Origin of the sequence: Burkholderia sp. COPS, assembly GCF_019425585.1 — a bacterium.
Taxonomy (GTDB): Bacteria; Pseudomonadota; Gammaproteobacteria; order Burkholderiales; family Burkholderiaceae; genus Burkholderia; species Burkholderia cepacia.
Genome location: NZ_WIXR01000002.1, coordinates 114,697 through 172,367 on the forward strand (window position 1 = coordinate 114,697; position 57,671 = coordinate 172,367).

Annotated in this window: 43 protein-coding genes and 1 pseudogene (2 of these 44 only partly in view); 37 read left to right on the top strand and 7 right to left on the bottom strand. The window is 66.6% G+C overall.

Annotated features, from left to right (window positions below; translation table 11 throughout):
* The 12 genes and pseudogenes from FOZ70_RS01080 to FOZ70_RS01135 all read left to right on the top strand — a co-directional run.
* On the top strand, positions 1-603 hold the 3' portion of the coding sequence (locus tag FOZ70_RS01080) for an ABC transporter permease (protein ID WP_059485544.1). It extends 351 nt beyond the left edge of the window; 603 of the gene's 954 nt are visible here — the last part of the coding sequence; the start codon falls outside the window, past its left edge; the stop codon is at positions 601-603.
* A gap of 30 nt (positions 604-633) precedes the next feature.
* Complete coding sequence (locus tag FOZ70_RS01085; protein WP_021156526.1) at positions 634-1,593, top strand: ABC transporter permease; 960 nt, start codon at positions 634-636, stop codon at positions 1,591-1,593.
* A complete protein-coding gene (locus FOZ70_RS01090; RefSeq protein ID WP_059621353.1) occupies positions 1,593-3,467 on the top strand; it encodes an ABC transporter ATP-binding protein in 1,875 nt (624 codons plus the stop codon). The genes FOZ70_RS01085 and FOZ70_RS01090 overlap by 1 nt, the downstream gene beginning before the upstream one ends.
* A gap of 140 nt (positions 3,468-3,607) precedes the next feature.
* Positions 3,608-4,942, top strand: coding sequence for an FAD-binding oxidoreductase (locus FOZ70_RS01095; protein WP_059485546.1), 1,335 nt, complete (start codon positions 3,608-3,610; stop codon positions 4,940-4,942).
* A 107-nt stretch (positions 4,943-5,049) separates the two neighbouring features.
* Positions 5,050-5,514: an AraC family transcriptional regulator gene (locus FOZ70_RS01100; protein ID WP_124475420.1), complete on the top strand. Its 465-nt coding sequence runs from the start codon at positions 5,050-5,052 to the stop codon at positions 5,512-5,514.
* Between the two features lie 91 nt (positions 5,515-5,605).
* Positions 5,606-6,340 carry a cupin domain-containing protein gene (locus FOZ70_RS01105; RefSeq protein ID WP_219704778.1) on the top strand — a complete coding sequence of 245 codons (735 nt, stop codon included), beginning with the start codon at positions 5,606-5,608 and terminating at the stop codon, positions 6,338-6,340.
* Between the two features lie 2 nt (positions 6,341-6,342).
* A complete protein-coding gene (locus FOZ70_RS01110) occupies positions 6,343-7,668 on the top strand; it encodes an FAD-binding oxidoreductase (protein WP_021156532.1) in 1,326 nt (441 codons plus the stop codon).
* Positions 7,669-7,860: 192 nt separating this feature from the next.
* Positions 7,861-9,330 (top strand): aldehyde dehydrogenase family protein, encoded by a 1,470-nt coding sequence (locus FOZ70_RS01115; RefSeq protein WP_219704779.1) that lies wholly within the window; start codon positions 7,861-7,863, stop codon positions 9,328-9,330.
* 69 nt (positions 9,331-9,399) lie between these two features.
* The gene (locus FOZ70_RS01120; RefSeq protein WP_027792816.1) at positions 9,400-10,587 is read left to right on the top strand and encodes a M20 aminoacylase family protein; all 1,188 of its coding nucleotides are present in this window, start codon (positions 9,400-9,402) and stop codon (positions 10,585-10,587) included.
* An 11-nt stretch (positions 10,588-10,598) separates the two neighbouring features.
* Positions 10,599-10,787, top strand: a pseudogene (locus FOZ70_RS01125) (LysR family transcriptional regulator); the annotation flags it as partial.
* Between the two features lie 811 nt (positions 10,788-11,598).
* Positions 11,599-11,865, top strand: coding sequence for a hypothetical protein (locus tag FOZ70_RS01130; protein WP_155631005.1), 267 nt, complete (start codon positions 11,599-11,601; stop codon positions 11,863-11,865).
* Between the two features lie 17 nt (positions 11,866-11,882).
* Positions 11,883-13,526: a DUF2334 domain-containing protein gene (locus tag FOZ70_RS01135; RefSeq protein WP_048027378.1), complete on the top strand. Its 1,644-nt coding sequence runs from the start codon at positions 11,883-11,885 to the stop codon at positions 13,524-13,526.
* A gap of 169 nt (positions 13,527-13,695) precedes the next feature.
* On the opposite strand, the gene FOZ70_RS01140 is transcribed toward FOZ70_RS01135, so the two are convergent.
* The 4 genes from FOZ70_RS01140 to FOZ70_RS01155 all read right to left on the bottom strand — a co-directional run bounded on the left by FOZ70_RS01140 (position 13,696) and on the right by FOZ70_RS01155 (position 20,962).
* The gene (locus tag FOZ70_RS01140; RefSeq protein ID WP_219704780.1) at positions 13,696-15,654 is read right to left on the bottom strand and encodes a phosphatase PAP2 family protein; all 1,959 of its coding nucleotides are present in this window, start codon (positions 15,652-15,654) and stop codon (positions 13,696-13,698) included.
* Positions 15,655-15,990: 336 nt separating this feature from the next.
* Entirely contained in the window at positions 15,991-17,511 is a 1,521-nt protein-coding gene (locus FOZ70_RS01145) for a sensor domain-containing diguanylate cyclase (RefSeq protein WP_021156540.1), read from the bottom strand.
* 276 nt (positions 17,512-17,787) lie between these two features.
* Positions 17,788-20,136, bottom strand: a complete 2,349-nt coding sequence (locus FOZ70_RS01150) for a sensor histidine kinase (protein WP_219704781.1) — start codon at positions 20,134-20,136, stop codon at positions 17,788-17,790.
* The gene (locus tag FOZ70_RS01155; protein ID WP_021156543.1) at positions 20,129-20,962 is read right to left on the bottom strand and encodes a response regulator; all 834 of its coding nucleotides are present in this window, start codon (positions 20,960-20,962) and stop codon (positions 20,129-20,131) included. Before FOZ70_RS01155 ends, FOZ70_RS01150 begins: the two co-directional genes overlap by 8 nt.
* Before the next feature lie 1,436 nt (positions 20,963-22,398).
* Between FOZ70_RS01155 and FOZ70_RS01160 the strand changes: the two genes are divergently transcribed.
* From FOZ70_RS01160 to FOZ70_RS01180, 5 genes are all read left to right on the top strand, one after another.
* Positions 22,399-26,901 carry a YadA-like family protein gene (locus FOZ70_RS01160; protein ID WP_219704782.1) on the top strand — a complete coding sequence of 1,501 codons (4,503 nt, stop codon included), beginning with the start codon at positions 22,399-22,401 and terminating at the stop codon, positions 26,899-26,901.
* A 127-nt stretch (positions 26,902-27,028) separates the two neighbouring features.
* Complete coding sequence (locus FOZ70_RS01165; RefSeq protein WP_219704877.1) at positions 27,029-27,691, top strand: OmpA family protein; 663 nt, start codon at positions 27,029-27,031, stop codon at positions 27,689-27,691.
* A gap of 353 nt (positions 27,692-28,044) precedes the next feature.
* Positions 28,045-28,959, top strand: a complete 915-nt coding sequence (locus tag FOZ70_RS01170) for a LysR substrate-binding domain-containing protein (protein WP_059492872.1) — start codon at positions 28,045-28,047, stop codon at positions 28,957-28,959.
* Between the two features lie 164 nt (positions 28,960-29,123).
* Positions 29,124-30,398, top strand: coding sequence for a dicarboxylate/amino acid:cation symporter (locus FOZ70_RS01175; RefSeq protein WP_059555921.1), 1,275 nt, complete (start codon positions 29,124-29,126; stop codon positions 30,396-30,398).
* Complete coding sequence (locus FOZ70_RS01180; protein WP_219704783.1) at positions 30,395-31,855, top strand: amino acid racemase; 1,461 nt, start codon at positions 30,395-30,397, stop codon at positions 31,853-31,855. The genes FOZ70_RS01175 and FOZ70_RS01180 overlap by 4 nt, the downstream gene beginning before the upstream one ends.
* Before the next feature lie 200 nt (positions 31,856-32,055).
* On the opposite strand, the gene FOZ70_RS01185 is transcribed toward FOZ70_RS01180, so the two are convergent.
* Entirely contained in the window at positions 32,056-32,244 is a 189-nt protein-coding gene (locus tag FOZ70_RS01185; protein ID WP_021156550.1) for a hypothetical protein, read from the bottom strand.
* A gap of 165 nt (positions 32,245-32,409) precedes the next feature.
* Here FOZ70_RS01185 and FOZ70_RS01190 point away from each other — a divergent pair, with 165 nt between their 5' ends.
* From FOZ70_RS01190 to FOZ70_RS01230, 9 genes are all read left to right on the top strand, one after another.
* Entirely contained in the window at positions 32,410-32,625 is a 216-nt protein-coding gene (locus FOZ70_RS01190; protein ID WP_027792801.1) for a DUF3820 family protein, read from the top strand.
* Between the two features lie 119 nt (positions 32,626-32,744).
* Entirely contained in the window at positions 32,745-33,254 is a 510-nt protein-coding gene (locus FOZ70_RS01195) for a hypothetical protein (RefSeq protein WP_048027368.1), read from the top strand.
* A gap of 197 nt (positions 33,255-33,451) precedes the next feature.
* A complete protein-coding gene (locus FOZ70_RS01200) occupies positions 33,452-33,967 on the top strand; it encodes a hypothetical protein (protein ID WP_021156553.1) in 516 nt (171 codons plus the stop codon).
* Positions 33,968-34,071: 104 nt separating this feature from the next.
* Positions 34,072-35,223, top strand: coding sequence for a c-type cytochrome (locus FOZ70_RS01205; RefSeq protein ID WP_059621342.1), 1,152 nt, complete (start codon positions 34,072-34,074; stop codon positions 35,221-35,223).
* A gap of 13 nt (positions 35,224-35,236) precedes the next feature.
* Positions 35,237-36,991, top strand: a complete 1,755-nt coding sequence (ctaD, locus tag FOZ70_RS01210) for a cytochrome c oxidase subunit I (RefSeq protein ID WP_219704784.1) — start codon at positions 35,237-35,239, stop codon at positions 36,989-36,991.
* Complete coding sequence (locus tag FOZ70_RS01215) at positions 36,988-37,599, top strand: cytochrome c oxidase subunit 3 (protein WP_219704785.1); 612 nt, start codon at positions 36,988-36,990, stop codon at positions 37,597-37,599. Before ctaD ends, FOZ70_RS01215 begins: the two co-directional genes overlap by 4 nt.
* On the top strand, positions 37,596-38,330 hold the full coding sequence (locus FOZ70_RS01220; protein ID WP_059587402.1) for a heme-copper oxidase subunit III family protein: 735 nt from the start codon (positions 37,596-37,598) through the stop codon (positions 38,328-38,330). The genes FOZ70_RS01215 and FOZ70_RS01220 overlap by 4 nt, the downstream gene beginning before the upstream one ends.
* 8 nt (positions 38,331-38,338) lie before the next feature.
* On the top strand, positions 38,339-38,680 hold the full coding sequence (locus FOZ70_RS01225; RefSeq protein ID WP_219704786.1) for a cytochrome C oxidase subunit IV family protein: 342 nt from the start codon (positions 38,339-38,341) through the stop codon (positions 38,678-38,680).
* A gap of 139 nt (positions 38,681-38,819) precedes the next feature.
* Positions 38,820-39,140, top strand: a complete 321-nt coding sequence (locus tag FOZ70_RS01230; protein ID WP_219704787.1) for a high-potential iron-sulfur protein — start codon at positions 38,820-38,822, stop codon at positions 39,138-39,140.
* Positions 39,141-39,250: 110 nt separating this feature from the next.
* Here FOZ70_RS01230 and FOZ70_RS01235 read toward each other — a convergent pair whose 3' ends face one another.
* Positions 39,251-39,634, bottom strand: coding sequence for a hypothetical protein (locus tag FOZ70_RS01235; protein WP_060227947.1), 384 nt, complete (start codon positions 39,632-39,634; stop codon positions 39,251-39,253).
* Between the two features lie 211 nt (positions 39,635-39,845).
* A complete protein-coding gene (locus tag FOZ70_RS01240; RefSeq protein WP_081070067.1) occupies positions 39,846-40,229 on the bottom strand; it encodes a cytochrome c in 384 nt (127 codons plus the stop codon).
* A 256-nt stretch (positions 40,230-40,485) separates the two neighbouring features.
* Between FOZ70_RS01240 and uvrA the strand changes: the two genes are divergently transcribed.
* From uvrA to FOZ70_RS01295, 11 genes are all read left to right on the top strand, one after another.
* Positions 40,486-46,380, top strand: coding sequence for an excinuclease ABC subunit UvrA (gene uvrA, locus FOZ70_RS01245; protein WP_219704788.1), 5,895 nt, complete (start codon positions 40,486-40,488; stop codon positions 46,378-46,380).
* Positions 46,381-47,255: 875 nt separating this feature from the next.
* The gene (locus FOZ70_RS01250) at positions 47,256-48,296 is read left to right on the top strand and encodes an LLM class flavin-dependent oxidoreductase (RefSeq protein ID WP_021156563.1); all 1,041 of its coding nucleotides are present in this window, start codon (positions 47,256-47,258) and stop codon (positions 48,294-48,296) included.
* Between the two features lie 108 nt (positions 48,297-48,404).
* Positions 48,405-49,100: an energy transducer TonB gene (locus FOZ70_RS01255; RefSeq protein ID WP_219704789.1), complete on the top strand. Its 696-nt coding sequence runs from the start codon at positions 48,405-48,407 to the stop codon at positions 49,098-49,100.
* Positions 49,101-49,169: 69 nt separating this feature from the next.
* Entirely contained in the window at positions 49,170-50,105 is a 936-nt protein-coding gene (locus FOZ70_RS01260; RefSeq protein WP_059492862.1) for a MotA/TolQ/ExbB proton channel family protein, read from the top strand.
* A gap of 12 nt (positions 50,106-50,117) precedes the next feature.
* Complete coding sequence (locus FOZ70_RS01265) at positions 50,118-50,540, top strand: biopolymer transporter ExbD (RefSeq protein ID WP_219704790.1); 423 nt, start codon at positions 50,118-50,120, stop codon at positions 50,538-50,540.
* Positions 50,541-50,552: 12 nt separating this feature from the next.
* A complete protein-coding gene (locus FOZ70_RS01270; protein WP_048027339.1) occupies positions 50,553-50,984 on the top strand; it encodes a biopolymer transporter ExbD in 432 nt (143 codons plus the stop codon).
* A 752-nt stretch (positions 50,985-51,736) separates the two neighbouring features.
* Entirely contained in the window at positions 51,737-54,121 is a 2,385-nt protein-coding gene (locus tag FOZ70_RS01275; RefSeq protein WP_226193276.1) for a TonB-dependent receptor, read from the top strand.
* A gap of 76 nt (positions 54,122-54,197) precedes the next feature.
* Positions 54,198-54,971 carry a 2OG-Fe(II) oxygenase gene (locus FOZ70_RS01280; protein WP_346656377.1) on the top strand — a complete coding sequence of 258 codons (774 nt, stop codon included), beginning with the start codon at positions 54,198-54,200 and terminating at the stop codon, positions 54,969-54,971.
* Between the two features lie 2 nt (positions 54,972-54,973).
* Positions 54,974-55,684 carry a hypothetical protein gene (locus tag FOZ70_RS01285; RefSeq protein ID WP_048027334.1) on the top strand — a complete coding sequence of 237 codons (711 nt, stop codon included), beginning with the start codon at positions 54,974-54,976 and terminating at the stop codon, positions 55,682-55,684.
* The gene (locus tag FOZ70_RS01290; RefSeq protein WP_219704792.1) at positions 55,677-57,035 is read left to right on the top strand and encodes an MFS transporter; all 1,359 of its coding nucleotides are present in this window, start codon (positions 55,677-55,679) and stop codon (positions 57,033-57,035) included. Before FOZ70_RS01285 ends, FOZ70_RS01290 begins: the two co-directional genes overlap by 8 nt.
* Before the next feature lie 363 nt (positions 57,036-57,398).
* Positions 57,399-57,671, top strand: partial view of a TonB-dependent receptor gene (locus FOZ70_RS01295; RefSeq protein ID WP_219704793.1) — the 5' portion only. 2,445 nt of this gene lie beyond the right edge of the window; the window shows 273 of its 2,718 coding nt (coding positions 1-273); the start codon lies at positions 57,399-57,401; its stop codon lies off the right edge, out of view.

Genomic DNA, 57,671 nt, shown 5'->3' on the forward strand with positions numbered 1-57,671 from the left:
CTGCTGCTCGGCATCCTCGCGGCGGTCAAGCGCGAGTCGCTGGTCGACCGCGTGATCAGTCTCGGCACGCTGTCGCTCGTCGCGACGCCGGAGTTCCTGATCGCGACCGTCGCCGTGCTCGTGTTCGCCGTGAAGCTGCGCTGGCTGTCCGCGTTGTCGTACAGCGGCGAGATCGACAGCCTGCACGATTTCCTGCGTGCGTATGCGATGCCGGTGCTGACGCTGTGCGCGGTCGTGATCGCGCAGATGGCACGCATGACGCGCGCCGCGGTGATCGAGCAGCTGAGCGCGTCGTATGTCGAGATGGCCGTGCTCAAGGGCGCGAGCCCTGCACGCGTCGTGCTGCGCCATGCGTTGCCGAACGCGATCGGCCCGATCGCCAATGCGATCGCGTTGAGCCTGTCGTATCTGCTCGGCGGCGTGATCGTCGTCGAGACGATCTTCAACTATCCGGGCCTCGCGAGCCTGATGGTCGACGCCGTCAGCAACCGCGATTTCCCGTTGGTCCAGGCGTGCACGATGATCTTCTGCGTCGCCTACCTGACGCTCGTGCTGTTCGCCGACCTGTGCTCGATCGTGTCGAACCCGCGACTGCGGACCTGACCGTCCCGTTCTTCTTCCGAGATGCCGCCCATGCACCCGACCGACCCCGTTCAACGCAGCAACACGCTGCCGCCGTCCGGCGAACCGCGCCCGCCGTGGGGCGGCGCGACGCCGCCCGCCGCCCCGGCTCCCGACCAGCCGCGCAAGCGCCGTGCCGCACGCATCGACTTGACGGCCGGCGGCCGTGTCGGGCTGTCGATGGTCGGGCTGATGCTGTTCATCGCGGTGTTCGCCCCGCTGCTCGCGCCGCACGACGTGGGCGCGATCGTCACGCCGGACGTGTTCGCGCGGTTCAGCGCGAAGCTGCCGTTCGGCTCCGACTTTCTCGGCCGCGACATGCTGAGCCGGATCCTGTACGGCACGCGTCTGACCGTGCTGCTCGCGCTCGCCGCGGTGCTGCTCGCCGCGCTGACCGGCACGACGCTCGGGCTGCTCGCGACCGTGTCGGGCCGCGCGGTCGACGAGACGATGAGCCGGCTGCTCGACGCGCTCACGTCGATTCCGTCGAAGATGTTCGCGCTGATGTTCGTCGCCGCGTTCGGCTCGTCGCTGCCGCTGCTGGTCCTGACCGCCGCGGTCAGCTACATGCCGGGCTCGTACCGGATCGCGCGCGCGCTGGCGGTCAACATCAGCACGCTCGAATTCGTGCAGGTCGCGAAGGCGCGCGGCGAAAGCGCGCTGTACATCGCGTGCGTCGAGATGCTGCCGAACATGATTCATCCGATGCTCGCCGATACGGGCCTGCGCTTCACGTTCGTCGTGCTGCTGCTGAGCGGCCTGAGCTTTCTCGGGCTCGGCGTGCAGCCGCCGTATGCGGACCTCGGCTCGCTCGTGCGCGAGAACATCGCGAGCCTCGGCGACGGTTCGGCTGTCGCGATCATGCCCGCGGTCGCGATCGCGATCCTGACGGTGGGCGTCAACCTGTTGATCGACGGTCTGCCGCATCGCGGCCGCCGCAAGGGTGCGGCCGCGGCCGCCGGAGAACACTGATGCGAGATCAATCGACTCCGCTCGTCGAGGTGCGCGGGCTGCGCGTTGTCGGCGGTCGCCCGGGCGCCGCGGAAACGACGATCGTCCACGACGTCGACTTCGAGATCGGGCGCGGCGAGGTGCTCGCGCTGATCGGCGAGTCCGGCTCGGGCAAGACGACGATTGCGCTGTCGCTGATGGGCCACGCGCGCACCGGCTGCCGGATCGCCGGCGGCTCGGTGAAGATCGGCGGCACGGACGTGTGCAGGCTGTCGGCGTCGGGCCTGGCCGCGCTGCGCGGCCGCAAGGTCGCGTATATCGCGCAGAGCGCGGCTGCCTCGTTCAACCCGTCACGCACGATCCTCGACCAGGTGATCGAGAGCGCGCTGATTCACCGGACGATGTCGAAGCGCGATGCGCAGGCAAAGGCGGTCGAGCTGTTCCGCGCGCTCGCGCTGCCGGAGCCGGAGACGATCGGCAAGCGTTATCCGCACCAGGTGTCGGGCGGGCAGTTGCAGCGGCTGATGGCCGCGATGGCGCTGATCACCGATCCGGAGCTCGTGATTCTCGACGAACCGACCACGGCGCTCGACGTCACCACGCAGATCGACGTGCTGCAGGCGTTCAAGAGCGTGATCCGGCGCTACGGGATGAGCGCGGTATACGTGTCGCACGACCTGGCCGTGGTCGCGCAGATGGCCGACCGGATCGTCGTGCTGAGCGACGGCGTGATCCGCGAGACGGGTGATACCGAACAGATCCTGCATGCACCGGCACACCCGTACACGCAGAGCCTGATCGCGGCGGTCACGCCGAACGATGCGCAACGCGACGGGAAACCGGCGCCGGCCGACCCGGCGCCGTTGCTCGAGGTGCGCGGCGCGGTCGCCGGTTACGGCGGCCGCAACGCGAAGGGCTGGCCCGCGAAGCTGATCCTGAACGAAGTCGACCTGCGCATCGGGCGCGGACAGACGGTCGGCGTGATCGGCGAATCGGGCTCCGGCAAGACGACGCTCGCCAAGGTGATCGCGGGCCTGGTGCCGGCGGCGGCCGGGAAGATCCTGCTCGACGGCGAGCCGCTCGCGCGCGATATCGGCAAGCGCACCAAGGAGCAGCACCGCCGCGTGCAGATCGTGTTCCAGAACGCCGACACCGCACTCAATCCGGTGCATACCGTCGAGCGCACGCTCGCGCGGCCGCTCGCGTTCTACCACGGGATCAAGGGCGCGCGTGCGCGGCAGCGCGTCGCGGAGCTGCTCGAACTCGTGCGGCTGCCGCCGGCGGTGGCCGCGCGGCGCACCGGCGAGCTGTCGGGCGGGCAGAAGCAGCGCGTGAACCTCGCGCGCGCGCTCGCGGCCGAACCCGACCTGATCCTGTGCGACGAAGTCACGTCGGCGCTCGACACCGTGGTCGGCGCCGCGATCATGGACCTGCTGCGAGACCTGCAGGCGAAGCTCGGCGTGTCCTACGTGTTCATCACGCACGACATCGCGAAGGTGCGCGCGATCAGCGACGACATCGTCGTGCTGTATGCGGGCCGCCGCGTGGAGACGGGCAGCCGCGATGCGTTGTGCGCGCCGCCTTATCACCCGTATTCGCACCTGCTCGTGTCGTCCGCGCCGGAGCTGCGCGCGGGCTGGCTCGACGATGCGGCCGAGCGCTGCCATCGGCCGCTGGTGCCGATCGGCGAGCGCGCGGACGACGGCGAGCTGTGTCCGTTCCTGTCGCGCTGCGCGATGCGGGTGGACGGCGTCTGCAACCGGACGCCCCCGGTGCTGCGCAAGCTCGACAACGGCGCGCAGGTGCTGTGCCATCGCAACGAGGAAGACCTGGCGCGCTTCCAGGCCGAGCCGACGCAGGCGGGTGTCGCGCCCGTGCAGCCCGTGCGGCTGTGATGCGCGACACGCCGCCGTTCGGCGTGCGCGACGCGGCGGCTGGCGCACCGCATAGTCTGCTGCGGCGGTCGCACAAAACGGCGATTTGCGCGCGTGCCGTGCGCGAATACGCGGCAACTGCGGTTTTTGATGGTGATTAAATGATTTCCCATGAACGGCAGCCGATCGTCGTCGCCGACAAGCTCGAGAAGGACCCGATGAAATTCGAATCGTACTGGCTGGATACCCGCCCCGCATTTCGCGCGGGCTGCGAGGGCCCCGTCGAAGGGCGCGCCGACGTGGTCGTGATCGGCGGCGGCTTTACCGGCTTGTCGGCGGCGCTCGCGCTGGCGCAGCGCGGCGTATCGGTGGTCGTGCTCGAAGCCGCGCAGGTCGCGGGCGAAGCGTCCGGCCGCAACGGCGGCCAGTGCAACACGGGCGTCGCGCAGGATTACGCGTCATTGGCCGCGCGCATGGGCGCGGAGCCGGCGAAGCAGTTCTATCGCGCATACGAAAGCGCGGTGAAGAGCGTCGAGACGATCGTCGCCGAACACGCGATCGACTGCGATTTCCGGCGCGCGGGCAAGCTGAAGCTCGCCGCGAAGCCGCAGCATTTCGCGGGGCTGGCGAAGACGTTCGACGCGTTGCGGCGCGACGTCGATCCGGACATCGAACTGATCGAACCCGAGCGGATTCGCGATGAAGTCGCGTCCGACGGCTTCTACGGCGGGCTCCTGCAGCGCAACGGTGCGCAGATGCACATGGGCAAGTTCGGTGTCGGGCTTGCGCACGCGGCGGTGCGCGCGGGCGCACGCGTCTACGAACATGCGGCCGTCACGCAACTGGACCGGCTCGACGGCGAGCGGCACGCGATCACCTGCACGCGCGGCAGGATCGTCGCCGATCGCGTGCTCGTCGCGACCGGCGCATCGCAGCACGGCCCGTTCGGATGGTTCCGACGGCGCATTGCGCCGGTTGGCAGCTTCATCGTCGTGACCGAGCCGCTCGCCGACGCGCAGTTGAACCGGCTGTTGCCGCATCGCCGTGCGTACGTGACGTCGCGCCAGATCGGCAACTACTTCCGCGTGACGCCCGACAACCGGCTGCTGTTCGGCGGCCGCGCCCGCTTCGCGATGTCGAGCCCGCGCTCCGACGCGAAAAGCGGCGACATCCTGCGCGCCGGCATGGCCGGTTATTTCCCGGAACTGGCCGATGTCCGGCTCGACTACTGCTGGGGCGGGCTGGTAGACATCACCGCCGACCGGCTGCCGCGCGCGGGCCAGCACGACGGGCTCTATTACTCGATGGGCTACAGCGGCCACGGCGTGCAGATGTCGGTGCACATGGGCCGCGTCATGGCCGACGTGCTGTATGGCGCGACGGCCTCGAATCCGTGGCGCGAGCTCGACTGGCCGGCGATGCCCGGGCATTTCGGGCACGCGTGGTTCCTGCCGTTCGTCGGCGCGTATTACCGGGTGCAGGATTTCCTGCACTGAAGCGGGCGCCGGGGAGAATTCAACATGACAGCGCGTTTCGTTTGCCCGTCAGCGGGCGCCGCCTTGCCGGGCGTGACACCGCAGGCGGCGACATGAGGACTGCCAGCATGCTCGACCTGATTCACGATTCGGTCGAAGACTCGACGCCATGCACACCGCGCGTCGCGCGGCCCGTCTCGCCGGCGATCGGCGATGTGCTGCGCACGATCGACGCGTCGTTCGCGCAGCCGCTGAATCTCGACACGCTTGCGGCGGTGGCCGGGTTGAGCGTATCGCGTTTCACCGCGCGCTTTCGCAGCGAAACCGGGTTGTCCCCGCACCGGTATCTGTGCCTCGTCCGGGTGCGGCGCGCGCAGGACCTGTTGCGTGCCGGCGTTGCGCCGTCGGTCGTCGCGACCGACGTCGGTTTCTTCGACCAGAGCCATCTGTGCCGGCATTTTCGGCGGGTGCTCGGGATCACGCCGCGCGCTTGCGTGGTCGCGCGACCGGGCGGTGCATCGGCGCGCACGACGTCGGCGCGCGCGCACACCGAACGCCGCGCGGGCGCCAGTGCAGGCGGTTTGCACACCTGACGGGATTCCGGCGGGTTCGCCGGCGAACGGAGATTTCCAATATTGCGCGACGGTTTTCGATCCGGCCGCCGCGCACTGCAGAGGAGCAGAAATGACCGCAGCTTTCGTGTTGCATCGTGCCGACGGCGCGCCTTGTTCCACCTCGTTCCGCAAGCAGGCGTTCGGCGAGGGCGATCCTTTTGCGCGACATCGGGAGATCGCGTGGGAAGGGCCCGACTCGATGGCCGCGGGACGTATCGCCTTCGTCGGCGAACTCGACGTGGCGCGCTTTCCGCACATCGAAACGATCGCGGTCATCGAAGGCGAGCTGACGCTCGAAGCGGCCGGGGCCGCTCCGCTGGTGCTCGGGCCGGGGGAAGGGGCAGTCATCGGCGCCGGCACGGCGGTTCGCATCCGCGCGGAATCGCGCGTGTTGCTGATGTTCTGCGCAGCCGCGTGCACGGCGCCGACGAAACACGGCCTGTTTCCACTGCGGGCCGACGCCGACTTCAAGCCTTCCGCATCGCTGCCGCCCGAGGTGCTGCTCGGCCCCGCACCACAATGCCGCAGCGACAACGTGTTCCTCGACGACGGTGCCGGGTATTGCGCCGGTACGTGGGATTCGACGCCCTATCACCGGATCGTTCGCCCGCATCGCGTCAACGAGTTCATGCTCCTGCTGGCCGGCAGCGTGCGGTTCGCCGACCCCGACGGCAGCGTGCTGTCGCTCGGCACCGGCGATGCGCTGTTCGTGCCGCGCGGCGCATCGATCGGGTGGGAGAGCAGCGAACGCGTCGCGAAGTTTTACGTCGTGCAGAACGTACCTGCCTCAACCGAACGAGACTGACCATGTCCCCACCGCTGCGCCTTATAGAAACCTCGCCCACGCCGCCGGCATCGGCCGACGTCGTCGTGATCGGCGGCGGCATCATCGGCGTCTTTACCGCCTATTACCTGGCCCGGCGCGGGGTATCGGTCGCGCTCGTCGAGAAGGGGCGAATCGGTGCCGAGCAGTCGAGCCGCAACTGGGGCTGGTGCCGGCAGCAGAACCGCGACGAACGCGAATTGCCGATGGCGAGCAAGAGCATCGATCTGTGGGAACGATTCGCCGCCGAATCCGGCGAAGACACCGGCTTTCATCGCTGCGGGCTGTTGTACCTGAGTAACGACGAGGCCGAGCTGTCGCGCTGGGCCAGCTGGGGCGAGTTCGCGAAGACCGCGGGCGTGACGACGTACATGCTCGACCGCAAACAGGCCACCGAGCGCGGACACGCGACCGGACGGACGTGGAAAGGCGGCGTTTTTTCGCCGACCGACGGCACGGCCGACCCGGAGAAGGCCGCGCCGGCCGTCGCCGCCGCGCTGATGAAGCTCGGCGGCAGTGTCCACCAGCACTGCGCGGCGCGCGGCATCGAACTCGAGGGCGGGCGTGTCGGCGGTGTCGTCACGGAGGCCGGTGTCATCAAGACCAGGACGGTCGTGCTTGCCGGCGGCGCATGGGCGTCGTCGTTCTGCCGCCAGCTCGGCATCCGCTTTCCGCAGGCGTCGATCCGTCAGTCGATCCTGAGCGTGTCGCCTGTCGAGCATCCGCTGCCGGATGCGATGTATACGTCCGGCGTGTCCGTGACACGCCGCAGCGACGGACGCTACGCGCTCGCGATCAGCGGTCGCGCGCGCGTGGACGTGACGCCGCAGTTCCTGCGATTCGCGCCGCAGTTCTTGCCGATGTTCGCGAAGCGCTGGCGCAATCTTCTGCCGGGCTGGCTCGAAGGCGTGCGCGGCGGGCATGAAACGCTGAAGCGCTGGCAGCTCGATGAACCGACGCCGATGGAGGCGGTCCGCATTCTGGATCCGAAACCGGACATGCCGACGGTCAACGAAACCTACCGGCGCGCCGCCGAACTGTTTCCCGAACTTCGCGACGCGAAGATCACGCACGCATGGGCCGGCTTCGTCGACAGCACGCCGGACGGCGTGCCGGGCATCGGCGAAGTGCCGGGTGTGCCGGGGCTGATCCTTGCCGCGGGTTTTTCCGGCCACGGCTTCGGAATCGGGCCGGGCGCTGGGCATCTGATCGCGGATCTCGCGACCGGTGCGCAACCGCTGGTCGACCCGGTGCCGTATCGGCCGGAACGGTTCAGCGATTCCGCGTGGGGCAAGGTCGCGGATTTCTAGTACGCGGGGCGATGGCGGCCACGGCGCGAACCGTGGTCATGCCGATGGCGCGAATCATCGACGGACGGTCGACGGACGCGCCCATCTCAACCCGTCGACAAGCTTCGACCGGCCCGTTATATCCGACCGCTTCGGCAGACCGTCGTTCGTGCCGTTCGCGGGCGTGCAGTACCGCCTCAAGGACATCCTGCAATGAATTCATCCGTCATTTCCCCCGTTCGTCACCTGATGCAGGCCGGCAGGCTGGATCGTTTCTTCATCGACGGCGACTGGGTCCTGCCCGACGGCGGCGACCGGTTCGCGGTCGTGTGCCCGTCCACCGAGGACACGGTGTGCGACATCCCGCTCGGCAGCGCACGTGACGCCGACCGGGCCGTCGCCGCCGCGCGCCGGGCGTTCGAACGGTGGTCGGCCACTTCGCCGCAGGCGCGCGCCGCGCTGCTCGATCGCGTCCACACGTTGATGCTGGAGCGAACGGAACTGTTCGCCATGGCGCTGGCCACCGAGATGGGCGCGCCGATCGCCTATGCGCGCGCCGCGCACGTGCCGCTCGCGGCCGAGCATATCCGGGTCGCGCGCGACAATCTCGCGCGCTATCCATTCGTTTCCCGACGCGGGACGACCGCGATCGTACGCGAGCCGATCGGCGTGTGCGCGCTGATCACACCGTGGAACTGGCCGATCTACCAGATCACCGCGAAGGTCGGCCCGGCGCTCGCGGCCGGTTGTACGGTCGTCCTGAAACCCAGCGAGCTGTCGCCGCTCAGCGCATTGCTGTTCGCGGAAGTGATCGCCGACGCGGGGGTGCCGGCAGGCGTGTTCAACCTGGTGAGCGGCAATGGTGCGGAGGTCGGCTCCGCGCTTTCGTCGCATCCGGAGGTCGACATGGTGTCGATCACCGGGTCGACCCGCGCGGGCGTGCTGGTCGCGCAGGCAGCGGCGCCGACCGTCAAGCGCGTCGCGCAGGAACTCGGCGGCAAATCGCCCAACATCGTGTTGCCGGATGCGGACTTGCAGCAGGCGATCGCACCCGGCGTGGCCGCCGCATTCAGGAACATGGGGCAGTCGTGCAGCGCGCCGACCCGCATGATCGTGCCGCGCGCCGCGCTCGGCGCGGTCGAGGCGCTGGCCGTCGCGGCGGTGGAGCGGCTGGTGGTCGGCGATCCGTTCGCCGAGGCAACGACGCATGGGCCGCTTGCCAATCGCGCGCAATTCGGGCGGGTCGCGCAGATGATCGACGCAGGCATCGACGAACGGGCGAAGCTCGTCGCCGGCGGCCCGGGGCGGCCGGCGGGATTCGACCGGGGCTTCTACGCGCGGCCAACCATTTTTTCCGACGTGCGCACCGACATGACGATCGCGCAACAGGAGATTTTTGGTCCGGTGCTCGCGATCCTTCCCTACGACACCGTGGAAGAAGCGATCGCCATCGCGAACGACACGGTTTACGGGCTCGGCGCGCATGTGCAGGGCAGCGACCACGAAAGCGTGCGCGCGGTGGCCGCCCGCATCCGGGCCGGACAGGTGCATCTGAACTATCCGGCATGGGATCCGCAGGCGCCGTTCGGCGGCTACAAGCAGTCGGGCAACGGCCGCGAGTACGGGATCGAAGGGATGGAGGACTACATGGAAATCAAGTCGATCATCGGCTTTTACGACTGACGCAGCCGCTGCGTGCGAACGCGGCGGCAGCACGGACTGGAAGCCGCTTACTTTCGGAAGGTGCCGAAATTGGAAAAACCTGTCATTCCCGATACGTCGCTGCAGGCGCATCACGCGCACTGGGCAAGGCTGCGGCGCGATCTGCATGCGCATCCCGAGCTGCGATTCGAAGAACACCGGACCGCCGACGTCGTTGCCCGCGAGCTTGACGCGCTCGGTTATGCGGTATCGCGCGGGCTGGGCGGCACGGGTGTCGTCGCGAGCCTGCCGGGTGCCGACCCGGCGCGCGGCATCGTGCTGCGTGCGGATCTGGATGCGTTGCCGATCCAGGAAGCCAACGACTTCGCGCACGCATCGTGCACGCACGGGATCATGCACGCATGCGGGCATGACGGCCATACCGTCATGTTGCTCGGCGCCGCGCGCATCCTGAAGGAACTGCCGCCATTGCCGGGTGCCGTTCATTTCGTGTTTCAACCGGGCGAAGAGGGCGGCGCGGGCGCGCGCAAGATGATCGACGACGGGCTGTTCGAGCAATACCCGACCGAAGCGGTGTTCGGCATGCACAACTGGCCCGGCTTGCCTGCAGGGCATTTCGGATTGCGTACCGGCCCGATCATGGCCGCGGGCTCGCGCTTCAGGATCAAGGTGACCGGCAAGGGCGCGCACGCGGCGCAGCCGCATCTGGGCATCGATCCCGTTCCGCTCGCGTGTTCGATGGTGCTGCAGTGTCAGACCATCGCCGCGCGGCACAAGGATCCCGTGGACCCTGCGGTCATTTCCGTCTGCATGATCCATGCGGGCACGACGGACAACGTGATTCCGGACAGCGTCGAGCTGCGCGGGACGATCCGCACGCTGTCGTCCGCGTTGCAGCAGAAACTGCAGACGGATGTGCAGCTCACGTGCGAGGGGCTGGCGCGTGCGTATGGCGCGCAGGTCGACGTCGAGTTTTTCCAGTACTACCCGGCGACGGTCAACACGCCGGCCGAGACGGCGCTGTGCGAAGCGGTGATCGGCGACACGTTCGGTGGCGAACGCCTGTATCGCGACGTGCCGCCGAACATGACGTCGGAGGATTTCGGCTTCATGCTGGAGGAGCGGCCCGGCGCTTACGTGCTGATCGGCAATGCGCCGGAGGGCGCGGCGGCACCGTCGCTGCATCACCCGAAATACGATTTCAACGACGAAATCATCCCGGCCGGTGTCCGGTATTGGGTCGCGCTGGCGCAGCATTACTACAGGCGATCGTCGTGAACGCATGCCCGATGTCGGGGCGCGGCATCGTGCTGCGCCAGATATGGGGCGTGCGCGCGCTGCTCGACAGCGGCGCGCCCGTGCAGGTGCTGCCCGGCGTCGCGCAGCCCGTGAACGTGTGGGCGGTGTATCCGGCCCGGCTGGCTGCGTCGGCGAAGGTGCGGGTGTGCGTCGACTTTCTGGCGGACGGATTCGGCCGCATGGCCTGGCCGGCCGTGTTCGATGTCAACCTCCGCTATGTCACGGCCGTCGTATCGTCAGGCCACGCTGCCGAGGCGCGTCGCTGCATGACCGCATGCGATGAACGCCATCCTGGTACCTGATTGACGATTGCAGGAAGATCGTCTTTTGTCATACGACAAAGGGTTCACGCTCCCGGACAAGTTCGCGTGGCCGCGGGCGAATTGCGTCAGACAGGACCGTCTTCACGGGACAGCGCGAATTCTCAGGATCGAAACGTTTCGACATGCAGGGTGTCGAGCCCCCGCGATTCGTGATCCATAGCATTTTTCACCCCACCAGCTCGGCCGCAAACCACGCGCAGAGTCGAAACGCATTTCCTCTCCCCCTGCCGGCATCGATGATCCATGGAGCCGGTACCACGGTGCATCGTCGCCCCGCGTTTCTTTGGCGTTACGTTTTTTTTGCGTTGCGACGTCCTCTTCCTTCGTCTGTTGCCGTCCCGCTTCGATGGAACGGTGCCTGGCATCGTTAATGCATACGTGGTCGGTGTGATGAGCAAACGAGGGCCGCAACTGCACGCTCGACACACGCGTCGGGTGTCTGCCGTTTGCGGGTGCAGTCGCGGTCATCACAGGGCGACGTGACCGACGCCGGTGGCGGTTCCGTCGTCACGCAAGTGACGATGCGTGGCGCAATTCGTATGAGGTTGTTTCAGGCATCGACATCCCCCAGGGTTCGCGATCCCCAGACACTCAATGCTCAGGCCAGGCGTTGTTCCGATGACAGACCCCCGGTTTTCGCGCAGAGACCAGTGAAAGGAGTTCTCCAATGAAATCCCCACTCAAGCTTGCCGTGGCATGTGCAGCGATCTTGTCCGCGACGGCATTGATGAGCCCCGTTTGCAACGCGGGAGCGTCCGGTGCTTCCGCCTCACACAAACGCGTCGAGCCGCCACCGCGCGCGGCCGTCGTGACGGAGATCGTGCCAGGCGTGCCGGAAGAAGAGAAGCGGAATGCCGAGCGCGAGCATGGCAGGGAACCGACCTTCAACGAAGGCAAACATCGTCGGGCCAACGGCGACATTCAGCGCGACTAAGCACGAAGGAGATCACAATGAAAAAGCTCGTTCTCGCATGGGTGCTGGTGCTCGGATTCGCATTCGGCCAGATGCCATCCTCCGTGCTCGCCCAGACCACCACGGCGAACGTCCTCGTGCTCTATGACGCCCCGCCGAACGACCCGTACACGAAGCTCGGCATGGCTTACGCGATCATGCTGCGCAACCTGCTTGGCCATTTCAACACCAACGTCACGCTTGCGCCCGTCGACAGCTATACGGCAGGAACCGTCGAAAAGTACCAGGCGACTTTCTATCTGGGGAGCTATTACAACAACACCCTTCCTGCCGCATTTCTGTCGGACGTCGCCAAGACGTCGAAGACGGTCGTCTGGTTCAAGGACAACCTGTGGGAAGTCGCGTGGGACCCGTCGTACAACTTCACGGCCCGCTACGGATTCACCTTTAGCGGGATCAGCGGGCTGGCCTACGCGCCGACCAGCAGCAACCCGAACCCGGACTTCTTTGACACGGTGCTCTACAAGAACATGAGCATGGTCAAATACTATGCGTTCAACGCGAGCACCGGCGTCGTCAGCGCGGACCCCGACATCGGCGTCACCGCGGTGTCCGATGCGACGAAGGCCAGTGTACTCGTCACCATCAAGGACAGTCAGACCGGTGCGCAGGCGCCCTATGTCATGCGCGCGGGCAATTTCTGGTACTTCGCCGACATGCCGTTCTCGTACATCGGGCCGCGCGACCGGTACCTGGTGATCTGCGATCTGCTGCATGACATCCTCGGGACCAACCAGCCGGTGCTGCATCGCGCGATGGTGCGTCTGGAAGACGTCAACGCGTTCACGACCTCGGCGTCGATGAAGACGCTGACCGACTACATGTATTCCAAGAACATTCCGTTTTCGATTGCGACCATCCCGCTGTACGAAGATCCGCTCGGTGCCTATAACGGCGGTGTGCCGCTGATCGTACACCTCGCGCAGGCGAGCAGCCTGAAGCAGGCGCTCAATTACGCGCTGATCCGGGGCGGCAGTATCGTGATGCACGGTTACACGCATCAATACAATTCGACGCCGAACATCGACAACGCGGTCAGCGGCAATGACTACGAGTTCTGGCTGGCGACGCAGAACCGTCCGGTGGACGAAGATTCGACACAGTGGGCATCGAACCGTCTGAAAGCGGGCCTGCTGGAACTGTCGACGAACGGCTATGTTCCCTTTGCGTGGGAAGCGCCGCACTACCAGTCGTCGCCCCTTTCGATCAAGGCCGTTCCGCCGCTGTTCAAGACGACGTACCAGCGGGTCGTCTACTACACGTCGGATCAGCCGAACCTGAATTCGACCGCGCCGAATCACGATTATTCGGTCGGGCAATTCTTCCCGTACATCATCAATTCCGACTATTACGGGCAACGGGTGCTGCCCGAGAACCTCGGGAACGTCGAATACAACATCTGCAGTATCGATCCGTTCTCGTGCCTGTCCTACACGTGGCAGGATCTCTACACGAATGCACAGTACGCGCTGACGGTTCGGGATGGTTTTGCGTCCTTCTTCTTCCATCCGTTCTGGCTCGAGCCCGACCTCGGCACGCCCGGGTTCCAGGATTTCCAGAGCCTCGTGAACGGGATCACCGGTCTCGGCTTTCAGTGGGTCGCCGGGAATGGCGTCAAGTAGATGATTCCGGAATCGGGAGCGAGCCGGGGAACCGGGCTCGACTCCCTCACCGGGTTCGATGGCGCCACGTTTCGCTTTGTCGTAGCGAACGGGACGCGGCGCACGGTCGTTTCGCATGGACGTCGCCGCCGGTCGGAGGCGACGTCGCGCGGATCGATCGCGGTGCCGGTTACGCCGCCGACAGCACGATCGACACGCCCGTCGCCGTATAGACCGGCGTCGCCTTGAAGCCGTCGACGGTCACCGTCGCGAATTTCGCCGCGCCCGCTGCCGCGTCGATCAGTGCGATGGTGTCGCCGGCCTTCGGCGCATAACCGTTCACGAACTTCACGTGCAGCGTGCCGCCCGCGACGGTGAACGCGCCGCCCACGCGCAGGCGGCCGCCGCCGTTGCCGTCGATGTCGAGTTCGAGCGTCGTGTTGTCGAGCTGCGTATAGCGCGTCGCGATCGTGACGGGCGCACCCGCCGCGATCCGGATGCCGCCGCCGGCGCCGACATACACGTCGCCGTTGCCGAACGCCGTCGCGGACGCCGCGGCGAGCGTGCCGCCGCTGACCTGCGTGCCGCCCGTATAGCTATTGTTGCCCGCCAGCGTCAGCGCGCCGCTGCCTTGCAGCGTCAGCTTGCCGGTGCCCGCGATGTCGTTGCGCCACAGGTCGGCGGCGTTGAGGCCGCCCTTCGACGCATCCATCGCGACGATCACGTTGCCGTTGAATGCGCCGTAACCGTCGGCGGCGGCGAACAGGTTAAGCCGGCCCCAGCCTTCCGCGTCGTCCATCACCGGGTAGCCGGACGGCAGCTCGGTGGTCTTCAGCACGACGCGCCGCTGATCCGCGCCCAGGTACGGGAAACGCGTCTGCAGCAGGATCTCCGCCCCCTTCGGCACGACCGGCGGCGCGCCGGTCGCTTCGAGCGCGCCGAAGCCGTAGGTCATGCGGCGCGCGAAGGCCGCCTTGTTCGTCGCGTAATCGGCGAAGCGGTCGGTCGCCGTCGTGCCCGAGCGCGCGAATGCCGGGAACGTCGAATCGGTCGTGCCGGTGAGCTGCTGCAGCGTCTGGTGCGCCTGCCCGTAGGCGGCCTGCGCGTCGTTCGCGTAGGCCGCGAGATTGGCCGCGCTGATCGCCAGCGCGAGCATGCGTCCGCCGATCACGTCGAGCGGCGAGTGCATGCCGGCGAGGATGCGGTTCTCGCCGAGTTCGAGGCCGCGGCTGACCATTTCCTGGTAGCGCTCCGGCACGAGCCACGCCATCGTCACGGCGTCGCGCATCGCTTCCGCCTGGTGGCCGCTGATGAACCCGCCGTCGGTCGCGGGCGTCGTGCTTTCCGCCGGCACGAGCGTGGGAGCGACGACGACGCTCGTGCTCCAGCGGTACGGCCGCGCATACTTGTAGAAGCGTTTCGCGGGTTCGGTCGACGCGTTGTTGCCCATCTCGTTGAGCAGGTCGACGACTTTTCCGAAGCTCGCGTTCGCGCTGCCGCCCACACCCACGTTGTTGCCCGTGTCGTTGTACAGGACGGTCGTCGCGTCGGCCGGCACGCTGGTGATGCTGGTCGTCTGCTGCGCGGCGGTGCGCCATGCGGAGGTGAGCGGCCCCATGCCGTCGGTCACGCTGTAGCCCTTGCCGCGCCGGTCGTCGTAGTACGCGGCGTCGGCTTGCTGCGGCGTGCGCGCGGTCGTCGCGTTGACCACGTATTGCACGTTCGCCTGCAGCACCGCGTCGTTCAGGATCGTGCCGCACGGCGTGCCGTTGCCGGGCAGCCCCGTGCAGGTCGACGGCGAAATGGCCGGAAACGCGCCGTTGGCCGGCGCGCTCACGCCCGCATCGACGAGCATCGTCGCCGGCTGCCACAGGTCGAGGAAGCGGCTGACCACGCGTACCGCGGCGTTCGTCGACAGCGTGGCGTAACGCGCGTCGCCGCGCTGGTTGGTCGCGACGTTGTCGACGAAGGCGGGCACGCTCGGAACCGGCGCGCTGTCGACGAAACCGGGGTCGGCCGGCGGCGCCGGCATGGCCGCGCTGGTCGGGGTGGTCGAGGCGACATCGTCGCCGCCGCCGCACGCGGCGAGAACGATCGCACTCGACAGCGCGGCGACATGCAGCGGGAAACGGCTTCGTGACGCAAACATGCAAGACTCCATCCTGATGGTCAAAGATGGCGAATTGTGGTGACGATTCGTTACGCGGCCGTTAAGGATTTGTTGCGTATCGTGCTCCGTTCGAGAAAATTCCCACTATCTGGTTAATTCCCGATACTGAACATCGCGGATGCCATTTTTTCGCGCCCGAGACGGATATTGGGCGGCGTGCCGCTACGCGCCGGCCATGCGTGTGGATGGAAAGTCCGGCGGCTTCGATATCGAATGACGATCCCTGTTGCCGCCACGACACGTGACGGGACAGTGGCCCGGGGCAATCGTTTGTATGCAACCGGCGGCCAGGAACCACGACTCGCCCCATGGCCGTCATGCCGAGCGCGCGAGCGGCTCCGTTTCCGCGCAACATACCCGGTTTCTGCCTTCCCGCTTCGCGCGGTAAAGCGCCATGTCCGCCTGATGCGACAGCGCGTGCACGGAGGCGGGGCGTGCGCGATGGCCGGTCGCGCAGCCGATGCTGACGGTGAACGGCGGAACGGGTTCCGCAAACCCGTCGAGCCGGTTGCGTTCGACCTCGCGGCGAATCGCCTCCGCGACCTTCGCGGCGCCGCGTTCGTCGGTGTCGGGCAGCACCGCGACGAACTCTTCGCCGCCGTAGCGCGCGGCGAAGTCGCCGCGCCGCTGCGTATGAGCACGGATGCATGCGGCGAGGAACCGGAGCGCCGTGTCGCCGCGTGCATGCCCGTATCGGTCGTTGTATTGCTTGAAGTGGTCGGCATCGATGAACAGCACCGACAGGCTGCCGTCGTGGCCGCGCTGGAGCCGTTCCCATTCGTCGGCCAGCGCGACGTCGAGCGCGCGGCGGTTGTGCAGGCCGGTCAACGGATCGGTGCGCGTGAGGTCGGTGAGCAGCGTCTGCTTGCGAAGGTTGTCCCGCAACGCGAACGCGAGCAGCCAGACGACCGCGCAGAAGAGTGCGCACAGGAGCGACGCCGACACGCCGACCGACCACGACATCCGGATGAAACCGGCCAGCACGTCGGCTTCGGCCGGCGCGACGACGGCGATCAGCGGCGTGCCGGGCACCCGCTGGAACGTATAGAGCCGCAGCGTTCCGTCGATGCGCGAATACGCCGCATAAAAGCCCGAATCCTGGTTCAGCATGCGATCGAAGGCTTTCGAGCGGCGCAGGCGGATCATCTGGTGATCGTTCAGCGACGGGTTGCGGGCGAGGATGGTGCCGTCCGCGCGCACGATCGCGCTGATGCCGTGCGGCCCGACGTCCAGCCGGGACAGCAGCTGATCGAAATAGGCGAGGTCGATCGCGACCACCGCGATGCCGTTGAACGTGTGGTCCGGTCGTTCGATGCGCCGGGAGAGCGCGATCGATTCCGTGCCGCCGCGCGAGCGCGCACGATAGGCCTCCGACACGTAAAGGCCGACGTTCGGCGAGTCGCGATGGACCTTGAAATAGTCGCGATCGGCGAAGTTCCAGTGATGGGACGGGCCGCAGCACGCGTCGATCAGCTGGCCTTCGCGGTCCGTCACGCCCATCCCCGTCACGTATTGCGCGGCCGCGCGCTGGAACAGCAGGTCGTGCCGCAGCCCGGCGTCCATGCGTCGCACCGCCGGCTTGCCGAGATCGGCGGAGAGTGCGATCAGCGCGTTGTTGGACGTTTCGACGGTCCGCGCGATCTCGCTGACCAGCACGGCGGCGACGTTGCGCGAGGTTTCGTGCGCGTGCTCGACGACTTCGCTTCTCGTGGCCCAGAGCGTGGCCGCGCTGATGCCGATCGCCGCGAACGACATCAGTGTGCCCAGCGCGCCGACGACAAGATGGTTTCGTCCCGCCCAGTCGGCGATTTTCTCGATGGAGGTGGATGCGGACATGCTGGCGCTCGCAGGGGAGGCCCGGCGCGATGAACCGGGCTGCGCTGAAACCCGGGTTAACGGCAGGTCGTCGCGGAAATCGAGGCCCGGATGCAACGCAAGTGGGCGCGGCGCGGCGCGCAAACGTGTGCGTGCCGGGTGCTCGACGGGGCGCGTATCGGCAAGCGCGAGCGGGGGGACGGCTGGCGAAGCGATCGCGTCGCGGGCTCGACGTTCGGTGCGGCGGAACCCGGAACGCGGGCCTGACGCGGTGCCGGCGGTGTCCCGCCCGCGCGATCAGGCCGGCCCGGCCGCGTCCGTCTCCGCGTCATCCGTCGCCGCCGCGTGGCGCGCACGTTTCAGCGTACCGGCCAGCTTCTCGATCGCATGCAGGTCCAGCGTATCGAGATGCTCGCGCACCTCCCGCACGAAGGCCGTGTAATCCTGTTCGTCCGCGTACTGGCCGAGCCATTCCTCGATATCGGTGAGCTGCCCGTTGCCGGCGAGCCGGATCAGCGCGTCGAGTGCATCGTCGGGCGGGCAGCCCATCGCGGGCGCGGTGCCGCCCGGCACGACCTCGTCCGCCGCATGAAACCGCCGCACGAGCTCCGATGCCGGCACGAGCACGTGCCCGACGGCCGGCGCGACGATCGCGAACGAGAACGACGTGCCGACGCCGGGCTGGCTCGCGACGGCCAGTTCGCCGCCCATCGCACCGACGATGCGCTGCGCGATGAACAGGCCGAGCCCGGTGCCGCCGTTGACGGCCTGCACCTGCTGGTATGCGCGAAAGATGTCGCGGGTGCCGCTGATGTCGATGCCGATGCCCGTATCGGCGACCTCGAACAGCAGGCGCCATGCGTCGCCTTCGCGCGACGCATGCACCGACAGCGTGACGGTGCCGTCGCGCGTGAACTTCGATGCGTTGGACAGCAGGTTCAGCAGCACCTGCTGCAGCCGCATCCCGTCGATCGACATCGTGCGCGGCAGCGGGCTGGCCGGCCGGTACACGAACCGGTTGTCCTGCTGCGCGCACAGCGCGAGCGCATAGTGCCCGATGTCGTCGAGCAGGCCGGGCAGGTCGGTCGTGTCCGGCGACACGCCGAGCGGCTGCAGCTCGGCTTTCGTGAACGCAAGGAGTTCGTCGATCAGCGTGAGCTGGTAGCGGATGCTGCGGTCGATCGAGCGGATCAGCCGCGCCTGGCCGCGCGTCGCGCCTTGCAGCAGCAGCTTCGCGTAGCCGTTGATCGTCGACAGCGGCGCGCGCAGATCGTGGCTGACGTAGCCGAGCGTCTCGATCTTCTGCTGCATGTGCGTCGTGACCTGCTGGAGCGCGTCGTTGAGCGCGAGCGTGCGTCGTGCGACTTCGTCGCGCAGGCGATCCTGTTCGGTGAGCTGCCAGTGTTCGAGCCGCTTGCGTGCCTCGGTGCGCTGGCGGCCCACGTGATGAATCCACGCGGCCAGCACCAGCAGGTGCGTGGCAAGCCCGACGATCGCGATGACGGGGTTCGGATAGATGTCGGACTTGAGCCAGGACAGCACCGGCGGCAACGCGTCGATGCCGTCGAGCACGCGGATCAGCATGTTGAAGGTGGCGAACGCGATCGCGATCAGCATCACGCGGCCGGTCGGCGTGCGGCGGATGGCGAGCCACAGCGCGAGGCTGATGTTGACGATCCCCAGCGCCGCGTTCAGCCGCAGGCAGAACCACGTGAAGGTCAGCAGGTCGCCGAAAGCGGCGCCGGCCGAGCCGACGAACTCGAGCGCGAGGAATGCCATGTAGACCGCGCGCAACGGCAGCCTGGCCTGCTCGCGCCGGGCGACCGTCAGGATGAAGACGATGAAGCAGGCGATCGCGAGGTACACGAAGATGATTTCGCCGCGTGCCGACCACTCGCGCAGCGCGGGCGGCAGCGCCATCGCCGTATAACCGCGGTAGGCCGCCTCGAACAGCGTCGTGCCCAGCGCCAGCCCGGCCAGTACGTAGAACACGCCGCTGCGCGAAAAGAACCCGATCAGCAGCGCGCACCACACGAGCGCGAGCAGCCCGCCGAAGAAACCGAAGTCCCACATCGTCGCACGCCGTTCCAGCGCATCCCATGCCGCGCGGGTGAATGCCGCCGGCGCGAGCCGCATCTCCTTGCGCGACGTGACGCGGATCAGCACGGGGATGCTTGCGCCGGCGGCCAGCGTGACGTCGAGTGCCGGGTAGCGCGACGGCGGGCCGGCCGCATCGCCGCCGGCATCGGCGGCCGGGAAGCGGCTGTCGAGCGTCCACCGGCCGTTCCGGCCGACATAGAAGTCGGCATGGTCGACGCGCGCATCGCGAATCGCCAGCACCAGCGGCCGGGCGGCGCTGTCGCGGTTGGTCAGCGTCGCGCTGACCCACCATGCCGACCGCGAAAACGCGATGTTGAACGAGGGCGCGGTCGTCGTGGCCGCATCGTGCGGACGATCGGCAACGCGCGCGGCGACCTGTGCGGCGGTCATCGTCGTGCTCGTGTCCTCGAACACCGACACGGCTTCCAGTTGCGCGGGGTTCGGCGTCGCTGCCGCGCGGGCCGTCGCGCAGGTGACGGCCAGTGCGATCAGAAGCAGCAGCACCGCGCGCCATCCGGCTGCCCACGCCGCGTCGCGACTACACATCGGGATGATGCCCGCCGGGTGTGGGCGGCGCGCTGACCGCATGGCGCTGGCGTCGCCAGTCGGACGGCGTGATGCCGAAGCGTTCGCGGAACGCCGTCGCGAAATTGCCGGGCGTGGAAAAGCCGATTTCCTCGGCGATGTCGCCGATTCCCATCGACGTCTCCGCGAGGAAATGCATCGCGGCGCGCAGGCGCGTGTCGCGCAGGTACTCGAACACGGTCTGGCCGAGCTGGTCGCGGAACACGCGCGACAGCCGCTTTTCGTGGGTGCCTACCTGCCGGGCGAGATCCTCGAGCGCCGGCGGATGGCGCAGGTCGCGCAGCAGGACCTCGGCCGCCGCGCGCACGAGGGCCGCCTCCGGGTTGTCGGGCATCTCGGGCAGGTGCGCGAACGGCTGGCTGCGCCGCGCGCGCTTCAGGTGGTTGCGGATCCGGGCCAGCACTTCGGTCGGCTCGAACGGCTTGACGATGTAGTCGATCGCGCCGGTTTCGAGCCCCGCGATGCGATCCTCGAGATCGCCCGCGGCCGTGAGGATGATGACCGGGATGGACTGCGTCGACGGCGTCGACGCCAGCAGCCGGCACGCGGCGAAGCCGTCCATGCGCGGCATGCGGACATCCATCAGGATCAGGTCGGGCGCGATCGCCTGGGCGCGGTGATACGCCTGCAGCCCGTCGAACGCGACGCTGATCCGGCACCGTGCGGCACGCAGGATTTCGGTCAGGAGCCGCAGGTCGTTCGGGCGATCGTCGACGACAAGAATATGGGCGTCGGCGAGATCCGGCGTGGAGCGAAGCGACGCCGGGCTGGACGAGCGGGATGACATGGTGGCGGACGCGGTGGAAGGGTGGTCGGTCGGATTGAAAGCTTCGCTTTCAGCGCGATTGTTGCGAAAAATTATATGTCGACAACAGTACCGATTGTGAGGATTCCGTGCGGCCCGTGTGGGCATATCCGGCGTGGCGCTGCGCGATTTCGGCACCGGCGCTCCGCCGAATGGAATCGGAGTGGAAAAACATGCCGAATTGCATTTTAATATCGGTCTTTATTTCCGGATTTTATCGATTGACGAATCGAATTGGCCCGCAGAATGAATTCGAGCGAGTTGTGTCGAGAGACGATGCGTTTCAGTGGGAAATGGATGCGCTGAATCGACGCCCGCCTGATTAATGTCTTTTTGCGGGATGGTCAAGATTTATCTTGGTGAAAACCGTATTTCGGGCGTGAATGTATGAATGTGAATACCGTCCGCTCGGGAAAAGCTTTTTTCCGCTCTAGAAAAGATGCGTTTGAATGGATGACCGCACACTAGCCCCGGCGCGGTTGGAATCGGTTCTTCGAGGGGAACGGTTTGGCAAGGATTCCTGCCGCTGCCATATTCGGATGACGCGATATCCAATGTGACATCGAATGATGGCAATTCTCAGGATGTGAGAATGCGAAGACGGACAAGAAAATTGGCACGAGGGTAATACAAATTTCATAATTTTCCGAACGAGTACGTATAAAAGACAAGCGGAAAGATTGTGAGGTTGGTCAGGGTGTGACGCATCGACCGGAAAAATCGTCAAGAAAATTCGACCGATTAAATCGATGCGGGGGCGTTCGGCAAGTCAGACGCTATTTCCGGAAATCCGGAAAAGCGTTTGACTGCCGGCGGAGAGAGTGAGCGGTTGCGTGCGCAGCCCGGCGGTCTGATCCGTCCGGGCACGATCGCGCAGCGCGTTCTCGAATCAGGCGGGCACGAAAAACATGAATGCGACAGGCATGGCAGGTCAACGCACCGGTTCGAGCGAACCGGGTGCGCATGCTTCATACCCGGGGACCACGCGGCGTCATCCTCCTCCTGAATGAATCGTGACGGGCCGTCCCGGGGTTCGGGTCGGCATCCGTCCATCCGGCGTCTGAACGACGCCTTCCCATGAAATTCGAGGTCGCCGCCGGCTCGGCGCGACGGCACGCGCACGCGGATTCGCGATGCGCGGGGTCGCGCGCCGCCGTCTTTCGCGCGACATCGGCTTCGATGAACCGATAACCGGCGAATGCCGCCGCGCCGCGTGCCGATGCACGCGTGCGGCGTGCAGTCGTGCGATCGCCCGCGCGATCGCGATTACCGAGCAGTGTTGTTCGATCGTTTAGTTAGCTATCCAAAGTGAAGCGCGAAGCGTCGCGGCACGGACGAGGAGGCAGACCGATGCGTCATCGCCTGCCGTCGCGTTTGCTGCCGCGTCATCCAGCACATGAGAACCGAGGGAACACAAGATGAACAAGTCGTTCAAGTCGATCTGGAACGAAGCACTGGGGGCCTGGGTCGCGGCTTCCGAGCTTGACCGTGCGCGCGGCAAGCGTGTCGCGTCGGCGAGCGGCCCGCGCGAGCAGGCGGCGAACGAGGGCGCCGCGCGACGCGCGGGCCTGCTTTCGGCGCCGTCGCCGCGACGGCTGGCCGTGCTGATGGCGTCCACGTATCTTGCGTTGTTCCATGCGGGGGCGCACGCGCAATACGCGCCGGACGGCGGTTCCGCGACCGGCGGCGTGACGTCGATCTCGATCGGCGTCGGGTCGAGTGCCGCGCAGCAGAACTCGACCGCGCTGGGCAACCTGTCGACGGCCGCGGGCGTTTCTGCCACGGCGCTGGGTCCGGGCGCGCATGCGATGGCGGACGGTTCGACGGCCGTCGGCATCAACGCGCAGGCGACCGGCGTCAACAGCGCATCGCTCGGCGTGCAGGCGATCGGTTCGGGCGACTATTCGGTGGCGATCGGCAACCTGTCGAGCGCGACCCAGAGCGGTGCGGTGGCGATGGGCAGTGGCGCGGCGGCGACCGGCGTGTCCGCCGTCGGCCTCGGCAACAATGCGCTGGCGTCCGGCCAGTATGCGGCTGCGCTGGGGCTCGGTGCGAGCGCGGTGGGGGCCCAGAGCGTTTCGCTCGGCTATGCGTCGCATGCCACCGACACGGGCGCCGTCGCGCTCGGCAACCAGTCGACCGGTTCCGGCGCGGCCGCCGTGGCCGTCGGCAGCGGTGCGCTGGCGAGCGGCAATTCGGGTATCGCGATGGGCGTCAACAGCGGCGCGAAGGGCGGTTCGTCGATCGCGATCGGCTGGGGCGGCACGGCCGGCGTACCGGGCTCGGGCACGCAGTCGCTTGGCGTCAGTTCGATCGCGCTGGGTTCGAAGACGACGGCCAGTGCCGATCAGGCAATGGCGTATGGCCTGAGCGCAAATGCGTCGGGCGTCAGTTCGATCGCGATGGGTGTGCAGTCGACCGCGACCCAGCAGTTCGCGGTCGCGCTCGGCAATCTCGCGCTCGGCAGCGGCATCTCGGCCACCGCACTGGGGCCCGGTGCGACGGCGTCGGCCACGAATGCGACGGCCATCGGCATCAACAGTGTCGCGGCCGCGGCGTCCACCGTGGCGATCGGCGACAGCAACTCGATCGCGGCCGCGGCAGGCGCGGGGTCGATCGCAGGCGGCAACAGTTCGAAGGTGTTGAGCGGCGTCGGGGCGGTCGCGCTCGGCCTGGGGCAGACGGTCAGCGGCAACGGTGCGGTGGCGATCGGCGACCCGAGCACCGCGATCGGCACCGGCGCGGTCACGATGGGGTCGAACAACACCGCGAACGGCGACGGCGCGGTTGCGATCGGCAATTCGAACGTCGCGCAGGGCACGGGCTCGCTCGCGCTCGGCAATACGTCGACGGCAGCGGCAGCCGGTGCGGTGGCGTTCGGCGCATCGGCCGTGGCGAACAATGCAAACGACGTCGCGCTCGGCTCCGGGTCGACGACGGCCGCGCCGAATCCGACGGCGAGCGCGGTGATTGGCGGCGTCACCTACAACTTCAACGGCACCAACCCGACCAGCGTCGTCAGCGTCGGTGCGGCGGGCACCGAGCGCCAGATCACCAACGTCGCGGCCGGGCGCATCAATTCGGCGAGCACGGATGCGATCAACGGGTCGCAGCTCGATGCGACGAACCAGGCGGTCAATTCGCTGTCGACGTCGACCGCGTCGAGCGTCAGTTCGTTGTCGACGGGGGTGTCGTCGGCCAATAGCGCGATCACGTCGTTGTCCACGTCGACGTCGACTGGCATTAGCTCGTTGTCGACGGGGTTGAGTTCGACCAACAGCTCGGTGACTTCGTTGTCGACCTCCACGTCGACCGGGTTGTCCTCGGCCAATAGCGCGATCTCGTCGCTGTCCACTTCGACGTCGACCGGCATCACCTCGTTGTCCACGGGCTTGAGTTCGACCAACAGCTCGGTGACTTCGTTGTCGACGTCCACGTCGACCGGCTTGTCGTCGACCAACAGCGCGATTTCGTCGCTGTCCACGTCGACGTCGACCGGCATTAGCTCGTTGTCCACGGGCTTGAGTTCGACCAACAGCACCGTGACGTCATTGTCGACGTCCACGTCGACCGGCCTGTCGTCGGCCAACAGCGCGATTTCGTCACTGTCCACGTCGACTTCGACCGGCCTGAGCTCGACCAACAGCTCGGTGGCTTCGCTGTCGACTTCGACGTCGACGGGTATCAGCTCGCTGTCCACCGGCCTGAGCTCGACCAACAGCACGGTCACGTCGCTGTCCACATCGACGTCGACCGGCATCAGCTCGTTGTCCACCGGCCTGAGTTCGACGAACAGCACGGTCACGTCGCTGTCGACTTCGACGTCGACGGGCATCAGCTCGTTGTCCACCGGCCTGAGTTCGACGAACAGCGCGGTCACATCGTTGTCGACGTCGACCTCGACCGGCGTCGCCTCGCTGTCAACCGGCCTGAGCACGACCAACAGCACCGTGACGTCGCTGTCCACCGCGACGTCGACGAGCATCGGCTCGTTGTCCACCGGCCTCAGCTCGACGACCAGCTCGATCTCGTCGCTGTCGACGTCGACCTCGACGACCGTCGGATCGCTGTCCACCGGCCTGTCGAGCACGAACAGCAACCTGACGTCGCTGTCCACCGCGACGTCGACGGGCATCGGTTCGCTGTCGACCGGCCTCAGCTCGATCGCGTCGAACAACAGCAACCTCGGCAACAGCACGGCCGGCGCGATCGGCGGCGGGGCCACCTACGACCCGACGACCGGCACGATCTCCGCACCTTCTTACGTGACGTACAACAGCGACGGTTCGACGACGGTCAACAACAACGTCGGTTCGGCGATCGACAACATCAACGCGCACGGCATCAAGTATTTCCACGCGAACTCCACGGCGCCGGACAGCCAGGCGCTCGGGCTCGACAGCGTCGCGATCGGCCCGAACGCGGTGGCGAAGGTGGACGGCAGCATCGCGCTCGGCGCCGGGTCGGTGTCCGATCGCGCGACGGTGCCGGCGTCGGGGACCATCCGCAACGGCAGCGCGTCGATTCCGTTCAACACGACCGACCAGACGCTGCTGGGCGCGGTATCGGTCGGCGACGCGACGAGCAAGACGTATCGCCAGATCACCAACGTCGCGGACGGCACCGGCCAGCAGGACGCGGTGACCGTGCGGCAGCTGGCCGGCGCACTGCAGTCGTTCGCGGTCACGACGACGAAGTACTTCCACGCGAACTCGACGGCCGTCGATTCGCTCGCGGTCGGCGCGGAGTCGGTCGCGGTCGGCCCGACGACGGTGGTCAACGGCGACAACGGCGTGGGGATCGGCAACGGTGCGATCGTCGATGCCACCGCGCCGGGCGGCGTCGCGATCGGCCAGGCGGCAAGCGCCGCGCAGGCCGATGCGATGGCGCTCGGCAGCGGCGCGACGGCCACCGGCGCGCAGTCGGTCGCGCAGGGCGCCAACGCGGTCGCGGCGAGCGTCGGCAGCGTCGCGCTCGGCTCGGGCGCGCACGCCACGGCAACCGATGCGCTCGCATTCGGGGCCGGGGCGTCGGCGACGCTCGCGAACAGCATCGCGCTCGGTTCGGGTTCGCTGACCACCGTCGGCGCGCAAACGAACTACATCGCGTACGGCCTGAGCAGTCCGCAGTCGTCGGCCGGCGAAGTCAACATCGGCAACCGGCAGATCACCGGCCTCGCGGCCGGCAAGAGCGGCACCGATGCGGTCAACGTGTCGCAGCTCGACTCGGTCGCCAACCAGTTGACGACGCTGATCACCCAGCGCACGTCCAACCTCGGCGGGTCATACACGACGAACCCGGCCGGCACGAACGTGCCGCCGGGCTCGACGGGGCCGAATTCGTCGGCGGGCGGCTCGGGCGCGGTCGCATCGGGCTCGAACAGCACGGCGGTCGGCAACGGGTCGCTGGCGTCCGGCAACGGATCGACCGCGATCGGCGTCGGCTCGACCGCAACGGGCAACGGGTCGACCGCGATCGGCACGGGCAGCAACGACGGCGGGCGCTCGAACGTCGTCGCGGTCGGCTCGGCGGAGTCGGCCCGCCAGGTCGTCAACGTCGCGGCCGGCACGCAGGGCACCGACGCGGTGAACGTGAACCAGCTGAACGCGGTATCGAACCAGTTCACGCAATCGCTGAACACGGTCAACAACCAGCTCACGCAGATGCAGCAGCAGATCCAGCAGACCGATTCGATGGCGCGCGACGGGATTGCCGCGACGGCCGCGATGGCGTCGATCCCGCACATGGATCGCGACTCGAACTTCGCGATGGGGGTCGGTACGGCGAGCTTCCTCGGCCAGAAGGCGATGGCCGTCGGCATGCAGGCGCGCCTCACGGAGAACCTGAAGGCGACGCTGAACGGCGGTTTCGCCGGCAGTCAGCGCGTGGTCGGCGCGGGTATGTTGTATCAGTGGAAGTGATCCGTGCGCACCGAACCGTTCCGGCGTGCAGCGCCGGAACGGTTCGCGCTGAACGAGAACGCATCCGCATGCGGCCGCACTGCCGTGCCGCATGCGCGATATCGAACCGATTTTCGGGAGTGAATCAGTGAAGAAAACTTCTCTTGCCCTGCTCGTGTCCGTGGTCTCCCTGGCCGCCTGCTCGAGCGCGTCCGGGCCGACGTTCAATGCATACGAACTGCAGCCGAGAAACGGCGTGCGGACGTTTCGCGTCGATTGTCACGGCATCCTGTCGAGCGAAAAGACCTGCATGAAGGTCGCGACGCGCATGTGCGACACGCAGCCGGTTCGGCGGGTCGATTCGGAGGCGCCGTTCCGCGACGGCGCGGATCCGCGGTCGATCGAGTTCCAATGCGGCGCGGCACCCGCGCCGCTTCCGGCGCCGGTGGCGGCGGCACCGGCCGCCGCGGAAAAGGTCAGCCTGACCGGCGACACGTATTTCGCGACCGACTCCGCAACGCTGACGCCCGCCGCGAGCGCTTCGCTCGACGCATTGCTGAACCGTCAGGCGGACCGACATTTCTCGTTGGTGAAGGTGACCGGCTATACCGACTCGGTCGGCTCGGATGCGCACAATCTGGCGCTGTCGATGCGTCGTGCGGAGGCGGTCGGGTCGTATTTGCGCGAGCATGGCGTGAACGCGGATTCCGTGACGGCCACCGGAAAGGGGGACGCCGATCCGGTGGGCTCCAACGAGACCGCCGAAGGGCGGGCGAGCAATCGACGCGTGGAGATCCTGCTGCAGAAGTAGCGGGTGGGGGCCGCGAGCACTACCGGCGAAGGCGGCCGGCTCGCGGCCGCATCCCTCGCGGCCGTATCGTCGCCATGATGATCAACGCTGGTCGCGCGCGGCAGCCGCTGCTGGCTCCGCTGCCGTCGCGCTCCGCGTCGATCATGGCGAACCGGGACAGCCGGCGCGGACCGAACGCGGAGCGTACGACCGCCGGGTTTCCCGATCCTGTACCCTGTCCATGTCTTTCGCGCGTTCCGCGGCGATCGTCGGCATGACGACCGCCGTGCGTTCCATCACGATGTGCCCGGTCAATCGGCGCCGTGCCCCCGGTCGGCAGCAAGTCGATCCGGTTGCAGACCTCCAAGGCAAACATGGAAATCAAGTGGATCGAGGATTTCATCGCCCTCGCTCAATATCAAAGCTTTTCCCGGGCGGCGGAGTTCCGCAACGTCACGCAGTCGGGCTTCAGCCGTCGCATCCAGTCGCTCGAGCAATGGATCGGCGCCGAACTGATCGACCGCAGCAGTTTTCCGCCGGTACTGACGCCGGCAGGGCGGCTGTTTCGCGAGACGGCGGAAGACGTCCTCAGCCGCCTGTTCGACACACGCGCGATCATCCGCACCGAGCAGCGCATCGCGGGCAAGAGCCTGCAGATCGCGGCGGGCCATACGATCGCGCTGAATTTCCTGCCGTCCTGGCTCAAGGCGCTCGCGCCGCATTTCGGCGAGGTGCGGGCACGCGTCGTTCCGACGAATGTCCACGATTCGATCCTGATGCTCGTCAACGGCAACTGCGAGCTGATGTTCGCCTATCACCATCCGGAGCTGCCGCTCCATCTGGACCCGGTCAGGTACGAACACGTGACGGTCGGCCTCGACACGTTGATGCCGGCCTGCCGGCCCAACCGCCGGTCGGCGCCCGCATTTCGCCTTCCTGGAACGAAGCAGCACCCGCTGCCGCTGATCTCCTATACGGACACCAGCTACTTCGGGCGCTGCCTCGCGTTGCTGCTCGATCGCGCCGCGGTTGCGCCGGCGTTGCAGCTGCACTATGAATCCGACATGGCCGAAGTGCTGAAAAAGCTCGTGATGGAAGGCGAAGGCGTGGCGTGGCTGCCGCGGAGTGCGATCGCCGCCGAGCTGGCGGCCGGCGAGCTCGTGCCGGCCGGGCCGGCGGCATGGAACCTCGAAATCGAGCTGCGCGTCTATCGCGACGCGTCCAATCGCAGCGAGTTCCTGGAGACGCTCTGGCAGCATCTGCGCGCCGAACCGTCGCGGCGCGGCTAGGGTTTTCCCGCCTTATGCGAGTCTCGCATACCGCCATGATGTACCGGCATCATGGTCTGTTCGGCCGTCCCTACCATTCGTTCCAACGGCAAATGTGACGCGCGGCTCGCGTCGCGCGGCCCGTCGCCTGCCGGCGGTCGGGCCTCACCCACGGACGGATGGACATGAAAAATCGGCTTACCTTAAGCATCGCAATCGGCATGGTCCTCGGCGTCGCCGCCGGCTATGCGTGTCACACGAGCATCGCGGACCCGGGCACGCTCAAGACGGTCGCGGGGTATTTTTCGATCGTGACGGACATCTTTCTTCGGCTGATCAAGATGATCATTGCGCCGCTGGTGTTCGTGACGCTCGTTTCCGGCCTGGCCGGCATGGACAGCGGCGAAGACGTCGGGCGCATCGGCCTGCGCTCGGTTGCGTGGTTCGTCTGCGCATCGCTGGTTTCGCTGGGCCTCGGCCTCGTCATGGCCAACGCGTTGCAGCCCGGCGCCGGCCTGAACCTGACGGAAGCCGCGGGCGAGGCCAACCTCGGCCTGAATACCGCGGCACTGAACGCCAGGGACGTGATCACGCACGCGTTTCCGACCAGCCTGCTCGACGCGATGGCGCGCAACGACATCCTGCAGATTCTCGTTTTCTCCGTCTTTCTCGGCATCGCGCTGAGCGCGCTGAAGCACGATCCGCGTGTCGGCATCGTTATCCGGTCGATCGACGGCATGGTGCCGGTGATGTTGCGCCTGACGAACTACGTGATGCGCGCGGCGCCGCTCGGTGTCTTCGGTGCGATTGCGTCGTCCGTCGCGCTGCGCGGGCTCGACGTGATCTACACGTACGGCAAGCTGATCGGCGCGTTTTATCTCGGGCTGCTCGTCCTCTGGACGATCCTGATCGGCGCCGGATACCTGTTCCTCGGGCGGCGCGTCGGCGCGTTGCTGAAGGCCGTGCGCGAACCCGCGTTGATCGCGTTTTCGACCGCCAGCAGCGAAGCGGCGTATCCGCGCCTGACCGAGCAGCTCGAGAAGTTCGGTGTCGACAAGAAGGTCGTCGGTTTCACGCTGCCGCTCGGTTATGCGTTCAACCTGGACGGCTCGATGATGTATCAGGCGTTTGCGGCCCTCTTCATCGCACAGGCGTTCGGCGTGCACATGCCGCTTTCGCAACAGGTGTTCATGCTGCTGATCCTGATGTTGAGCAGCAAGGGCATGGCGAGCGTGCCGCGCGGATCGGTGGTCGTCGTCGCGGCCGTCGCGCCGATGTTCCATTTGCCGGCCGCCGGCGTGGCCATGATCCTGGCGATCGACCAGGTGCTCGACATGGGCCGCACGATGACGAACGTGATCGGCAACAGCGTGGCGACGGCCGTGATCGCGAAGTGGGAGGGCGCGCGCGCCGCGCAGCCGGACAGCGCCGCGTTCGATCCGCGGGAGCTGAACGCATGACGCACCGGGACATCGCGGGTACGGGACGGACGTTCGGCGTGGTCGGCGGCCTCGGGCCGCTGGGAAGCGCCGACGTGTTCTTCAAGCTGGTGAGGGCGACGCCCGCGTCGTCCGACGAGGGTCACGTCGACCTGATCTTCGAGCAGCACCCGTTCAGGGGTTCGGGTTCGGGCAGCGCGGCGACGACGGCGCGCAAGCTGTACGTGTTCGACATGATCCGTGCGTTCGAGAAACGCGGCGTGACGACCGTGGTGCTGCCGTGCTTCCTGAGCCACACCTTCATCGACGAACTGAAGGCCAATACGCGCCTGCCGATCGTGGACATCGTCGAAGCCGTTCGCAGCCACGTACAGCGCACGTATCCCGGCGCCATACGCATCGGCGTGCTGGCTTCCGACTATGTGCGGGCCGACGGGCTGTTCGACCGGTATTTCCCGGCGCCGCAGTTCGAGATCGTCCATCCGCGGCTGCGCGGCGATGTCGATCCCGTCACCGAGGCGATTTACGGGGCGGACGGCATCAAGCGCGGCAATCTTCGCGGCCGGCCGGTCGAGCTGCTGCGCGACGCATGCGAGGATCTGGCGGACCAGGGCGCGCAGGTCATCGTTCCGGGGCTGACGGAGATCGCGCTCGTGGCGGACGAAATCGGGCCGCTGCGGATCCCGCTGATCGATTCGAATCTCGCGTATGCGCAGTACGCGGTTTCGACCCGATGCGGGGCCCGTGCACCGGTATTCAAGATCGGGGTCGTCGGTGGCGTCGGGCCGGCCGCGACGGTGGACTTCCTGGACAAGATCGTTCGAAACACGCCGGCTTCGCGCGACCAGGAGCACATCAAGCTGCTGGTCGAACAGAATCCGCAGATCCCGGACCGGACGGCGAACCTCGTCGGTGACGGTACCGACCCCACGATCTCGCTGTATGCGACGTGCAGGCGGCTCGAGGACGGGGAGGCGGATCTCATCGCGATTCCGTGCAATACCGCGCATGCGTTTGTCGAGCGGGTTCAACCGCACCTCGGCATTCCGATCGTGAACATGCTGACCGTGACGGCCGCCCATCTGCGCGATGCGTATCCGGGGCTGCGCGAGGTCGGCGTGCTGGCAACGTCGGGCACGATCGAAAGCGGCGTATACGAAAAGGCACTCGAATCGTATGGATTCCGACAGGTCGCGCCGGCGCCGGCACTGCAGGCGCGCGTGATGGAAGCGATCTACGGCGAGCGGGGTGTCAAGGCCGGCTTTACGACCGGCCAGTGCAAAGCGGACATCGGCGCCGCCGTCGACGCACTGATTGCCGACGGCGTCGACGTGATCGTTCTCGGCTGTACCGAGCTTCCGATCCTGCTGCCGGGCCGCGAATATGTCGCGCCGAACGGTGGGCGTGCGACGCTGGTCGATCCGACCGATGTGCTCGCGCGTCAATGCGTGGCGTACGCGACGGCTGCCGGTGCTTGAGCTTGAGATTAGGCGGCCGCGCCGCCTTCGACGCGGCGGCCGGCGGCCGGCGGCCGGCGGGTGTCGGATGTGCCGCGTGGTTCGGGCGGCGCAGGCGTGGATCAGCCGATGCCGGTCTTGTGCGATTCAACGACGACCGCGCACGTGACGAAGCGGTTTCCCGAGGCCGACAAACCGGGCGCCCGGTAGCGGGCGCCACGTCAGTGTCTGAGCACGCAAACAGCGACGATTTCGTATCCGGGGTCGGCATGCAGGTGCGCCGCCATTTCCGCTTCCTCATACGAACGAAACGACGTGGCATCCTCAACCGCCGGTGCCATGCCGATATCGCCATCCTCGGCGGTGCACAGGAACTGCTCGCCGGTCTTCACGACATAGACGGACAACATGATTCCCTCCATCGTTTGCAGGGGGAAATTTCAGTCTAGCAGGCCGGAAAAGGGGCGCGGGCGGTTTGCAGCGCCCCGTTTCCGCGAGGCTGTCGCCGGAGGGTTTGCAGCGTCGGATGTCAGCGTGGCATGCGACGGGAGCGGAAAGCCGTGCACAATACCGGCATGCAGACCCCAGATCTCGAACACCTCGTCACCGTCACCATGCCCTTTGGAAAGTACAAGGGCCGACTCATTGCCGACCTGCCCGGGCCTTACCTCAACTGGCTGGCTCGCGAAGGGTTCCCGCGCGGCGAAATCGGCCGGCAGCTTGCGCTGATGCATGAAATCGACCACAACGGCCTGCGCGACTTGCTGGAGCCGTTGCGCAAACGCGGATAACGTCGCTCGGTGCCGAACGGCTTCGCATGCGGCAGCGGCGCTGGCCCGCGCGCACCTACTGTGTTGCCGTTGCTGACATAGAATGGAAAGCGTAGTCGACGGCACAAAGGGGTGCCAACATGAGACGCCTTTATTTCCTCGTACCCGATACGCAGATGGCCAAGGCCATCGTCGACGATCTATTGCGCGCACGTATCATCTGGCGCCATATCCACGTCCTCGCCGATCACAGCGTCGCACTCGATCAGTTGCCCGAAGCATCGTTGCTGCAAAGCAGCGATGTCGTGCATGCGCTCGAGCGCGGCGTCGCGCTTGGCGGCGCGGCGGGTGCACTGATCGGCCTCGTCGCGCTGGTATTTCCCCCGGCGGAACTCGTGATCGCGGGCGGCGCCGTTGTCGGGTTGACGCTGGCGGGAGCAGGTTTCGGCGCGTGGACCGCCGCGATGATCGGCATTGCCGAGCCGAACGCGCGACTCCAGCGATTTCGCGAGGCCATACAGGAAGGCCAGATCCTGATCATGGCCGATGTGCCGGCATTGCGAGAGCAGGAAATCGAGGAGATGGTCGCCAGGCATTTTCCGACGGCGGACCTGGAAGGCGCCGAGCCCACGACACCGATCTTCCCCTGACGCGCGACAGCAAGCCGGCCTGCCCGATACCTGGGTTCATCGACGCATTTCGTCGAACGCACGGCCGCGCGCGGAGAAGGGCGTTCGCACGTTGCGCCCGCAACCCTGCTTCCAGATCGCTCGAGTGACGCAGGCCCGACGCGCGTGACGCCCTCGGAACCGAAGCGCCGACGTCGAAGCGTCGGCAAGGAGGTCGTATGGAACTGCACATGCAATCGCACCATTGGGCGCGTCGGACGCCGGACTGGGTCGCCGCCGCCGTGGCCGGTCTCGCAGGCGGTGCGCTGGTGATCGCGCTGGAATTCGTCTGGTCGACACTCGTGCTCGGCTCGAGCCCGTGGCAACCGACACACAAGATCGCGGCGATGGTGATGGGCCGCAGCGCGCTCGGCCAGATGACGCAATTCAACCTTGAAATCGTCGCGATGGCGCTGCTGCTGCACTACGTGCTCGGCGCGATCATGGGGGTGATGCTCGCGGCGATCATGGCGCCTTTCCGCCTCGATTCGAGCGTGGGCATGGAAGCCGCCATCGGGCTGGCGTTCGGGATCGTCGCGTATGGGTGGAACTTCTACGTCATGACGGCCGTGTTCCCGTGGTTCGTCTCCGAGCGGGGTGCCGGGCCGTTGCTGGCCAACCTGTTGTTCGGCGTGGTTGCGGCCATCACCTACGGCAGGCTCGAGCGAGTGCGCAAGCACAACGTGGACGACTGATACATCGCGTTTCCCGCCGCGCCGAGCCTGACCACCCTGCGTTCGCGGGAGACACGGAACCCGGCGTCGGCGGCGCCGGCGAGTGATATGCAGCGAGGCGGCCTATGGCCCTTGCGATTGCCCTGGTCCTGATCATCCTGTTGGCGGTGGGGTTTCACTTTGCCAGTCCGTGGTGGATCACACCGATCGCATCGAACTGGGTGCGCATGGACGACATGCTGACGATCACGCTCGTCATCACTGGTGCATTCTTCGTCGCCATCAACCTGTTCATCGTCGTCGCACTGGTGCGCTATCGGCACCGCAGCGGGCATCGCGCGGCCTACGAGCCGCACAACCGCCGGCTGGAATGGTGGCTGATCGGCCTGACCGCTATCGGCGTGGCGGCGTTGCTGGCGCCGGGGCTGTTCGTCTACGCGGACTACATCCGGCCGCCGCGCAACGTGCTGCAGATGGAAGTGCTCGGCCAGCAATGGCAATGGCGCTTCCGTTTCGCGGGCCCCGGCGGCAAGCTGGGCACGACGGACGTGCGCTACATCAGCAACGACAACCCGTTCGGCCTGAACCCCGCCGACCCCAACGGCCGTGACAATTACCTGATCGAGACGCCCGAGGTACACCTGCCGCTCAACCGGCCGGTCCAGGTGCTGACGCGCTCGCGCGACGTGCTGCACGATTTCTACGTTCCGCCGTTCCGGGCGCGGATGAACATGGTGCCGGGCATGGTGACCACCTTCTGGTTCACGCCGACCAGGGCAGGGCGCTACGACATCCTGTGCGCGCAGCTCTGCGGGATCGGGCACTCCGGCATGCGCGGCGTGGTGGTCGTGGAAGACGAAGCCGCGTTCTCGCGCTGGCTGGCGCAGCAGACCACCTTCGCGCAGCAGCAACTCGCCCACGTGCAGGCAACCCCCGCCGCTGCCGGCGGCAGCGCGCACGCACTCGCCGAACTGGGCAAGACGCTCGCGGCGGCCAAGGGCTGCGTGGCCTGCCATACGGTGGACGGCAGCCCGCTCGTGGGCCCGACCTGGAAGGGCCTGTACGGCAAGACCGAAACGATGGCCGACGGCAGCACCGCGAAGGTGGACGAAGCCTATCTGCGCGCGTTCATCCGCAATCCGGCGGCGCGGGTCGTGAAGGGGTTCTCGCCGATCATGCCGCACTTCGACCTGAGCGACCAGGAACTGTCCGCACTGGTGGCATATATCGAGGCGCAAGGCGGGCCGCCTCCGGCCGGTACCGCGGCCAGGCAATAGCGGAGCAGAAACCATGACCTACGCGCATAGCGACCACGCCCCGCAGAGCTTCTGGACCCGCTATGTCTGGAGCCAGGACCACAAGGTCATCGCGGTGCAGTATGCGATGACGGCCATCGCGATCGGGCTGGTCGGCCTCGTATTGTCCGACCTGATGCGGCTGCAGCTCGGCTTCCCGGGCAAGTTCGCGTTCATCGACGCGAACCACTACTACCAGTTCGTCACGATGCACGGGATGATCATGGTGATCTACCTGCTGACGGCGCTGTTCCTGGGCGGCTTCGGCAACTACCTGATCCCGCTGATGCTCGGCGCGCGCGACATGGTGTTCCCGTTTCTCAACATGCTGAGCTACTGGGTCTACCTGCTGGCCGTGCTGGTGTTGGTGGCGAGCTTCTTCGTGCCGGGCGGGCCGACCGGCGCGGGCTGGACGCTGTACCCGCCGCAGGCCATCCTGCCGGGCACGCCGGGCGTCGAATGGGGCATCGTGCTGATGCTCGCGTCGCTGGCGATCTTCATCGTCGCGGCGACCATGGGCGGCCTGAATTACGTGACCACCACGCTGCAGGCACGCACGCGCGGCATGACGCTGATGCGCATGCCGCTCACGGTGTGGGGCATCTTCATCGCGACCATCATGGCGCTGCTGGCGTTTCCGGCGCTGTTCGTGTCGGCGGTGATGATGCTGTTCGACAGGACGCTCGGCACCAGTTTCTTCGTGCCGGCCGTGGTGTCGATGGGGCAGACGCTCAAGCATGCCGGCGGCAGCCCGCTGCTGTTCCAGCACCTGTTCTGGTTCTTCGGGCATCCGGAGGTCTACATCGTCGCGCTGCCGGCCTTCGGCATCGCATCGGACCTGATCAGCACGCACGCGCGCAAGAGCATCTTCGGCTACCGGATGATGGTGTGGGCCATCGTCGTCATCGGCGCGCTGAGCTTCGTGGTCTGGGCGCACCACATGTTCATCGCCGGCATGAATCCGTACTTCGGTTTCTTCTTCGCCACCACCACGCTCATCATCGCCGTGCCGACCGCCCTCAAGGTCTACAACTGGGTGCTGACGCTGTGGCGCGGCGATATCCACCTGACCGTGCCGATGCTGTTCGCCATCGGCTTCATCAGCACCTTCGTGCTGGGCGGGCTGACCGGGCTCTACCTCGGCAACGTGAGTGTGGACATCCCGCTGTCGAACACGTATTTCGTGGTCGCGCACTTCCATATGGTGATGGCCGTGTCGCCGATCCTGGTGGTGTTCGGCGGCCTCTACCACTGGTACCCGAAGGTGACGGGCCGCATGCTCGACGACACGCTCGGGCGCGCGCACTTCTGGATCACCTTCGTCGGCACCTATGCGATCTACTTCCCGATGCACTATCTCGGCATCCTCGGCATGCCGCGGCGGTATTACGCGTACCAGGGCTACAGCTTCATCCCGCATTCGGCGCAGACGCTCAACACGTTCATCACCGTCGTCGCGCTGATCGTCGCGGCCGCGCAGTTGCTGTTCCTGTTCAACCTGGCGTGGAGCCTCGTGCACGGCCGGCGCGCCGACGGCAACCCGTGGCGGGCCACCACGCTGGAATGGCAGACGCCGCAAACGCCGCCCGCGCACGGCAACTGGGGCGCGGCGCTTCCCGTCGTCTACCGCTGGGCATACGAATACAGTCCGCCGGGGCAAGAGGAAGATTTCGTGCCGCAAAACCAGCCGCCCGCGACGGTGCCTGAACCGGCCCACCCGGCGCTTCACCCCGGCGAGGCCCACGAATGACCACGCTGCCGCGCCTCTTCGTTCACGACGCGCGACCCGGCTCGCCGAATGCGGGCCGCACCGGCCTGATCGTCTTCATGGCGGTCGCGGCGACGTTGTTCTCGCTGTTGCTGCTCGCCTATGCGATGCGCATGCGCGAGCCCGACTGGCAGCCGATCCCGCATCCGGCGCTACTGTGGTGGAACACCGGCGCGCTGGCGCTGGCCAGCGTCGCCATGCAGCGAGCCCGGCAACCGGCCTCGCACCGCACCGCGTGGCTCGTGTGCGGCGGCGTGCTGGCGGCCGCGTTCGTGGCCGGGCAACTGACCGCCTGGCACCTGCTGTCGGCTGGCGGGCAGACTGTCGCGGTCAATCCATCGAACAGCTTCCTCTACCTGCTTACCGGCCTGCACGGATTGCATGTGCTGGGCGGGCTGGCGGCATGGGCGGTGACGATCGCGCAGCTCCGGCGCGCGGACCCGTTCCGGGCCCGGCGGGTCATCGATCTGTGCGCGCTCTACTGGCATTTCCTGCTCGCGGTGTGGCTCGTGCTGCTGGCGGCGATGTGGTGGCTGACCCCCGGGATCGTCGCCGCCGTCTGCGGGCCGCCGTATGGAGCCGCGCCATGACCGCGCCCACGGCCCCCTCCGGATCCGCCGCCGGTTCGCACGCGGCCACGCCTGCCGATGCGCCATCTGCCGACACCCGGCCCGACGGCTGGCGCGGCATCGTCACGGACTGGTCGGCCGATCGCGAAGCCTTCAAGGTGCCGTGGGGCAAGGCGATGATGTGGATCTTCCTGCTGTCGGACACGTTCGTCTTCAGCAGTTTCCTGATCGGCTACATGACGGTGCGCATGTCGACCACGGCGCCGTGGCCCGATACCGCGAAGGTGTTCGGGCTCAGCGTGGGCGGCGTGGAGGTGCCGTTGCTGCTGATTGCGATCATGACGTTCACGCTGATCAGCAGCAGCGGCACCATGGCGATGGCCGTCAACTTCGGCTACCGGCGCAACGCGAGGCCCGCCGCCGCGCTGCTGCTGGCGACCGCGCTGCTGGGCGCCACCTTCGTGTCGCTGCAGGCGTTCGAATGGAGCAACCTGATCTTCCGGGAAGGCATCCGCCCGTGGGGCAATCCGCTGGGCGCGGCGCAGTTCGGCGCGTGTTTCTTCACGATCACCGGGTTCCACGGCTTTCACGTGACCTGCGGCGTGATCTACCTGCTGCTGATCGCACGCAAGATCCTGCAGCCGGGGTTCACCGAACACGGCAACTTCCAGATCGTCGAGATCGCCGGCCTGTACTGGCACTTCGTCGACCTGGTGTGGGTGTTCATCTTCGCGCTGTTCTACTTGTGGTGAGGCAGGCCATGGACGATACCGATCCCGCCGATCGACCCGACGCCGCGCACGGCCAGCAGCATCCGATCGGCCTCTACCTGAAGATCTGGGGCCTGCTGTTCGTGCTGAGCACGTTGTCGTACCTGGTCGACTATTTCAACGTGCAGGGCCTGTTGCGCTGGGTATTGATCGTCGTGCTGATGATCGCCAAGGCCGGGCTGATCGTGTCGATCTTCATGCACATGATGTGGGAGCGGCTGGCGCTGGTGTACGCGATTCTCGTGCCGCCGCTGTGCCTGCTGGTGCTCATGGTGCTGATGGCGGCCGAGGCGCATCACACGTTCGGGATGCGGGAATTGTTTTTTCGCTGATTCCTTCGCAAGGCGGTTCGCAGGGGATGAACGTGTCGCGGCGCGACGGGCACGGTGACGGGCCGCGGTTGTGCGCCGGGCGGCGTCGCGGCATCGGAGGAGCCGGTCATCCGGCCACGCAAATATCGAGGAGGGCAAGATGAAGTTTTCACGCCGACGTTTTATTGCTGCCACCACCGTTCTGGCATCCGCGCTGGCCGTTGGGCGCCGCGCGGCCGCGGCAGATACTGCGGCCGGTGCCGTGCAGGAAACCGATGCAAACGCCCAGGCCCTCGGCTACAAGACGGATGCAAGCTGGGTCGACCATGCGAAATTCCCGAAATTTCACGCGGGCGAGGCTTGCGCGAATTGCCAGTTCTTCCAGGGCAAGACCGGTGCGGCGATGGCGCCGTGCGCCATTTTCGGCGGCAAGCAGGTCAATGCGAAAGGCTGGTGCGGCGCTTACGCGAAAAAGGCGTAGCAGGGCAGGGGCGAGCGGGTGGCCGGGATACGTGATGCCCGGCCCCCCATGACTGATCGGACTCGAGCCACGCACCCGGCGCGACGCGAAATCCGGATGGCAGGCAAGGGTCAGAGGTCGCCGCGCACTTCACCGGTTCCCAGCGCGGTCCGCTGCCGGTTGACTTCCGCCCAAAGCGCGTCGCTGTCGTCATTGCGCAGCAGGACCATCCAGTCCAGTTGATCGTCGGTCACGTCGAAGTATTCCAGGATTTCCCGGCGAACCCCATCGACGAACTGCGCGAATTCAGGGGTTGCCTGGGCCTGCGCGTGCAACGCGTCGTATTCCGCATCGTCCGCGCCGCCGCCGTGCTCGTCGATGTAGCGCGAAATCCACTGGTCTATTTCGCGGTCGTAGTCGGCTTCGGCGCGCATCGCTTGCACGGCCGTGTAGAAATCCAGTTGGGCAAACGCGGCGATCGCCGCCGTTGTCGCCTCGTCGAAGGTAGTCGTCATTCCATCTCTCATGTTGGTCAGCGCGCATCATCGCACGGCTGCACCCGGGCAGGTACGTTGGTTCCGGATGGCGCGACACACGGCTTGTGTGCCGAAGTCCGACCCGGGCAACGGCACCATTTTCGGAAGGGGGATGCCTCCGCCGGATAGCTCGTCGGCGGTATGTTACCGGCTCGAAACGACCCGGAGCGGTCAGCCGGTCGACACGGAATCATCGGCTGCTGGAAATCACGTCGCTCATGTATTGATTCAGGTCGCGAAAATCCTGAACGGTCCAGGCATGCGGTGCCAGCTTGACGCCGTTCTCCCGCAAGGTTCTCGGAATCAGGTCCCCGTTCGGGCGAAGTATTACCGATGAAACGATGACGCCTGGATAATCATGGAGCCGCTTTTTGAACGCGGCAGTCGTGAGGTCGGGCGTGGGGGGATTGCTTTTCCCGGCCAATGGCCCGGTGCCCTTGATATCTGCGCCATGGCACATCGCGCATCTCTGTATGAAGAGATTTTTTCCGTTGACGTTTTGCGAGAAGGCGAGTGAAGGCTGAGTCAACACCCACGCTCCCAGCGAAGTGATGAGCCATGTTCTTGCTTTCATTTTCCTTGTCGTATCACGCGGATTGCCCGGCCGGGGAGTATAAACGCGTTATCGCGGAATGGGCCGCGCCTCCAACCGCCATCCCATGCCGCCCTCAGGGTCGTCATGGAAAACTGTATGAATGTACAGTATAGTGTCCGTCGAAATCGGGCCGCACAGGTGCAACCCTTGCGGCGCGTGCGCCGCGCCTGCGGGCATCCGCCGCAGCGTTCCGGCACCGGGCACTCTGGTTAACTCATTCAGACGGGCAGGCAAATTGTCATCCAGCAATCTGATCCGCATTCGCGGAGCACGTCAGCACAACCTCAAGAACCTCGATCTCGACCTGCGCACCGGCGAGATGACGGTCGTCACCGGCCCGTCGGGCTCCGGCAAGTCGAGTCTCGTGTTCGACACGCTGTACGCGGAAGGCCAGCGGCGCTACGTCGAGACGTTCAGCGCGTACGCGCGGCAGTTCCTCGACCGGATGGACCGCCCGCAGGTCGAGCGGGTCGACGGCGTGCCGCCCGCGATCGCGATCGACCAGACCAACCCGGTGCGCAGTTCGCGCTCGACCGTCGGCACGATGACCGAGCTGAACGATCACCTGAAGCTGCTGTACGCGCGCGCGGCCGAGCTGTTCGACCGCAAGACCGCGCGGCAGGTGCGGCACGACACGCCGGAGACGATCTACGCGGAGCTCGTCGCGCGCACGCAGGCGGACGATCCGCGCGTCGTCGTCACGTTCCCGGTCGAGCTGCCCGAAACGGCGTCCGATGAAGAAGTCGCGCAGTGGCTGTCCGCGAGCGGTTACACGCGCGTGCAGGCGCAACGCGAGGTCGCGTCGCCCACCGGGCCGCGCAAGGTGCTCGACGTGGTGGCCGACCGCTTTCGCGTGCAGCAGGCCGACAAGGTGCGCGTGGTCGAGGCGATCGAGGCGTCGCTGAAGCGCGGCGGCGGGCGCGTGAACGTGTACGTGCTGGCGCCGGAAGCGGAAAACGCGATCGCCGAGCCGCAGGTGTGGCGCTTCTCCACCGGGCTTCACGATCCCGACAGCGACCTGCGCTACGCGGAGCCGCAGGCGGCGCTGTTCTCGTTCAATTCGGCGTACGGCGCGTGCGAAACCTGCCGCGGCTTCGGCCGCGTGATCGGCGTCGATCTCGGCCTCGTGATCCCCGACGCGCGCAAGACGCTGCGCGGCGGCGCGATCAAGCCGATGCAGACGCCCGCGTGGAAGGAGTGCCAGGACGACCTGATGCGCTACGCGGCGAAAGCCGGCATCCCGCGCGACACGCCGTGGGCCGAGCTGTCGGACGCCGAGCGGGACTGGGTCGTCAACGGTTCGCCGGACTGGAACGGCAAATGGCAGAGCCAGTGGTACGGCGTGAAGCGCTTCTTCGGCTATCTCGAGTCGAAAGCGTACAAGATGCATATCCGCGTGCTGCTGTCGAAATACCGCAGCTACACGCCGTGCGACGTGTGCGGCGGCGCGCGCCTGAAGACGGAATCGCTGCAGTGGCGGCTCGGCTCGAAAGAGAACGCCGACGGCGTGCTCGCGCCGGCCGGCCGTTTCATGCCGCGCGGCGTCGACTGGAGCCGCGCGCAGCTCGAGGCGCTGCCGGGCCTGACCGTGCACGACCTGATGCTGTTGCCGATCGAGCGCATCCGCCGCTTCTTCGACGACATCAGCCTGCCGAGCGCGCTGCTCGACGATGCATTGAAGCTGCTGCTCGCCGAGGTGCGCACGCGCCTGAAATACCTGTGCGATGTCGGGCTCGGCTACCTGACGCTCGACCGGCAGAGCCGCACGCTGTCGGGCGGCGAGGTGCAGCGGATCAACCTGACGACGGCGCTCGGCACGTCGCTCACGAAAACCCTGTTCGTGCTCGACGAACCGAGCATCGGGCTGCATCCGCGCGATCTCACGCGGATCGTCGAGGCGATGCAGCGGTTGCGCGACGCGGGCAATACGCTGGTGGTGGTCGAACACGATCCGTCGGTGATGCTCGCGGCCGATCGCCTGATCGACATGGGGCCCGGCCCGGGCGAACGCGGCGGCACGATCGTCTATGACGGCACGCCGGCCGACATCCGCTCCGCGCACACGCTGACGGGCGAGTATCTCGGCGGCCGCAAGCAGGTCGCGCATGCGTCGAACTGGGCGCGCCGGGTGGTCGACGCGAATACGCCGCGCATCGTGCTCGAAGGCGCGAGCGAACACAACCTGCGCGACGTGACGGTCGAGATTCCGCTGCAGCGGCTCGTCTGCGTGACGGGCGTGTCGGGGTCCGGCAAGTCCACGCTGCTGCAGGACGTGCTCTATCCGGCGATGGCGCGGCACCACGGCAAGGCGACCGAGTCGCCGGGCGCGTACCGCAGCCTCACGGGCGCCGACCAGGTGGGCGACGTCGTGTTCGTCGACCAGTCGCCGATCGGCAAGACCACCCGTTCGAACCCGGCGAGCTACGTCGGCGCGTTCGACGAGATCCGCAAGCTGTTCGCGAAGGCGCCGCTTGCGCTGCAACGCGGCTACGGCGCCGGCACGTTCAGCTTCAACTCGGGCGACGGCCGTTGCCCGACCTGCGGCGGCTCGGGTTTCGAGCACATCGAGATGCAGTTCCTGAGCGACGTCTATCTGCGCTGCCCGGACTGCGACGGCAGCCGCTACCGCGCGGAGATTCTCGAAGTGCGCATCGAGCGCGACGGCCGCGCGCTGAGCATCGCCGACGTGCTCGATCTCACCGTCAGCGAAGCGGCCGCGTTCTTCGCGACCGACGCCGAGGTGCTGCGCGTGCTGCAGCCGATCGTCGACGTCGGCCTCGAATACGTGAAGCTCGGCCAGCCGGTGCCGACGCTGTCGGGCGGCGAAGCGCAGCGCCTGAAGCTGGCCGGCTTCCTCGCCGAATCGGCGGCGGCCGTGAACGGCCGCCGGGTCGTCACGGAGGAGGCGCGCATCGCGCGGGCGAAGCTGTTCATGTTCGACGAGCCGACCACCGGGCTGCACTTCGACGACATCGCGAAGCTGATGCAGGCGTTCGGCAAGCTGCTCGCGGCCGGCCATTCGCTGATCGTGATCGAGCACAACCTCGACGTGATCCGCGCGGCCGACTGGCTGATCGATCTCGGCCCGGAAGGCGGCGACGGCGGCGGCCTCGTGCTGTGCGCGGGCACGCCCGACGACGTGAAAGCCTGCGCCGAATCGCATACCGGCGTGGCGCTGCTGCAGTACGAACGCGCGATGGATGCCGACATGGCGCTCGCCGACGAAGGCAAGCCGCTGCAGGCCGTGCTGAACGCGGCGCGCGAGCGGCGTGCGATCGAAGGCGAGGACGTCGTGCGGATCGTCAACGCGCGCGAGCACAACCTGAAGGCGCTCGACGTCGACATTCCGCACGGCAAGTTCAACGTGATCACCGGCGTGTCGGGTTCCGGCAAGTCGACGCTCGCGTTCGACATCCTGTTCCACGAAGGCCAGCGCCGTTACCTCGAATCGCTGAACGCGTATGCGCGCTCGATCGTGCAGCCGGCCGGCCGCCCCGAGGTCGACGCGGTGTACGGCATCCCGCCGACCGTCGCGATCGAGCAGCGGCTGTCGCGCGGCGGGCGCAAGAGCACGGTCGCGACCACGTCCGAGGTGTGGCACTTCCTGCGGCTGCTGTACGTGAAGCTCGGCCTGCAGCATTGCATCCACGACGGCACGCCGGTCACGTCGCAGTCCGTCGAATCGATCGCCGCGCAGTTGCTGCGCGATCATCGCGGCGAACACGTCGGGCTGCTCGCGCCGCTCGTCGTGAACCGCAAGGGCGTGTATACGGATCTCGCGAAGTGGGCGAAGGCGCGCGGCAGCACGCATCTGCGGGTCGACGGCGAGTTCGTTCCGGTCGATCCGTGGCCGAAGCTCGACCGCTTCCGCGAGCATACGATCGAGCTGCCGGTCGCCGATATCGTCGTGTCCCCCGACAACGAAGCCGAACTGCGACGCGTGCTCGACGAGACGCTCGAACTCGGCAAGGGCGTGATGCATCTGCTCGCGCCGCTCGACGGGTTGCACGACGCGATGCAGAACGATCATTCGACCGCGCGGGTCGGCACGGTCAAGGTGCTGTCGGTCAAGCGCGCGTGCCAGGTGTGCGGCACGAGCTACCCGGAGCTGGACCCGCGGATGTTCTCGTACAACAGCAAGCACGGCTGGTGCACGACCTGCGTCGGCACCGGCGTCACGCTCACGCGCGAACAGCGCGCCGCGTATGACGACACGGTGCTCGCCGGGGACGATCGCGGCCGCGAGCAGACGCTGCCGTCGGACGAACAGGAACCGGAAGGCGTCGGCAACGAGCCGTGCCCGCATTGCAACGGCACGCGGCTGAACCCGTCCGCGCGGGCGGTGACGTTCGACGCGCATCCGATCGTCGAGGTCGCGCAATGGACGGTGTCGGACACGCGCCGCTGGATCGACGGGCTGGAGCTGACGGGGCGCGACGCGCAGATCGCGCGCGACATCGTCAGCGAGATCGGCAGCCGCCTCGCGTTTCTCGAGGAAGTCGGGCTCGGCTACCTGAGCCTCGATCGCGCGGCGCCGAGCCTGTCGGGCGGCGAAGCGCAGCGCATCCGGCTCGCGGCGCAGCTCGGCAGCAACCTGCAGGGTGTCTGCTACGTGCTCGACGAACCGACGATCGGTCTGCATCCGCGCGACAACCAGATCCTGCTGGATGCGCTGCGCAAGCTCGGCGACAAGGGCAACACGCTCGTCGTCGTCGAACATGACGAGGACACGATCCGCCGCGCCGATCACATCATCGACGTCGGCCCGGGCGCGGGCAAGCGCGGCGGCACGCTGGTCGCCGAGGGCGCGGTCGCCGATCTGGCCGCGCAGCCGGATTCCGTGACGGGCCGCCTGCTCGCGCAGCCGATGACGCACCCGCTGCAGCCGCGCCGCAGCGTGAGCCTGCCGGGCAGGAAGGGCGGCGCGGCCGTGCCGGAAGCCTGGCTGACCGTGCACGGCGCGCGGCTGCACAACCTGCGCGACGTCACGGTCGGCATTCCGCTCGCGCGGCTCGTCGCGGTCACGGGCGTGAGCGGCTCGGGCAAGTCGACGCTCGCGCGCGACGTGGTGATGACGAACCTGCTCGACGCGGTCGGCCGCTCGGTGCTGTCGTCGCCGGCCACGCGCCGCGCGCGCAAGGCCGCGCAGCAGGACGCGCCGGCTACCAACCGTCGCTCGAGCGTGCTCGCGCGCAGTGCGCCGCGGCCTTCGCTGAACGTCACGCATGCGTGGCAGGGCTGCGAATCGCTGAGCGGCTGGGAGCAGATCGACCGCGTGCTCGAAGTCGACCAGACGCCGATCGGCAAGACGCCGCGCTCGTGTCCGGCCACCTATATCGGCGTGTGGGACACGATCCGCAAGCTGTTCGCCGATACGCTGGAAGCGCGTGCGCGCGGCTACACGGCGTCGCGTTTCTCGTTCAACACCGGCGACGGGCGTTGCCCCGCATGCGAAGGGCAAGGCGTGCGCACGATCGGCATGAGCTTCCTGCCCGACGTGAAGGTGCCGTGCGACGTGTGCCACGGGCAGCGCTTCAACCCGGAGACGCTCGCCGTCACGTGGCGCGGCCGGAACATCGGCGACGTGCTGACGATGGAGATCGACGAGGCGGTGGAGTTTTTTGCGCCGATCTCGAACATCGCGCATCCGTTGCAGCTGATGAAGGATGTCGGCCTCGGCTACCTGACGCTCGGCCAGCCGTCGCCGACGTTGTCGGGCGGCGAGGCGCAGCGCATCAAGCTCGTCACCGAGCTGACGAAGGTGCGCGACGACATCACGCGGCGCGGCCAGAAGGCGCCGCACACGCTGTACGTGCTCGACGAGCCGACGGTCGGCCTGCACATGGCGGACGTCGCGAAGCTGATTCGCGTGCTGCACCGGCTCGTCGATGCGGGGCACAGCGTCGTCGTGATCGAGCACGATCTCGACGTGATCGCGGAAGCCGACTGGATCATCGATCTCGGGCCGGAAGGCGGCGTGGGCGGCGGCACGATCGTCGCGGCGGCGCCGCCGGAAGCGCTCGTGCAGGTGCGTGCGAGCCATACGGGGCAGGCGCTCAAGCCGGTGCTCGCGCGAACGGGCACGGGCGAAGGGGAAGCCGAGCGCGAGGGAGAAGCGCGGGTCGGGTGAGCGCGACACTTCGTGTTGACGGCACCGGTGCCAGGGGGATTGCCTCCTGGCTAACGGGCTCGGTTCCGTTCTTTCAAGCCGTGGGGTAATGGCTCCGGTGTGGCGCCGTTACTCCGCTTCCGATGCGCGATGCCTCGCGCTATCGGAGCTTCGTTTTCTGGTGTCGACCGGCGCCATTCCTGCATGCGGCGCCGTCAGGTCTGTCGATCGCTCGCTCGATTGCGTGCCCGTCACTAAAAACATATCCCCCACGCGTTTCTGCGCTGTCGCATCCATTCCGCGATCGGGTTCGGCTGCGCGTCAAACCGTTGCGCCAGAGCGGCCAGCGTCCGCTTGCCTTGGGCGTTGCAAGTGCAGCACCTTTGCATCTAACCCCGTCGGGTGTGACGGTCGGGTTCTCTTCTTCATCGTCCAGGTTTCCGGGCCGCATTATCGCTGGCGCATGAATCGCACGTTCCCCTTGTGCGACTGCCCGGGTTTGTACGGCCACGCCTGAATCAATCTCGATTTTCATTATGTGTGCACGCGCTATCTGTTTTGATACGCGCGTCATATCCATAGAAGAAATGACTGCAACGGGTCAGTCGCACGTTCTCCATAATCGACATCCGAGATTGCCTGCCTGTTCGACGCTTTTTCATGAAAGTTTGAATCCGGTCAGCCCGGCCATTTGCGAGGTTGAGTTCGATGTCTCGTTTCCTTTTTTCGATCCCCGATAAAAAACCGATCGCCAAAGAGGTGAACGCGCGCGTTCCGGTCGATGGTGCCGTGCCGGTCGTGCGTCATGCCTGTCGACAGGCGGATCGGGCAGATCCCGGGCCGACCGCACGCGGCGCGTGTACCACCAGACAGACCCAATGACGAAGGATACGAAAGTGAGCAACGTCCGCATTGATCACATTGCCTTCCTGACACCGGGCAATTACGCCGGTGAAGACGCGGCGGCGGGATTCGAGCAGACGCTCGAACTGTTCAGCGCGGGCGAGGCGCTCGGTTACGACAGCGCGTGGGTGCGGCAACGCCATCTCGAGCGCGCCGTGTCGTCGGCCGCCACGTTTCTCGCGGCGGCGAGCCAGCGCACGACCCGGATCGGATTGGGCGCCGCGGTCATCCAGATGGGATACGAGAATCCGTTCCGGCTGGCCGAGGATCTCGCCACCGTCGACGTGCTCTCGCGCGGGCGGCTCAATGTCGGGCTCAGCGCGGGCGCGCCGAATCACGGCGCGCTGCTGGGCGAGCGGCTGTTCGACACCGATCCGGATCTCGTCGACTTCTCGCATGCGCGTGTGGCACGCCTGCGCCGCAATCTCGCCGGTGACTGGCTCGGCGACGACGACACGTTCGTCGAATCGGCTGCGGGCCGGGTACGGCCGCGCGTGAGCCCGTTTGCGCCGGGCCTGACGGGGCGACTCTGGTACGGGGGCGGTTCCAGGCGCTCGATCGAATGGGCCGCCAGGAACGGGTTCAACCTGCTGATCGGCAATATAACCACGGGCGAGGGCACCGATAGCCATATCGACGCCCAGTTGCGGCAACTGGATCTGTATCGCGACCATTGGCATGAAGCTCACGAACCGCGGATCGCGCTGGGGCGTGTGATCGTCCCGACCGACGGCGCGAGCGCGAAGGAGCGCGAACGCTATCGCGCATTTGCCGACGCCCGCCACGCCCGCACGCTGGCGCCGCAGGGCGAGCGGCGCACGCTGTTCGCGCCGGATCTCGTCGGCAGCTCGGACGAGATCGTGGAGCGGCTGCTGGCCGACCCGGTGGTCGGACAGGTGCGGGAGCTGCGCCTCGAATTGCCTTACGACCTGCCGTTCGAGAACTACCGGCAGATCCTCGACGATTTCATCACGCGTATCGCCCCGGCACTCGGGTGGCAGCCGGTTGACCGGCGCGAGCCCGCCGCGGCCTGATGCGATCGACATGACATTCCATCGAATGGCGCACGTGATCGAAGTCGGCGACGGACCGGATGCCGCCGGGCACGCCGCACGTTCGATCTCGTTGCAACTGGACCGAACATGACCACCGCTTCTCCATCCCGGCTCGCGGCAATCGGCCGCCCGCGCCGCTTCGGCAACAGGCAGACGCATCCGGTTCGCCGCTTCGGCGGCATCGCGATCGCCATTGCGCTGCATCTCGTCCTGATCTGGGCGCTCGTGAACGGTCTCGCGACCCGGGTCGTCCAGATCGTCCAGCAACCGATCGAGGCACGCATCATCGCACCGGTGAAGCCGCCGCCGCCTCCGCCGCCACCGAAGGCGGTCGAAAAGGTCGTGTCGAAGCCGAGGGCGACGGCGCCGCCGCCGCCGTTCGTGCCGCCGCCGGAGGTGCACGTGCAGGCCCCGCCGCCCGCCACCATCACGCATCAGGACGTGCCGGCGCCGAGCGCACCGGTGCACGAGGCGCCGCCCGCGCCGGCGCCGGTGCCGGTTGCCAAGCCGGTGAATCGCGAGATCGGTGTGGTCTGCCCGAATTCGGACGAGGTGCGGTCGTCGATCGTCTACCCGGCGGAGGCACAGGACAACAACATCACGGGCGACGTGACCGTCGAATTCACCGTCGATCCGGACGGCCGCGTCACGAACCTGCGGGTCGCGCAGCCGGCCGACCCGGTGCTCAATCGTGCGGCGCTCAACGCGGTCAAGCGCTTCAACTGTATTGCCCAGGGGCAATCCGTGCGCGTGCGCGTACCGTTTTCCTTCAACCTGAATTGACGCAGGCCACGGCAAGCCGTTCGACCGGGCCGGTTTTTCGAATCGACACATGACGCATACGGAGTCCTTATGAACAAGCGTTTTCGCGCCGCAGTCGCGGCAAGTCTGATGATATCGGCCGGCATCGGCGGCACGCTGATCGCCCCGCAAGCCGTGCTTGCACAGCAAGCGGCGGCATCCGCGAGCCAGGCAACCTCCGGCGTGGCACTGACCTCGGCGGCACCGGCTGCCTCAAGTGCGGCCGATCGTGCGGTGCCGCCGCCCGAACCCGCGACGTCGGCCACCGTCGAGAACCCGTACGGCCTGGGCGCCCTGTGGGCGAACGGCGATTTCGTCGCGCGTTTCGTACTGGGGCTGCTCGTGGTCATGTCGCTCGGCAGCTGGTACGTCATGGTCACCAAGTTCATCGAGCAGGCACGCGCGAACGGCCGCGCGAAGTCGGCCGACGAGCAGGTCTGGAATGCGCCGACGCTGGCCGAGGGTGCCGCCCAGCTCGACGATACGTCGCCGTTTCGCTTCATCGCCGAGAATGCGATCGAGGCGGGGGAGCACCACGACACCGCATTGCTCGATTCGGTCGACCGCAACACCTGGATCGAGCTGAACATCGAGCGCTCGATCACCAGCGTGTCGAACCGACTGCAGGATGGCCTGGCGTTTCTCGGCACGGTGGGCTCCACCGCGCCGTTCGTCGGCCTGTTCGGCACCGTGTGGGGCATCTATCACGCGCTGACGGCCATCGGCATCGCGGGCCAGGCGTCGATCGACAAGGTTGCCGGCCCGGTGGGCGAGGCGCTGATCATGACCGCGATCGGCCTCGCGGTGGCCGTGCCGGCCGTGCTCGGCTACAACTTCCTCGTGCGTCGCAACAAGTCGGTCATGGAACGCGTGCGCGATTTCGGCGCGCAACTGCACACGGTATTGCTCGCGGGCGGCAGGCGCGCGGCGGGCCGCATCGCGACGCCGGCGGCACAGTCGCCGCAGGCGCTGGCGGTTCAGTCGTAAGCGGGGCGCGTCATGGCAATCAGTGTCGGCGGTGACGACAACGACGAGGTGATCTCGGCGATCAACACGACGCCGCTCGTGGACGTGATGCTGGTGCTGCTGATCATCTTCCTGATCACGATCCCGGTGGTGACGCACACAATCCAGGTGCAGTTGCCGGCGGAGCGCGTCCAGCCGCTGCAGACCCAGCCGAAAAGCATCGAGATCGCAGTGAACCGGCAGGGCGACCTTTTCTGGGGCACCGAGCATGTGAACCTTTCGACGCTGGTGTCGCGGCTGAAGGAGATTTCGACGCAGGCGCCGCAGCCGGACGTGCACGTGCGCGGCGATCAGGCGACGCCATATCAGTACATCGGCCGGGTCGTCGCGGCATGCGAGCGGGCCGGGGTCGTCAAGGTCGCCTTCATCACGCAGCCGCCCGCGCGCGGGGGCTAGGGAGTTCGAACGATGGGTATGAACGCAGGCTCCGGAGGGAGCAAGGACGAGCCGGACGTGATGGTGGACATCAACACCACGCCGTTGATCGACGTGATGCTGGTGCTGCTGATCATGTTGATTATCACGATCCCGATCCAGATGCACTCGGTGAAGATGAACCTGCCAGTGGGGAACCCACCGCCGCCACCGCATCCGCCCCAGGTGGTGCAGATCGACATCGGTGCGGACGGGGCAGTCAACTGGAACGGCGCGGCAGTGAGCGGCGGGGCCGCGCTGGATGCGAAGTTCCGCGCGGTGGCGGCCGAGGCCGACCAGGACGAGATCCGGCTGCGCCCGGACAAGTCCGCACCGTACAAGGCGGTGGCCGAAGTGCTGGCCTCGGCCCAGCGCGAAGGCGCGACGAAGATCGGCCTGATCGGCAACGAGCAGTACATGGAGTGAGCGGCTCGAAAGAACGACGGCGCGGATCGAGTCGTATCCCGCCGGGTCGCACGCGATCGCGCGATCCGCTCGGGTGCCGCTGCCCGCGCAATCGCCGCACTGTCACGTAAATTCACGCAACCGCGCGTGAATCGCATTTTCCGGCCGGGTGACGCAAACGTGTTGCCCAGGCCCGGCGCTCCCGCACGAGCAGATCACCTGCCAAGCTTCAAACGGATACGCCGGGCGACCGGCCATCCATTCGCATCGAGAAACCGACGCGTTCCTCCTGAGCCGGCCACCCCCATCAGCGGAGACGGCTCGAAGCGGAGCAGGGCCGCCGGGCCGCGATCGTTCCGCCATCGCAATGATGTCGACATCGTCACGATACTTTCCGGCCCATCGGTTCGAACATGCAATGCGCAGCTTGTCGAGCGAAATCGATATTTCACAAACGTGCGCATATTCCCTTTAATTATTCAAATCGGGCATCGTCAATATCTGCCGATTTAACCGGCGCCATTTCCATTCGCCACGCAATCGCAACATTTTCTGCGTGATTGCGTAATCGTGCGCAAGGCCGCTAATTGTCGGATGAATTGATAAATGAAAATGCGTATTTGTTATTTAACAAACGATTACACCAGGAGGATGATTCGTCACGCACTGATATCAAAACAAACGAGAAGCGTGACGCGAGAATGAAACGACACTTCGCGGCTCGCTGAAATGAGGGCCTTGAAGTGGTTGATCAGAGAAACGACATTGCGCGCGTGAGGATCCCCCGTTGCCGCTCGCTGGCGCTGGCCGCCTGCTGGATTACCGCCGGCAGCGCCGCGTGGGCACAAGGCACGAAGCCGGAACCGGCGCCTGCCGGCGATACCCGGGACGTCGTCGTCACCGTTCAGGACGTCGTCGTCACGACCGGCACGCGTGAAAGCGCGCGCAAAGTGCGCGATGCCGCCGCCCCGGTGGAAGTGATCAGCGGCGACGCATTGCGGCGCACCGGGCAGGGCAACCTGCGCGACGCACTCGTCCAGCTCTCGCCGTCGATCGCGCGCCAGGCGATGCGCGGCGATGCGGGCAACCTGACCAGCGCGCTGACGCTGCACGGGCTGAGCCCCGATTACGTGCTGGTGCTCGTGAACGGCAAGCGCCGCCATTCGACCGCGAATGTGTCGCTGAACCGCGGGCCGCAGCAAGGATCGACCGGTGTCGACGTCGACCTGATCCCGGTCACGGCGATCGATCATGTCGAGATTCTCCGTGACGGCGCATCCGCGCAATACGGCTCGGATGCGATTGCCGGCGTGATCAACGTCATCCTCAAGTCGAATTACCAGGGTGGCGAGGTGTCGAACACGACCGGCCAGACCTATCAGGGCGACGGCCTCGCGCAAAACAATGCGGCCACCATCGGGCTGAGGCTCGGCGATGCCGGTTATGTCGACCTGAGCGCCGAATACAACCGGCAGAATCATACGGTGCGAACCGGCGCCGATCCGCGAACCGGCCGGAACGACAACCTGATTCTCGGGTCGCCTGCCAGCACGCGGGAATCGGTCGCCTTCAACGCGGGTTACCTGCTCGAAGGCGGCGCGAAGCTGTACGGCTTCGGTACGTATGCCCACCGGAGCGGCGGCAGCTACCAGAATTACCGGTTGCCGTCGGTCCTGCCCGCGCTCTATCCGAACGGCTTCACGCCGCAGGAAACGATCAACGAAAACGACTTTTCGCTGACCGCGGGCGTGAAAGGCGACCGGCTGCTCGGCTGGGCATGGGACATCAGTTCGACCTACGGCCGTGACAACATCGGCATCGGCATGGTCAATTCGGCGAACACGAGCCTGTTCGCCGCAACCGGATCGACGCCGACCGGCTTCCGCCTGTCGACCTTCACGAACACGCAGTGGACCAACAACCTGGACCTGTCGCGTGCATTCCACCTGCCGCTGCTGCCCGCCCCGCTCAACGTGTCGGTCGGCGCCGAGCATCGCCACGAAAGCTACACGGTCGGCGCCGGCGATCCCGCGTCGACCTACGGTGCGGGCAGCCAGGCGTTGCCGGGCCTGTCGCCGCTCAGTGCGCTGTCGAAATCGCGCGAGGTACTCGGCACCTACATCGATCTCGCCACCCGGCTCGCGCCGAACTGGCAGGTGGATCTCGCGGGGCGCTTCGAGCATTACAACGACGTGGGCAGCACGACCAACGGCAAGGTCTCGACGCGTTACGACATCACGCCGCGCATCGCGGTCCGCGGAAGCGTCGGCACCGGCTTTCGCGCGCCGTCGCTCGCGCAGCAGTACTTCACGAACCTGAACATCTCGCCGCTTTCCGCCTACGGGCAACTGGCCCCGAACTCGCAGGCCGCACGCAACCTCGGCGCGACGCCGCTCAAGCCCGAGAAGTCGACCAACTTCGATATCGGGCTCGTGCTCAACCCGCTGCCGAACCTGAACGTGACGATCGACGCGTACCAGATCAACATCCGCGACCGGATCGTGCAGGGCGGCACCTATAGCGGACAGGCCGCGATCGATGCGCTGACGCAGGCCGGCATCACGTTGCCGGCGGGCTTGCCGTCGGTGACGGCGAACTATTTCACGAACGGCGTGAATACGCGCACGCGCGGCCTCGACATCCTGGCCACGTATCACAGCAACTTCGCGAGGTGGGGGAGCGTCGACTGGGATCTCGGCATCAACTTCAACACGACGAGCGTGACGAGCGTGGGCCGCGACACCAACGGCAACACGCTGTTGAACGCGCAGCAGGTCGGCTACATCACGTCGTCGACGCCGAAGAACAAGATCATCGTCGGCGGCACCTGGCACCGTGACAAATGGGCGCTCAGCCTGCATGAAACGCGTTACGGCACGACCTCCGGCGAAGAGAGCTACTGGAGCGGCCCGAATGCATTTTCGACGACGCGCTTCGCGCATTTCACGAACGCGGCACGATACGTCACCGACGTCGAGCTGCGCTACGCGATGACACGCAAGTTCGAAATCGCGGTGGGCGCGAACAACCTGTTCAACGTGTACCCGAGCAAGCTGCCGTCCGAGAACCAGTTCCTGGGCACGCAGTACGACATCGTGTCGTCGCCGATCGGCATCAACGGCGGCTTCTATTACCTGCGCGCCCGCTACCTGCTCTGATGCGCGCGGCTCCCTTACTTCCTTCACTCCTTCATTCCATCACGCCATGAACCGACCGGCAGAGGTTGACCATGCAGTGATCGACGTCGACGAAACGTCGCTGTGCGCCGATCACATTCTCGATTTGTGCAGAGGCAATGCGCTCGCGATACGCATTCGTGCGTTCACGCCGCCGGCGGTCGTCCGGCGAGCGGAGGAGCAGCTGTTCGCCCATCCCGACCGGGGCGCGCTGGGTCACGCAGCCGAATTTACGCGGCTCGGCATCGCGTACGCGGAGGTGCGATCCGAAGAGGTGCGGCAGGCGTATCACCGGCATGCGCGCGCCAACATCGAGCGCGTTCGGACGTTGTTCGGCGAGCTGGCGTCGCCGGTCGACCGGTTCCGCACGCTGCTCGACGACGCGTGGCCCGAAGGGGCACGGCTGCTGAGTGTGGACGGGAGCAAGTGCTTCGTCGGCGTGTGCCGCTACCTGACGCCCGGCGTGGATCTCGAGCCGCACATCGACAACCTGGAATGGACGCTGCCGGCGGGCACCGGATGGGCGCTGCAGTATCAGCTGTCGGCCAACATCTATCTGCAGGTGCCGCCGCACGGCGGCGAGCTGGAACTCTGGCGCGTCGCACCCGATGCGCGCGAATACGAAGCGCTCAAGGGCGATCGCCACTACGGGATCAGCCGCGAGCAGGTGGGCGCGCCCGACCTGGTGATCAAGCCGGAGGTGGGCGACCTGATCTTCCTGAATCCGCGTTTCATCCACGCGGTTCGCCCCGTCCGGGGCACCGACCGGGTCACGTTGAGTGCCTTCGTCGGCATCAAATCCGTTACCGAACCCTTAGTTTACTGGAGCTGACCATGTACAAGGTTTCATTGCAGGCACAAGGAAAATTTCAGGCACACGAGTACGTCGGCAAGACGGCACTGCTGCTGATCAGCGTCGGCAAGGAATATCACGAAGGCGAAAAGCTGGCGGCGACCGTCGACAAGATCAACGTGGCGGGGTTCGGGCAATGCGTGATCGGCGTGGCCGATACGCTGCAGCGCCACAACTATGCGACCGGCTCCGCGCGCAGCAACTATCAGAAAAGCCGCGACCGCGGCGACGCGTGGCTGCGGGACCACGAGGGAACCCTCGCGAAACTGTCGATGCGGCGCGAGATCCTGCGATGGGATGACCTGCTGCGCCGCGACGACTATTCGCAGTACTACCATCTGATCACGAACGAGTACTACTCGAATCCAGAATACCGTTACGCGATCAACGACACCATCGGCGTGTTCGCGGAGCGGAACGGGCTCGTGCAGGGCACCCGAGAACACGAGGACGCGTTCTATCGCTCGCTCTTCTACATTCTCGAGGAATGCCCGATCATCATGCCGATGTGGGCGCGGGACGGCATCGATTTCATCATCTACCCGAAGCAGATGACCGCCGCGATGAGCAAGACCCGCGAGATTTTCGTGCAGAACGGGAGCGATGCCCGCGCCAACTGGCTGGCGGTCAAGTTCAAGAAAAAATCGCAGTCGCACGCAGACGAGGAAACCGAGGCACTGGCGCATGACTAATTCATCGAGCAAGGTTCGGAAATACGTCGGGCTGACCGGCATCTGTATCGCGAGCTTCCTGGGATGTATCGATCTCACGGTCGTCAACACGATTCTTCCGGCGATCGGCCGCGACTTTTCGATCCCGATCCAGACGACGCAGTGGATCACGTCCATCTTCATGGTCGCGCTGTCCGCGTTCATGGTGCCGGTTGCGACGCTGGCCGACAACCTGGGCCGCAAGAAGCTGCTGATCGTCGGCCTCGTGATCTTCGGCGCGGCTTCGTTGCTGGCCGGTATCGCGCATCAGTTCTGGCTGCTGGTCGGGTTCCGCTTCCTGCAGGGCATCGGCTGCGCGATCCTGTACACGGTATCGGGCGCGATCGTCAGCTATACGTTCGACGAGAACGAACAGGGCAAGGCGCTGGGGATCCTGTTCGGCGCCAACGGCGTCGGGCTGGCGCTCGGCCCGATCATCGGCGGCCTGTTCGCCGGCGCGCTCGACTGGCACGACGCGTTCCTGATCAACATTCCGTTCATCGCGATCAGCCTGGTGCTCTGCGCCTGGGCGATACCGGAGTTCAAGGCGCAGGCGCACAAGCGCATCGACGTGACGGGGTGCCTGCTGCTGGTCGTCGGCCTGACCACGCTCGTCAGCTATCTGTCCGTCGACGGCGGCGGGCTCAATCTCTGGTTGCTGCCGGTGTCGCTCGTCGCGCTGGCGCTGTTCGTCTGGCATGAGTTGCGCACGCGCGACCCGATCGTCGAGTTTCATTTCTTCCGCGAACCGAGGTTCCTGTCCGCGCTGCTCGCGACGTTCTTTCTCGCGTTCTTCTACTGCATCGTGCTGCTCACCCTGCCGATCTTCTTTTCGACCCAGCTTCACAAGAGCGACATCACCATCGGGCTGTATCTGCTGCCGGCGACCATCACGTTCTCCATCGCGTCGTCCTGGATCGGCGGCCGCAGCGAACGGCTCGGCCCGTCGCGGGTGATCGTGACCGGCCTGTCGCTGTTCGTCGTCGCGTCGGTTCTGCTGTCGATCGTCGCGGGGCAGCCTGACGCCGCCTGGTTCGTCGTGCCGCTGCTGCTGTTCGGCATCGGCTGGGGCGCGATACTCGGGCCGTCGACGCTGGTGGCGCTGGGTGCGTTGCCGCGCGAAAAGGCGGCCGTGGCGATGGGCACGTCGTGGACCGTGCACAACGTGGGCGGCGCGAGCGGCATTGCGTTCGCCATCTTCCTGATGCGGCAGGTCGACGATTTCCGGCATGGCTACCAGACGCTGATGCTGGCGCTCGCGGCCATCATCCTCGCCGCCGGCGCGCTGTACCACGTGCTGTCGCGCGAGTCGGTGGCGGTGGCCATCGACTGACCGGCCGCCGGAGTCGCATCGCTCGCGGATCGTCGCGCGAACGGGTTCCCATCAATAGCAGGCGGATGTCCGGGCGGTTGCCGGGCATCCGTCGTCTTGCCCGACAGGCGCGCGGCCTGGCTCGCACGGGGCGCGGCTCGCGCATGCGTCCTTTCGAGACAACGTCGACCTGACGCCGCGGGCGATTCCCGTGCGGCGTCCATGCGACCCGGGTTGACGTGAAATCGGGCACGGTGCCCGAAACGTGGCAGGTACCTCGTCGAGCCGGAACGATCTGCATTTCGAAAATGAATTCGGATATCTAAATAGATACCGTTTAATGAATACGCGCGGCCAGGCCGGCGATTGTGGGCGGGAAAATAGATGAAGCAAAGCGTGGTGAGGGGGATTGCCGCAGCGTGGTTCTGCGCGTCCACGGCGGTACCGGGAGCGTCCGCATGGGCGCAGTCGCAGCCGGCACCCGACGCGCCGGCGTCGGCAGTGGCCGTGCCCGCGGCGCCGGCGTTGCCGGCATCGAGCGCGCACGACGCGCTGACGGTCAAGCGTTTCGAAGTGACGGGGTCGTTGATCCGCAGCGCGGACAAGGTCGGCTTCAACCAGGTCCAGACGATCACGGCGAAGGACATCGTGAACAGC

Excerpts from the sequence above, each read along its gene's own strand:
- FOZ70_RS01260 (WP_059492862.1), top strand. The coding sequence starts at position 49,170 with ATGAACAAGCGTTTTCGCGCCGCAGTCGCGGCAAGTCTGATGATATCG.
- FOZ70_RS01270 (WP_048027339.1), top strand. The coding sequence starts at position 50,553 with ATGGGTATGAACGCAGGCTCCGGAGGGAGCAAGGACGAGCCGGACGTG.
- FOZ70_RS01225 (WP_219704786.1), top strand. The coding sequence starts at position 38,339 with ATGGACGATACCGATCCCGCCGATCGACCCGACGCCGCGCACGGCCAG.
- FOZ70_RS01160 (WP_219704782.1), top strand. The coding sequence starts at position 22,399 with ATGAACAAGTCGTTCAAGTCGATCTGGAACGAAGCACTGGGGGCCTGG.
- FOZ70_RS01185 (WP_021156550.1), bottom strand. The coding sequence starts at position 32,244 with ATGTTGTCCGTCTATGTCGTGAAGACCGGCGAGCAGTTCCTGTGCACC.
- FOZ70_RS01085 (WP_021156526.1), top strand. The coding sequence starts at position 634 with ATGCACCCGACCGACCCCGTTCAACGCAGCAACACGCTGCCGCCGTCC.
- FOZ70_RS01205 (WP_059621342.1), top strand. The coding sequence starts at position 34,072 with ATGGCCCTTGCGATTGCCCTGGTCCTGATCATCCTGTTGGCGGTGGGG.
- FOZ70_RS01090 (WP_059621353.1), top strand. The coding sequence starts at position 1,593 with ATGCGAGATCAATCGACTCCGCTCGTCGAGGTGCGCGGGCTGCGCGTT.
- FOZ70_RS01100 (WP_124475420.1), top strand. The coding sequence starts at position 5,050 with ATGCTCGACCTGATTCACGATTCGGTCGAAGACTCGACGCCATGCACA.
- FOZ70_RS01140 (WP_219704780.1), bottom strand. The coding sequence starts at position 15,654 with ATGTTTGCGTCACGAAGCCGTTTCCCGCTGCATGTCGCCGCGCTGTCG.
- FOZ70_RS01150 (WP_219704781.1), bottom strand. The coding sequence starts at position 20,136 with ATGTGTAGTCGCGACGCGGCGTGGGCAGCCGGATGGCGCGCGGTGCTG.
- FOZ70_RS01240 (WP_081070067.1), bottom strand. The coding sequence starts at position 40,229 with ATGAAAGCAAGAACATGGCTCATCACTTCGCTGGGAGCGTGGGTGTTG.
- FOZ70_RS01180 (WP_219704783.1), top strand. The coding sequence starts at position 30,395 with ATGACGCACCGGGACATCGCGGGTACGGGACGGACGTTCGGCGTGGTC.
- ctaD (WP_219704784.1), top strand. The coding sequence starts at position 35,237 with ATGACCTACGCGCATAGCGACCACGCCCCGCAGAGCTTCTGGACCCGC.
- FOZ70_RS01110 (WP_021156532.1), top strand. The coding sequence starts at position 6,343 with ATGTCCCCACCGCTGCGCCTTATAGAAACCTCGCCCACGCCGCCGGCA.
- FOZ70_RS01170 (WP_059492872.1), top strand. The coding sequence starts at position 28,045 with ATGGAAATCAAGTGGATCGAGGATTTCATCGCCCTCGCTCAATATCAA.
- FOZ70_RS01255 (WP_219704789.1), top strand. The coding sequence starts at position 48,405 with ATGACCACCGCTTCTCCATCCCGGCTCGCGGCAATCGGCCGCCCGCGC.
- FOZ70_RS01105 (WP_219704778.1), top strand. The coding sequence starts at position 5,606 with ATGACCGCAGCTTTCGTGTTGCATCGTGCCGACGGCGCGCCTTGTTCC.
- FOZ70_RS01195 (WP_048027368.1), top strand. The coding sequence starts at position 32,745 with ATGAGACGCCTTTATTTCCTCGTACCCGATACGCAGATGGCCAAGGCC.
- FOZ70_RS01155 (WP_021156543.1), bottom strand. The coding sequence starts at position 20,962 with ATGTCATCCCGCTCGTCCAGCCCGGCGTCGCTTCGCTCCACGCCGGAT.
- FOZ70_RS01095 (WP_059485546.1), top strand. The coding sequence starts at position 3,608 with ATGATTTCCCATGAACGGCAGCCGATCGTCGTCGCCGACAAGCTCGAG.
- FOZ70_RS01175 (WP_059555921.1), top strand. The coding sequence starts at position 29,124 with ATGAAAAATCGGCTTACCTTAAGCATCGCAATCGGCATGGTCCTCGGC.
- FOZ70_RS01115 (WP_219704779.1), top strand. The coding sequence starts at position 7,861 with ATGAATTCATCCGTCATTTCCCCCGTTCGTCACCTGATGCAGGCCGGC.
- FOZ70_RS01200 (WP_021156553.1), top strand. The coding sequence starts at position 33,452 with ATGGAACTGCACATGCAATCGCACCATTGGGCGCGTCGGACGCCGGAC.
- FOZ70_RS01190 (WP_027792801.1), top strand. The coding sequence starts at position 32,410 with ATGCAGACCCCAGATCTCGAACACCTCGTCACCGTCACCATGCCCTTT.
- FOZ70_RS01215 (WP_219704785.1), top strand. The coding sequence starts at position 36,988 with ATGACCACGCTGCCGCGCCTCTTCGTTCACGACGCGCGACCCGGCTCG.
- FOZ70_RS01130 (WP_155631005.1), top strand. The coding sequence starts at position 11,599 with ATGAAATCCCCACTCAAGCTTGCCGTGGCATGTGCAGCGATCTTGTCC.
- FOZ70_RS01265 (WP_219704790.1), top strand. The coding sequence starts at position 50,118 with ATGGCAATCAGTGTCGGCGGTGACGACAACGACGAGGTGATCTCGGCG.
- FOZ70_RS01135 (WP_048027378.1), top strand. The coding sequence starts at position 11,883 with ATGAAAAAGCTCGTTCTCGCATGGGTGCTGGTGCTCGGATTCGCATTC.
- FOZ70_RS01220 (WP_059587402.1), top strand. The coding sequence starts at position 37,596 with ATGACCGCGCCCACGGCCCCCTCCGGATCCGCCGCCGGTTCGCACGCG.
- FOZ70_RS01285 (WP_048027334.1), top strand. The coding sequence starts at position 54,974 with ATGTACAAGGTTTCATTGCAGGCACAAGGAAAATTTCAGGCACACGAG.
- FOZ70_RS01290 (WP_219704792.1), top strand. The coding sequence starts at position 55,677 with ATGACTAATTCATCGAGCAAGGTTCGGAAATACGTCGGGCTGACCGGC.
- FOZ70_RS01235 (WP_060227947.1), bottom strand. The coding sequence starts at position 39,634 with ATGACGACTACCTTCGACGAGGCGACAACGGCGGCGATCGCCGCGTTT.
- FOZ70_RS01145 (WP_021156540.1), bottom strand. The coding sequence starts at position 17,511 with ATGTCCGCATCCACCTCCATCGAGAAAATCGCCGACTGGGCGGGACGA.
- FOZ70_RS01230 (WP_219704787.1), top strand. The coding sequence starts at position 38,820 with ATGAAGTTTTCACGCCGACGTTTTATTGCTGCCACCACCGTTCTGGCA.